Here is a 57,671-nt window from a genome sequence, read left to right as displayed (position 1 = left end):
CGCGTCGGCGTGATCTACGACAGCGCCAAGGTCAAGGCGCCGATCACCTCGTGGAACGACCTCTGGAAGGAAGACTTCAAGGCCTCGCTGTCGCTGCCCGGTATCACCACCACCGCCGGCCCGATGGCCGTCATGGTGGCCGGCACCCACGCCGGCGTCGACGCCTTTGCCGATGCCGACGCCGCCTTCAAGGCTGTCGAGGCGCTGAAGCCGAACGTCGTCAAGAACTACAACACCGGCTCCGAGCTGGTGAACCTGTTCTCAACCGGTGAAATCTCGGCGGCTGTCGCGCAGGACTTCACGCTGGCCCAGATCCAGGCCGCCGTGCCCACCGCTGCATGGGCCAATCTCTCTGATGGCGCGATCGCAACGCTGAACACCATCAACATCCCGAAGGGCGCCGCCAATGTCGAGCTGGCGCATGAGTTCATCAACTTCGTGCTGTCGAAGGAAGTGCAGCAGAAGACCGCCGAGAACGGCGTCGATGCGCCCGTCGTCAAGGCCGTCGAGCTGACGCCCGAGCAGGCCAAGCTGTGGACCTACGGCGCCGACATGATCGCCTCGCTGAAGCAGGTCGACTACGAGAAGATGAACACGGCCAAGACCGAATGGGTCGACCGCTGGAATGAAGTGTTCGGCATGTAATTGCTTTCAGGGCGGGAAGGCATGGCTTTCCCGCCCGCCACTGTGTGACGGGGGCAACGCCCCGAACGTTTTCTTGCCGCTGTCACAGCCCTTGCGGCATTCTGCGCCTTTCGCGGCCGCCCGATGAGGGGTAGCACGCCGCAACAAGATCTCCCGGACGCCATCTGTCCGTGGAAACTGGAAGAGATTTCATGCTGAAACGCTTTGCCGGATGGTGGCTCGCAGGGCCGGCTACGCTGGCCGTATTGGTGTTCCTGATACTGCCGGTGGCCGCGACCATCGCCACGACCTTCGGCGAGGATGGCGGCATCTTTGCGCCCTACATCGCCTTCTTCAACAGCGGCTTCCGCCGCACCGTGCTCTGGCGCACCATCGAGATTTCGCTGGCGACCACAGCGATTTCGCTCGTCGTCGGCTTCCTCACCGCCTATGTCGTGTCGAAGTCGCCGGGCAAGCTGAAGAGCCTTCTGATCATCGCGGCCGTCTTCCCGCTGTTGACCGGTGTCGTCGTCCGCTCCTTCGCCTGGCTGATCATCCTCGGCAAGAATGGCATCCTGAACAATTTCCTGGTCGGCATCGGCGCGATCTCAGAGCCGCTGTCGATGCTCTACACGCAAGGGTCGGTCATCGTTGCGATGGTCTATCTTTTCGTGCCGCTGATGATCCTGACGCTTGTTGGCGTGCTGGAGAACATCCCCGACGACGTCGTCCAGGCCTCGTCATCGCTTGGCGCCACGCCGGCGGCGACCTTCCGGCAGGTCATCCTGCCGCTCGCCGTGCCCGGTCTGATCGTCGGCGCCGTTCTCGTCTTCACCGGCTCGTTCACTGCCTACGCCACGCCCCAGCTGCTCGGCGGCGAGCGCCAGATGGTGATGGGCACGCTGATGTACCAGCGTGCCATGGTGTCGTTCGACTGGGTCGGCGCTTCCACAATCGCGGCAATCATGGTGGTGATCACGGTCGCCGTCGTTCTTGCCATGAGCCGCGTTGCGCGGCGTCTCAACCCGATGGCGACATGATGACCAGCCGTATCAATCCCCTGCTCATCCTGTTCACCGTCCTGGTCTACATCTTCCTGATGGGGCCGCTGATCATCGTGCTTGGCGCCTCGGTCAGCGACACCACCTATCTGACCTTCCCGCCGCAAGGCCTGACTTTGCGCTGGTTCGAGAACATCTTCGAGATCAGCGCCTTCAAGCGCACCATCATCACCAGCCTCGAGCTCGCTTTCCTGGCGACGGGACTGGCGCTGTTGATCGGCATTCCGGCGGCCTATGCGCTCAACCGCTACCGCATCAAGCTGCCGTCCTGGCTGTCGACCGTCTTTGTGCTGCCGATCCTGGTGCCCGAGATCGTGCTCGGCTTCTCGTTGCTGAAATCGGTGGCGGTGGGCATGCAGACGCCGATCTTCCTGACGCTGCTCGTCGGCCACATGCTCTTGGTGCTGCCCTATTGCGTGCGTGTCGTTTCGGCGAGCCTCGCCTCGTTCGATTTCTCGATCGAGGAAGCCGCCGTCAGCCTCGGCAGCCCGCCGGTGAAGACCTTCTTCACTATCGTTTTGCCCAACGTCCGCTCTGGCGTGATCGCGGCCTTCATCCTGGCCTTCATCACCTCGATCAACGACGTGTCGACGTCGCTGTTCCTCACCGGACCCGGCGTCTCGACGCTGCCGATCCAGATACTCGCCCATGTCGAGCAGTTCTTCGATCCGACGATCGCGTCGGTGTCGGTGCTGCTGATGCTGCTGACCGTGGCAGTCATGGCCATCGTCGAGCGCACGCTCGGCCTCACCTTCCTTGCGAAGTAGACCCATATGACCCAGGCACTTACAGTCCAGAATCTCACCGCCCACTACGGCGCCACCAAGGTGCTGGAGGACCTGTCGCTCTCGGTCGGCAAAGGCGAGCTCGTCTCGCTGCTCGGCGCCTCGGGCTGCGGCAAGACGACGACGCTGCGCCTCATCGCCGGCTTCCTCGAGCCGACCTCCGGCTCGATCCGCCTTGGCGACAAGGACCTGACCCGGCTGCCGGCCTACAAGCGTGACATCGGCCTGGTGTTCCAGAACTACGCGCTGTTCCCGCATCTCTCGGTGCTCGACAATGTCGGCTTCGGATTGAAGCAGCGCGGCGTGGCTCCAGGTGATCGCGAGAAGCGCGCCAGGGCAATGCTCGAACGCGTCGGCCTGTCGCAGCTCGCCGACCGCCTGCCGGGCGCGCTCTCCGGCGGCCAGAAGCAGCGCGTGGCGCTTGCGCGTGCACTCGTCATCGAGCCGCCGCTTTTGATGTTCGACGAGCCGCTGTCCAACCTCGATGCCAAGCTGCGTGTCGACATGCGCGTCGAGATCCGCCAGCTGCAGCGCGCCAATGGCACCACCTCGGTCTATGTCACCCACGACCAGGAAGAGGCGTTCTCGATCTCCGACCGCGTCGCCATCATGAATGCCGGCCGCATCATGCAGTTCGACACGCCCGAGACGCTGTACCAGCGCCCGGCCAACACGTTTGTCGCCCGCTTCGTCGGCTTCGAGAACCTGGTGCCGATGACGGTTTCCGCACGCGACGGCGCTGAAGTGACGGCCGTGACCGATGGCGGATCGCAGCTCAAGCTGTCGCAGGACCGTTTCGGCGCGATCCCAGACGTGTTCGTGCTGGCCGCACGCGCGGATGGCCTGGCCGTCTCGACGGACGCCAACGCCGAGGGCATTCCCGCAACGCTTGGCCTGCGCACCTATCTTGGTCGCGCCTACCAGTACCAGGCGGACACTGCTGCCGGCCAACTGATCGCCAACGGCTCGCTGTCGGCGCCGCTGGAACCGGGCGCGCGGGCCAAGCTGGTGCCGGTGCCCGACCAGTGCTGCGTGCTGAAACCGGAGTGACCCGAGGAGCGACCATGTCCATCCTCATCACCAACGCCACCGTCCTCCCCTGCACGGAGGACATGCCCGTCGTCGACAAGGGCTGGGTCCATGTCGAGGGCGAGGTCATCGAGGCTGTCGGCGTGGGCGAGGCCCCCGCAATCGTCGGCGCGGAAATTGTTGACGCCGGCGGCGATGTCGTCATGCCCGGCATGGTCAACCCGCATTGCCACATGGCGATGACGCTGTTCCGCGGCCTCGGCGAGGACGTCGACGACCGGCTCTACCGCTACATCCTGCCCTTGGAACGCAAGTTCGTGCGGCCCGAGGCAGTGCGTGCGGGAACGGCACTTGCCGCGCTCGAGCTGATCGAGGGTGGCGTCACCACAGTCGCCGACATGTATTACTTCGAGACCGAAGTCGCGCGGGTTGTGGCCAATGCCGGCATCCGCGGCGTGCTCGGCCAGACCATCGCCGACTTCGATCCGCCCGACCACAAGTCGGTCGACGAAGGTTTTGCTCTCACCGAACAACTCGTCTCCGAATTCGCCGGACATGATAGGGTCATCCCGTCGATTGCCCCGCATGCGCCCTATTCGACCGGCATGACGACGATGGAGCGCATCGCCCGCTGGGCGGACGACCATCCCGACGTGCCTGTGCAGATGCATCTGGCCGAGAGCGATGCCGAGATGGCGTGGGCTGAGAAAACCCACGGCATGCGACCGATCGAGGTCGTCGAGAAGGCGGGCCTGCTGCGCCGGGGCCTGATCTGCGCGCACTGCCTGCATGTCGATGAGACCGACATCGAGCGCATGGCGCATGCAAAAGTCTGCGTCGCCCACAATGCCCGCTCCAACGGCAAGGCCGGGCGCGGCATCGCACCCGTCGAGGCGATGCGAAAGGCCGGCATTCCGGTAGGGATTTCGACCGATGGCGCGATGAGCGGCAACACGCTCGACCTGTTCTCGCAGTTCGCGCCGGTGTCGATGTTCCAGAAATTGCTCGGCCACAGCCGCAAGCCGATGGCCTCGGTCGACGTCGTGCGCATGGCGACCCGTGATGGCGCCAAGGTGCTGGGCCTGGATGCAAAGGTCGGCTCGCTCGAGCCAGGCAAGCAGGCCGATCTCATCCGCGTCAGCCTGGCCTCGCCGCGTCAGCAGCCGGTCTATGACATCTATTCCACGCTGGTCTTCGCCACCCTGCCGACCGACGTGTGCGACGTCATGGTGGGCGGCGACTGGCTGATGCGCGGCCGCGAGGTACTGAGCCTCGAACGCAAGAAGGTGCTGCGCGACGCGCTGCAGGTGGCGCACAGCTTCAAAGCCGAGATGGCCCGCATCGACGCTGCGGGCTGAGGTCCGGACGAGCGTCCGGGACGTACAGGGAAGGACAAAGCAATGAACCGATCAGAAGCCTCGACGCATCTCGACAAGGTGCTCGCCAATGTCGACGCCAATATCGACGCAAGCCTTGCGCGCCTGTTCGACCTGATCCGTATTCCATCTGTCTCGACCGATCCGGCGCATGCCCCGGACTGCAAGCGCGCCGCCGAATGGCTGAAGAAAGAACTCGGCGAACTCGGCTTTGACGCCTCGGTGCGTCCGACCGCGCGCCACCCGATGGTGGTCGGCCACGACCGCACGGGGCAGGGGCCGCATGTGCTGTTCTACGGCCATTACGACGTCCAGCCCGTCGATCCGCGTGGTCTGTGGCACTCCGACCCGTTCGAGCCGAAGCTCGTGCCGCAGCCCGATGGCGAGACCCACATCGTTGCCCGCGGCGCCTCCGACGACAAGGGCCAGCTCTTGACCTTCGTCGAGGCGTGCCGCGCCTGGAAGGCCGTCGTCGGCAGCCTGCCGATCCAGGTGTCGGTGCTGTTCGAGGGCGAGGAAGAGATCTCCAGCCCGAGCCTGCCGCCCTTTCTCGACACGACCGGTGCCGAACTCAAGGCTGATGTCGTGCTCGTCTGCGACACCGACATGTGGGACGCCGAGACGCCAGCGGTGACCACCATGCTGCGCGGCGTGCTGAAGGAGGAGATCGTTATCTCCTGCTCCAACCGCGACCTGCATTCGGGCATCTACGGCAACGCCGCGCGCAATCCCTTGCAGGTGCTGTCCGACATCGTCGCCAGCCTGCGCACGCCAGACGGCGGCGTGGCTGTCCAAGGTTTCTACGACGGCGTCACCGAACTGCCCGACGCCATCAAGGCACAGTGGCAGCGCCTGCCTTTCGACGACAGGGGCTTTCTGGGCGATATCGGCCTCTCGATTCCCGCCGGCGAAAGCGGCCGCTCTGTGCTCGAGCAGGTCTGGGCACGCCCGAGCTGCGAAATCCACGGCATCATCGGCGGCTACACCGAAGAAGGCTTCAAGACGGTCATACCGGCCAAAGCGCAGTCCAAGATCTCCTTCCGCCTCGTCGCCGGCCAGGATCCGGAAAAGATCCGCGATGCCTTCCGTGCCCATGTCCGAGCCCGCATCCCGGCCGATTGTTCGGTCGAGTTCATCGACCACGGTGCGAGTGCCGCGACCGTCATGCCGATCGACGGCGCGTTTCTCACCAAGGCGCTCGGCGCGCTGACCGAGGAGTGGGAGCGCGAGGCGGCAGTGGCCGGCAGCGGCGGCTCGATCCCGATCGTCTCCGCCTTCAAGGAAAAGCTCGGCATGGATTCTTTGCTGATCGGCTTCGCCCGCTTCGACAATCGCATCCACAGCCCGAACGAGAAATACGACCTTTCGAGCTTCCGGAAAGGCATCCGGTCCTGGGCCCGCATCCTCGCGGCGTTTGCGCACGACAAGGGCTGAGGCTGCAGGTGGGGCGTCCTTCGACGCTCGCCCGCTGATGTTTCACCAGTTCCGGAGCGGCGGGCGATTGGCTTTTCCTCGCCCCCGCAAAGCGGGGGAGAGGTGGCACGGCGAAGCCGTGACGGAGAGGGGGGCGCCTCGAAGGACGCACCAAAGTCTCGCCTACCAAACCACCTTGTGGCTCTCACCCGTCTGCACGTTCACGAACCCCTCGGGCACCGCATCCGTCGGCGCCACAAGCACCCAGCGCCAAGGTGCGCAGGTCAGCGTGGCGAACTGCAGGCGCTCGGGGAAGCCGGGGAACCAGCGCGGCGAAAACGTTGGTTCATAGAGCCAGTCGATCTTGTTGGCTTCTGCATAGAGCGCCTCCATCTCGGCATCGAGCGCCTCGGCCGGGCGGTTGGTCATCAGGCCGCCGACCTCGTAATGCACGTCGGCGACGACCTTGCCTGATGTGACCAGCGCCCAGCCGCCCTGGTTCTGCGAGATGCGGTTGACCACCTCGGCCATGGCGGCATCGGACGAGCCGACGACCCAGATGTTGTGCTGGTCGTGCGCCACCGTGCAGCCAACGGCCGTGTCAGGCGTCTTCGGGCCACAGCCGAGCCAGAACATCTTGGCGACGCGGCCCTTGCCTGAATAGCGGTCGACGACGGCAAATTTGGTTATGTTGCGGTCGCTGTCGCGCTGTACGGCGCCATCGGCCACCGGAAGTTCCGTGGTGATGAAGTTGTCATCCCAGTGGAACGGACGCAGCAGTGCCGCCTGCATCGTCGCGCGGCCCGGCTCGGCAGCGACGGCGAAGTCTGCGGCGGTCAGCTTTCGGTCGACATTGACCGTCTTCGTCGCCCAGTCAGGCCAGTCGATGGCAGGCAGGTGGCCGGTGAAGCGCTTGCCCTCGGACACCTGTTCGCCATCGGCCCAGACCTCCGCGATCGACACGGTCGCTGCCTTGTCGAGCAGCACCATGTCGGCGAAGCGCCCGGGGGCGATGGAGCCGACAAAGGGTGTCAGCCGCATGTGCCGCGCCGGGTTGATCGACACGCATTGGTAGGCGATCTCCGGCGACAGGCCGCTTTCGATGGCGAGGCGGACATTGTGGTCGGTCGCGCCCATCTTCAGCGTGTCGGAGGCGCTGCGGTCGTCTGTGGCGAAGGCCACCTGGCTCCAGTCGCGCAAGCCGCGTTCGAGCAGGCCCTTGATGATGTCGGGCATCGAATGCGGACGGACCTCGATGAAAATGCCGTGCCGGAGCTTGTCCCATGCCTCCTCGGGCGTCCACGCTTCGTGGTCGGAGGATAGGCCGGCGGCGGCGAACGCATTGATCGACGGCAGGTCGCGCAGGCCGGCGCCATGGCCCTCGACCACGCCGCGCTTCTCGAATGTCGCCTGGATCATGCCCCAGAGCCTGCCATAGGAAGGGTTCTCGGGGTTCCAGACGGCCGGCCAGTCCATGACCTCGTCGAGGCCGGCGACCATCGTGCTCTCGCCGAGGAAGCCGATCTGCTCGGCATAGCCGAAATGGCCGCCGCCGCCTTCATAAGCCGTCGGCGGAACCGCCGAGCCGGGCAGCGGAAAGATCTTCATCGGCGAGCCGGCACGGCGCGCCGTCAGCCAGAATTCGAGATTGTTGGGGCCGTTGACGTTGGAAAATTCGTGGCTCGCCTCGCAGGTCCAGGTGTTGCCGCGCGGCATGACAAGGGCTGCCTCGTGCTCTGGCGTCAGGTGCGAGCTTTCGATGTGCTTGTGCACCTCGCCGAAGCCCGGCACCGCCGCAAGATGCGTGCGGTCGATGGTCTCGCGCGCCGTGCCCGCGAAGCTGCCGGCGGGGCCGACATAGGCGATGCGGCGGCCGCGGATCGCCACCTCGCAATCGTCCATCCAGGTGCCGGTGTGCACGTCGAGCACGCGGCCGAGCTGGACGAGGCGATCGGCTTCGCGCTTGCCGAGGGCAACAAGCACGAGGTCCTGCCTGATCAGGATTTCGTCGGCGGGATCGATGAGGAGGTCGGCGGGCAAAGGAGCTGTCTTGGTCATGGCCTCGCCTCTACTGCATCACCAGCGAAATCGGAACCCGTTTCCACTGTGCCAGCAGTGAGCGGTCGAGCGGTGCTGGGACAAGCATTTCGGCTTGATTCCCCTGATGCGATGATGTGAAGCCAGACGGACTTGATTTGAGACTGGAACGAAAGGTCGCGCCATGCAGCTGAAACCCACCCGCAAGGTGATCATCGACACCGATCCCGGCATCGACGATGCAGTGGCGATCCTGCTGGCGCTGAAGTCGGCCGAGTTCGACGTCATCGGAATCACGACGGTCGCCGGCAACATCGGCATTGCAACGACGACGCGCAATGCCGGCCGCATCCTCGCGCTTGAGGGCCGGGTCGACGTGCCTGTCATCGCCGGTGCCGCCGGGCCGCTGTCGCGCAAGGGTTTCGACACCGCCGACATTCACGGCAATGACGGCCTCGGCGGTGTGGCCTTCCCCGATGCGCTTTCACAGCCCGTGGCCGGCGACGCAGTCACCTGGTTGCGCGACACGCTCCGGGCCGCGGAAACCGGCAGCATCGACATCCTGGCGCTCGGCCCGCTGACCAACATCGCTCGCCTGGTTACCGAGTACCCGGAGGCCGCTGGCCGCATCGGCCGCGTCATCGCCATGGGTGGTGCGGTGCACGAGCCGGGCAATATCGGCCCGCGCGCCGAGTTCAACATCGCCGCCGATCCGGAGGCCGCCGAGATCGTCTTTGGCGCCGGGCTCGACATGACGCTGATCCCGCTCGACGTTACCCGCAAGGTCCGCGCCACGCGCGACGACACGGCCATGCTGCAGGCATCCGATGTACCGGCGGCTGTCGCTTCGGGTGCGCTGATCGACGCCTATTTCCAGTCGACCACTGGCGGCGAAAGCCGGCCGCTGCACGACCCCTGCGTGATGCTGCTGGCGCTGGACGAAGAATTGTTTGGCTGCGAGACGCTGAAGCTGGCGGTCGACACCGGCACGACTCGCGATGCGGGCGCGCTGACGGTTTCAGAAGATGGGGCTGCGGTTTCGGTGGCATTGAAGGTCGAGAGCGCTGCGGTGCTGAAGCTGCTCTATGCCAGGCTGAAGGCGGAGTAGCGCTTCGTAGCAGAAGGGAAGGCCCCCTCTCCGTCACGGCTTTGCCGTGCCATCTCTCCCCCCCCACTTCGTGGGGGTGAGGAACCCAAGTTCTGAGGTCCGGATATCGTTGCTGCAGCAAAGCTTGGTTCATTCTGGGTGAACCTATGTGTTCAGGGCATCGCTGGCGATTAGCATTTCCTCGCCCCACGAAGTGGGGAGAGGTGGCACGGGGAAGCCGTGACGGAGAGGGGGCTTTCAGCGCGCGCTGACGACCAACAATTACGCCGCCAGCTCCTGCTCGACCAGCGTCGTCCAGAACTTCACGCCGCTCGCCAGTGCGTCGTCGTTGAAGTCGTAGTGGCTGTTGTGGTGCAGGGCGCCGTCGACGGCGGGGCCGTTGCCGAGCCAGACATAGGCGCCGGGCACTTCCTGGCTGAACATGGCGAAGTCGTCGCCGGCGGTCGATGGCGGAAACTCGGTCATCACCTTGTCGATGCCCAGGGCCGCCTGGGCCGCAGCCAGCGCGCGGCGTGTCGCGTCCCTGTCGTTCACCACGGGTGGCATCTGGCGGAAGTAGCGATACTCTGCCTCGATGCCGTAGAGCTTCGCCGAGCCCTCGGCCAGCGCGCCGATCTCTTTTTCCAGCTGGTCGCGCACGGCGGCCGAATAGGCGCGCGAGGTGCCGCCGATCTTGACCAGATCGGGGATGACGTTGAGCGCCTCGAAGCTGCCCGCTTCCATGGCGCAGGCGCTGACCACCGCCGGCTGGAGGGGATCGACGCGGCGTGCGACGATGGTGTGGAGTGCTGTCAGGAACTGGCCGGCTGCCGTCATCGCGTCGCGGCCGAGATGCGGCTTGGCGCCATGGGTGCCGATGCCCTTGAAGGTGACGGTCCAGCGGTCGGACGAGGCGAGCTGCGGCCCTGAAACAACCGCCATGCTATCGGTGGCGATGCCGGGCATGTTGTGCAGACCGTAGACGGCATCGACCGGAAACTGCTTGAAGAAACCGTCCTCGATCATCGCCTTGGCGCCGCCACGACCTTCCTCGGCCGGCTGGAAGATGAAATGCACAGTGCCGGAAAAGCTCTTGCGACGGGCGAGTTCGCGGGCGGCACCCAAAAGCATGGCGGTATGGCCGTCATGGCCGCAGGCGTGCATCTTGCCTGACACGGTCGACTTGTAGGCCCGGTCTTCGGCCATCTCGGGCATGGCGAGCGCGTCCATGTCGGCGCGCAACGCGATGCGCCGCGAGCCGTCGCCGAGCTTCAGCGTGCCGACGACGCCGGTCTTGCCGAGCCCGGTCTGCACCGAGATGCCGGCCTCGGCCAGCATCTTCTGCACGATGCCTGATGTGCGTAGTTCCTCGAAGCCCAGCTCGGGATGGGCGTGGATGTCGCGGCGCAGCGCCGTCAGCAGCTCGATTTCGCCCTTGTCGTGCCCGGCCGTCGATGTCATCACGCAAACTCCGTTCGGCCCGGTTCTGCAATCTCAGGCGCCCAGGGCCATCGGCGCCGCATGTCCCCTTCTGCAACAGAAAGGCCCGTTGTGCCACTCGCTCCGCATCAATTCTGGCAGACAGTTTATCCCGCGGACACGTTCGACGCTGCACCGGCGGACGGCTTCCACGACCTCTATCCGGCATCGCTGCCCGACGGACGTCAGATCGCGCTGCCCGTCCGCGTCCTGCCGGGCGACGGTAGCCAGGCAGTGGCCTCGATGATCGTCAACCAGGCGAGCTTCGCCGTCGAGGATGCGCTGTCGGATGCCATGGCGGCCCATGCCCGGGTCTACGCGCCCGAGGTCGTCATCGGCGTGCCGACGCTCGGCCTGCCTTTGGCCAATGGCGTTGCCCGGCGTCTCGGGCATGACAGGATGGTGGCGCTCGGGACGTCGCGAAAGTTCTGGTACAGCGAGGACCTGTCCGAGCCGATGAGCTCGATCACCAGTCCGGAGCACGCCAAGCGGCTTTATCTCGACCCGCGCATGCTGCCGCTGCTCGAGGGACGGCGAGTGCTGGTCGTCGACGATGTGATAAGCTCCGGCACCTCGATGCTGGCGGTGCTGAAGTTGCTGGCCAAGGCCGGCATGCGGCCGGCCGCCGCCGTCTTCGGCATGCTGCAGGGCGACGTCTGGCGCCGGGCGATCACCGAGCTCGATGCCAGCTACATCGCCCATATCCACGGCGCCATTACCTCGCCGCGCCTCAGCCGCAGCTCCAGTGGCGGCTGGTTCCCGAAGCAGGACTAGGCTTCACCCACGCGGTTGTTCCAGGCGCCTGCTTGCGACGTTCCGGTCGGGCACATCGCGCCAAGATGCTGCCTGCTGGAACGCCCATTGTTATCAGTTGGATGCCTTGGCCTCCGAGACCAACACCGGGTCATTGCGGTAGCGATCCGGGAACAGGCGCTTGAGGTTCTCGATCTTCGGCAGGTCGTTGTAGACGATGTAGGGGTAGGTCGGGTTCAGGCTCAGGAAGTCCTGATGATAGTCCTCGGCCTTGTAGAAGGCGCGTCCGGGTTCGATCGTCGTCGCGATCGCCGCGTCGAAGACCTTGGCCTTGTCGAGCTGTGCGACATAGGCCTTGGCAACTCTCGCCTGTTCGGCATCGGTCGGGAAGATGGTCGACCGGTATTGCGTGCCGGTATCTGGACCCTGGCGGTTGAGCTGGGTCGGGTCATGCGCGACCGAGAAATAGACCTGCAGGATCCGACCATAGCTGATCTTGTGCGGGTCGAAGGTGACCTTGACCGCCTCGGCATGGCCGGTCGAGCCGGTGCCGACGACGTTGTACTGAGCCGTCTGCTTGTCGCCGCCGGCATAGCCTGACACGGCGTTCGTGACGCCCTCGACGTGCTGGAACACACCTTGCACACCCCAGAAGCAGCCGCCTGCGAGTACCGCCACCTCCGAATTGCCTTGCGCAGTCGCGTCGATCGCCGGCGGCGGAATCTTTATCCCCTCCTGCGCCACGCCAGGGGTCGTCAGAGCCCAGGCGCCAAATACGGCAGCCGCGACCGAAAGCCAGAATGCCGGGCGACAGCCGGCAACGGTCCGTCTTGCCGCAACGAGTTTCCTTGTCATCGAACTACTCCCGTTTGTCGTTCCTGGGCCATGCCGCTTGCGGGACGCCCGGGGACCTGTTCGGCCCGCCAGTAGAGGATACGGAGATGGAGGTGGCTTTGTTACGCGATATCGCCGTGGGTCACGCGCATTTGACTGCTGCGCCGGTCAGGCCGGCGGTCGCGAGTCGGTGTCCGGCAAAGGGCTACCGACCGTTTCAATCCCTGCAACCTCCGTTCATCAGGGCAAAACGCCGACACCATTCCGAGGCAGTTGATCTCACCGCGAACTTACGTTATCACGATGATGGTTTGATCAAATGAGCGCGAAAGGCAGAGGCGACCAATGACCCGAAAAGCGATCTATTCAGGTTCTCCCTTCGAGGAACTGGCTGGCTACTCACGAGCCGTGGTCGATGGCGACTGGATCTTCGTTTCGGGTACGGCGGGATACGATCCCGAGATCGGCGGCTTCGACCCGGACGCGGCGGTGCAGACGCGCCGCGCGCTCGACATCATCGCCGCCGCTCTGGCCGAGGCGGACTCCAGCATGCGCGACATCGTGTCGGTGCGCGTCAATCTTGCCAGCCGCGACGACGTCAGTGCCGTCTCGCGCCTGCTCGGCCAGACCTTCTCCGATCCGCGCCCGACCAACACCACCGTCATCGTCGGTTTCGCCGTCGAGGAGATCAAGGTCGAGCTCGAGGTCATCGCGCGGCGTCAGGCCGACACCGCTGCAGATGTTGCCAAGGTGGGACAATGAGGCGGGTCGCGCGGCGTATCTCCGGGACGCCACAGAAATCATTCGGCATGTACCAGAAGGCTGCGGCACTCGCCGGCAGCGGGCGCGACCTCATCCATCTCGAACTCGGCCGCCCGGCGGCCGACACGCCCGAACACATCAAGCAGGCGACGATCGCGGCGATCCTGGCCGGCGACGTCCACTACAGCGACCTCAAAGGCACCGCGAGCTTTCGTGAGGCGCTCGCCGAAAAGCTGCGCAACCAGAACGGCATGGATGTGAGCGCAGCCGACATCCTGGTCACCAATGGCCTGACGCATGCCTCGTTCGCGGCGTTCCTTGCCTTGCTCGATCCGGGCGACGAAGCGATCCTGCTCGACCCATTCTATCCCCAGCACATCGGCAAGATCGAACTGGCCGGCGCCAGACCGGTGTTCGTGACGCTGGATGCAGCCGACGACTTCGCCCTCAGGCCCGAGCTGATCGAGGCCGCCATCACCGAGCGCACCCGGATGATCGTGCTGGTCAATCCGGTCAACCCGACCGGCCGCGTCTACTCGCGCACCGAGCTCGAGGGCCTCGCCGAACTGGCGATCCGGCGCGACCTGCTCGTCGTCTCCGACGAGGTCTACGAAGACATGGTCTATGATGGCCGCGAGCATGTCAGCATCGCGGCACTGCCCGGCATGGCCGAGCGCACCATCACCGCTTTTGCATTCACCAAATCCTTTGCCATGGATGGGTGGCGTCTCGGTTACATGGCAGCCCCTTCCTGGGCGATGCCCGGGCTGCTGAAGATCACCGCCAACGACGCCACCCACGTCAATACATTTATCCAGGCCGGTGGTCGTGCCGCGATCACCGGCCCTTCCGCAGTGCTTGCCGAACTGGTCGACCACGACCGCCAAAAGCGCGATCTCGTCGTTCGCCGCCTGAACCAGATGCCGGGTGTGAAGTGCCCGTCGCCGCAAGGCGCCATCTACGCCTTCCCCGACATCTCGGCCTTCGGCATCCCGTCGCAGGCGCTGGCGGAGAGGATCCTCGACGAGGCGGATGTGGTCGTCGAGGCCGGCAGCTTCTATGGTCGGTCGGGCGAAGGCCATCTTCGCGTCTGCTTCGGCTCCGAAAGCCTCGAGCGGCTGGACGAAGGCATGGATCGGCTGTCCAGGTTCTTCAACAATCTATGGGACGGCCGCGATGGCGCGCCGGCCAGCGGCGAAAGGCGGGGCAGCGCATGACACAGACCGGCGATGTCATCCTGCAGACCCGGGGCCTCTCGAGGAGCTTCGGCGCGCTCAAGGCCGTGGACGGTGTCGACATTTCGGTCAAGGCGGGCCAGATCACCGGCCTGATCGGTCCCAACGGTGCCGGCAAGAGCACGTTGTTCGGCCTCGTTGCCGGCGAAGTCCAGCCGAGCGCCGGCGAGGTGATCTTCGACGGCAAGCCCATTTCGGGCCTCAGGCCCGACAGGATCTTCCGCGCCGGCCTGGCGCGGACCTTCCAGATCCCGCGGCCGTTTCCCCAGATGTCGGTACTCGAGAACGTCATGCTGTCGGCCACCGCTCAGTCGGGCGAGACATTCTGGAACAACTGGTTCCGCAGCGGCCTTGTCGCCGCCGAGGAGCGCCGCTCCCGCGAACGGGCGATGGAGGTGCTCGCCTTCACCGGCCTCGCCGACAAGGCGCGCGACCTCGCCGGGGTGCTTTCGGGCGGCCAGCAAAAATTGCTCGAACTTGCCCGCGTCATGATGGTCGATCCGCCGCTCATCCTGCTCGACGAGCCGACGGCCGGCGTCAACCCGACGCTCATCGAGACGCTGATCGACAAGATCGTGGCGCTGAACGAACGTGGCGTCGCCTTCCTCATTGTCGAGCACAACATGGACATGGTGATGCGCATCTGCCGCCACATCGTGGTGATGGCGCAGGGCCGGGTGATCTTCGAAGGTGACCCGGCCGGCGTGATGAAGGAGCAGCGCGTCGTCGACGCCTATCTCGGTGACGTCAGTGTGGGAGAACTGGCATGAGCGCACCCGTCTGCGAGGCGCGCAACCTGCGCGCCAGCTATATCCCCGGCATGCCGATCGTCTTCGACATCTCGGTCATCGTCGATGCCGGCGAACTGGTCACGCTGATCGGCCCGAACGGGGCCGGCAAGTCGACTTTCCTCAAGGCGTTGGCCGGCCTGGTGCTGGTCGAGGGCGGCGAGGTCAGGCTCGGCGGCCAGCGCATTTCCGGGCTGCCGACGCATGAGATCATCGCCGCGGGCGTCGGTTTCGTGCCGCAGACCAGCAACGTCTTTTCGTCGCTGTCGATCGAGGACAATCTGATCAGCGGCGGCCACACCTTGCCGCGTTCGCTGTTGCGCGAACGCGTGCAACGGGCCTTCGAGCATTTTCCTGCTCTGGCGGATCGCCGCCGCGCCGCTGCCAACGTGCTGTCGGGCGGCCAGCGCCAGATGCTCGCGGTGGCACGCGCGCTGATGACCGACCCGCGCGTCATCATGCTCGACGAGCCCACGGCTGGCCTGGCGCCCAAGATCGTGCACGAGGTGCTCGACGACCTGCGCCGCCTCGCCAAGAGCGGGGTCGCGGTGCTGATGGTGGAGCAGAATGCCAAGGCGGCACTTCGGGTTTCCGACCGTGCCTATGTCCTGGTCGAGGGCCGCAACCACATGACGGGAACGGCGGCCGACCTGCTCGACAACGACGCCATTGCCGAAGCATTCCTGGGCTTCCGGAGGAAATCATGATCGGACAAGCCATCGCCGACGGTCTCTTGACCGGCGGTATCCTCGCGCTCGGGGCAATCGGCTATTCGCTGTGCGCGCACATGCTGAAATTCGCCAACTTCGCCCATGCCGAAATGCTGACCTGGGGCGCCTACATGGCGCTTGCCGTCGTCACCGTCCTGCCCGCCGGTCAAGCCATCGGCCCGTTTTCCTTCGGCTGGCCGCTGCTCGTGGCAATCGTCGTCTCCTGCATCGGCACTGGGCTGATCGCCATCGCCGCCGACACGCTGGTGTTTTCCAGGCTCAGAAAGCGCCGCGCAAGCAGCCTGACATTGGTCTTCGCCAGCTTCGGCATCGCGCTGATCCTGCGCAATCTGGTGCTCTTCGTCTGGGGTGCCGACGCCCACTATTATGGCCAAGAGCTGCAGATCTCGCTGGAGATCCTGCCCAACGTCAGGATGATGCCCGACCAGGTGCTCGTCTTAGCGCTGACCGTGGCGCTGGTCGTGGCACTGCACCTGTTCCTGAAACACAGCCGCATCGGCGTCGCCATGCGATCGATGGCCGAGAACCCGGCATTGTCGCAGGTCTGCGGCATCGACATTGCCAAGGTGGTCCGCTGGACCTGGATGCTGAGCGGCGCCCTTGCCGCAATAGCCGGCGTATTTGCTGGCCTGACCGTGCAGATCCGTCCGGAGATGGGCTTCAACATGCTTCTGGCGCTGTTCACGGCGGCGATCCTCGGCGGTACCGGCAGCCTGTTTGGCGCGGTCGCCGGCGGCCTGATCGTCGGCCTCACCGAAAGCCTGTCGGCGCTGGTCATTCCGACCGGCTACAAGGCGGCGGTGCCCTTCGGCCTGCTGCTCATCATCCTCTATCTCAGGCCGCAGGGCCTGTTCTCCAGGTCGGCACGCGTGTGAGGCTCAGATGATCGGATTTGTTTCGTATCTCGTATTCTTCCTCACCGTTGCGCTGATACTCGGCATCGCGACGCTTGGGCTCAACTTGCAATGGGGCGGCACCGGCCTGTTCAACGCTGGTATCGTCGGCTTCTACGCCATCGGCGCCTACACCTTTGCGATCCTGACGGCACCACCGCGGCCGGAACTGCTTGGCAATTTCGAACTGCCCTGGATCGTCGGCGTGGTCGGCGCGATGGCTGCCGCAGCACTTGCGGCGCTCATCACCGGACTGGCAACGGTCCGGCTGCGCGGCGACTACCTCGCTGTCGCCACCTTCGGCATCGCCGTCACCATCCAGCTCGTCGCCACCAACTTCGAGGCACTGACCGGCGGCACGATGGGCATCGCCTCGATCCCCAACCCGTTCCGCGGCCTGTTTGCCACGCCGCTGGCCAACAATCTCGGCTACCTCGCCGTCATCGTTGCGATCCTTGCCGTCGCCTATGTCGCGCTTGAGCGCATCGCGCGATCGCCATGGGGACGCGTGCTCAAGGCAATTCGCGAGGACGAGGTCGCGGCCGAGACGCTGGGCAAGAACACCCGCAGCTTCCGCCTGCAGGCATTCGTCATCGGCTCGACGCTGATGGGCCTTGCAGGCGCGCTCTATGCCAGCTTCATCGGCTTCGTCAGCCCGTTCGACTTCCTGCCGATCCTGACCTTCCAGATCTGGGCGATGCTGATCATCGGCGGCAGCGGCAACAATCGCGGCGCCATCCTCGGCGCGATCGTCGTCTGGGGCATCTGGAGCGTCATCGGTGCTGTGGCGTCGAAGATGTTGCCGGTGCAGCTCCAGATCTATGGCGGTGCCGCCCAGGCGATGATCATCGGCCTGGCGCTGGTGCTGGTGCTTCTGCTGCGCCCACGCGGCCTGATCGGCGAGCAGCCGGTCACCTCGCGCCACGCCGTCTGAGTGGCCTGACAGCAAGGGCCGGCGCCGGCGCGCCGGCCCGTCAGTTCGTCTCGACAGTTTCCTTGCACAGGCGGCGCAGCAACGCCTGCGTCGTCTCGATGTCGCCCTTGATCGCCTTGGCGGCGCCACGCGCGTCACCGGCATCCATCGCCTCGATCAGGTCGCGATGGTGCGAGCTCGGCTGGTACTTGCCGGAGATCAGCACCGGCTCGATATGGCCGGACAACATGCGCATGTAGGGGCCGAAGCGCAGCCACAGGCTCTGGATGAACTGGATGATGACGGGCGAGCCGCAGCACTCGTAGATGGCGAAATGCAGCTCCTGGTTCCGGACCATCATGTCCTCGAGGTTGCGGTCGTTGGCGGCCGCCTCATGCTCTTCGACGAGATGCCGGAAGGTCTTTCGGTCGGCGGGCGTCGAACGCTCGGTGGCGAGCTTGGTCGCCAGCGTTTCCAGTGCGATGCGCGTCAGGCACAGATCGTCCAGGGCGGCCAGGCTGACGGTGGGAACCTGCGCCGAGCCGGTGGTCAGCACCACAAGCGCGTTTTCCGCGATCAGGCGACGCAGCGCCTCGCGCACCGGCATGTGGCTGGTCTTGAACGTGTCCGACAGCATGGCGATGGTCAGTGTCTGGCCGGGGTCGAAATGGCCAGACATCAGCGCCTTGCGCAGCTGGCGATAGATACCGTCCTGAATCGTCGAGCGCGACGACACGGGCTCCAGGAAATCGACGCTCATCCAGCATCCTTTTTTGATCAAACGATGAATTCGTACATAGCATAGAAATCGCGCCGTACGGTATCAAGCCGGCACGGCGCGCATGAACTGTTTGCCCGCGATGGCTCTACCAGTCGATCCTTTGGCCGAGGCCCCTGTCGGTCGCGTTCTTCACGGCGCGGATGGCCGCCGCTGCATCCTCCACGGCAATGCCGAGCGACTTGAACACCGTAAGCTCCCGCGGTGACGACCGCCCCGGATGCAATCCGGCAAGCACCTCGCCGAGCTCGGCACGGGCATGGTCGGGACCGATCACGCCGCGCTCGAGCGGCTGCAGCAGCTCGCCGCACTCGACGGCGGCCTGGCTGCGCGAATCGACGAAGAAGGCGGAAGTGGCGACGATGTCGTCGCCAAGCTCGCGGGCCGCGCGGTTGCTCGAGCCGACGGCATTGATGTGGCAGCCCGGCTTCAGCCAGCCGAGCTCGACGATAGGTTCCTTCGAGCCGGTCAAGGTGCAGACGACGTCGGCATCTGCGACCGCGGCCTGCGCGCTGTCGGCCACCGCGCCGCCGCTCTTGCGGGCAAGTTCCACGAGCTTGTCGCGCGAGCGGCCCCAGAGCACGAAGGCTGCGTCCGGTATGACATGGCGCAGTGCCTCGATATGCGTCTCGGCCTGCGTGCCGGTTCCGAGGATGGCAACCGTCCTGGCGCCGGGCCGGGCCAGGGTCGCGGTTGCCACGGCAGAGGTCGCGGCGGTGCGCCGGGCGGTGATTTCGGTGGCGTCGAGCACGGCGCGCAACTGGCCGGTTTCGCCGTCATTGAGCAGCACGGCGCCCTGGTGGTTGTCGAGGCCACGCGCCGCATTGTCGTGAGCGACCAGCACATCCTTCAGGCACCAGAGCTTCTCGCCGCCTGCTTGCGAGAATGTCGGCATCAGCCCCATCAGCACCTCGCCGGGGCCGGCATTGAGCTGCTGGCGCGGAAACAGCCGGTAGCTGCCGGTGGCAAAGTCCGACAACGCTGTACGCATCGCATCGATGCAGTCGGCCATGGGCAAGGCGGCGGCGACAGCCTGCCGGTTGAGGATCAGCATCGAAACGGCTCCTTTGCGAGGCCAGACAGAGATATGCCGCGCTAGCGGGCGATTACAATCCCTGGCGCCGGTCCTGCCACCTGGCCTGGGCGATGGCGACCGACGGGGCTGCAGCGGCGAAACTGCGAAACGGCAGGGCGCGCGGCGAAGCCTCGGGGATCGGCAACGCGTCGAGCGGCGTGCCTGACGCAGCGTCGGCCAGCACCTCGCCGAGCATGGCGGTCAAGGCGATACCTCGGCCGTTGCAGCCGATGCCGCCGATGAAGCGCGGGCCGAACTCATAGACATGTGGCAGGAAGTCAGTGGTCATGGCGGCGGTGCCGCGCCAGATGCTTTCGACGGCAGGCGGTCGCGGCAAGCCGAGCTCGGCCTGCAGGCGCCCGGCGACCATCGCGGCCATGCGCGCCTCGGCGCCAAGCGGAAGCATCGACATACCGCCGCTGATCAGCCGGTTCTCTCGGTCGAGCCTGAAGGTGAAGAGATTGGCACGCGTGTCGGCAACGGGGTTCCGCTCCGGCGAAATGCGCCGCACAGTGACCTCGTCGAGCGGGGCGGTGGCAATCTGATAGACGCGCAGCGGCACGACGATGCGGCCGAGGCGGCGGGCGGCGCCCTGTTCCGAGGCATTGGTGCACAGCAGGACCTTATCGGCGTCGATCGTGCTTTGTCCGCTGGTCAGCCGCCAGCCATCGTTCGACCGCTCCACGGCCTGGACAGGTGTGTGTTCGTGGATCGATGCGCCGGCCTTGATGGCAGCACTCGCCAATCCATAGGCGTAGTTGAGCGGGTGCAGTGTGCCGCCGCTCTCATCGATGAGGGCGCCGGCATTGTGCCTGAGGCCGGCGCGGCGGCGCGCCTCGCCGCCATTGAGCATGCGCACCGGACGGCCCAGTGCCTGCCAGGCCTGCGCCCGGCGTTCGAGGGTGCCGAGCATCGTTTCCGAATGCGCGACATGCATCCAGCCGACCTGCTCGGCATCGCAAGCGATGCCATGTTCGTGGATGGTCGCGTAGACGCGATCGGCGCCGCCACCGATCATCTGCAGCAGTCTGTAGCCGCGTTCCTCGCCAAGCTTGCCAACCACCGCCGCAGGGTCGGCCTTGGCGAAATTCGGCACCACGAAACCGGCATTGAGTCCGCTCGCGCCGCTGCCGATCGTCTCCGCCTCGAGCACGGCGACACGCGCGCCGCGTCGGGCGAGGTGGAGTGCAGCGGTCAGGCCGGTGAAGCCGGCGCCGATGATTGCCACGTCGACCTTGCTTGCAGCGCGCAAGGGCTGGGTGACGGGGGCCGGATTGGCGGTTTGCCACCACACAGTACGCATGTGTTGGTGCGGCGCGCTCTGTGCGGTGGTCATGATGTCGCGAAGTCCGGCAGGCAAAAGGCGGTGACAGGTGGAAGCGGACCGACAAAGGCGGCGATCTCTACAAGGCACGTCTGGGCGCTGCAGCCTTGCGACAGGCCGGACGCCGGCATGTCGAGCGTCAGCACGTTCGGGTTGCCGTGCTTTTCGAGCCCGGTCACGGGGTCCGGATCGAACCAGGCGCCGGTGTTGAGCCGCACCACGCCGGGCATGATGTCGCCGGTGATGGTGACGGCGGCCAGACAGCGGCCGCGGTCGTTGAACAGCTCGACGATCTGTCCTTGTTCCAGCCCGCGTTGCGCAGCATCCCGAGGGTTCATGTAGACCAGCTCGCGCCCATTCGACTTGCCGCCGGCGCTGTGGGGGCTGGCGTCGAGCTGGCTGTGCAGCCGGCGCGCCGGCTGGTCGGTCAGAAGGTGCAGCGGATATCTGGTGGCGAGCCCGGCGCCCAGCCACTCCACCGGTGCCATCCATGTCGCATGGCCGGGGCAGTCGTCCAGGCCGAAGCCGGCGATACGCTGCGAGAAGATCTCGATCTTGCCCGACGGTGTACCGAGCGGTTTGCGCTCCGGATCGGCGACGAAATCGGCAAGCATGGTGACCGGCTGGTCGAGCGGGGTCAGGTCGATCAGCCCGTCGCGCCAAAAGGTTTCGAAATCGGGCAGGTCGAGCCCGCGCGCGCGATTGAGTGGCCGGCATTCCTCGTAGAGCCGCGACAGCCAGCCCGTCGCGTCGAGCCCTTCGGAGAAGGTTTCGCCGCAGCCGAGCCGCTCGGCCAATTCGGCGAAGATGGCGTAGTCGTCGCGCGCCTCTCCCGCCGGCGGCACTGCTTGCTTCATGGCAACGATGAAGGCCTCCAGCGTGGCGGAACCGATATCGTCGCGTTCGAGCGAGATTGTCGCCGGCAAGACGATATCGGCGCGCTTGGCCGTCGGCGTCCAGTACTGCTCGTTGACGATGACTGTGTCGGGCTTCTGCCAGGCCTTGAGCAGGCGGTTGAGATCCTGGTGATGGTGGAACGGGTTGCCGCCGGCCCAATAGATCAGGTGGATGTCAGGGTAATTCTGCGTCTTGCCGTTGTAGGTGAAGGGCGCGCCGGGATTGAGCAGCATGTCGGCGATGCGGGCGACCGGAATGAAGTCGGGAATGCCCGGCTTGAGCTGCGACAGCGTCGGCCCCTTGATGCGGGTGTGGGCGCTGCCGACAAGATTTGCCGCGCCATAACCGACGCCGAAACCGCCGCCAGGCTTCCCGATCTGGCCGAGCATTGCCGCCAGCGTCACCACCATCCAGTAGGGTTGTTCGCCATGGCTGGCGCGCTGCATCGACCACGAAACATTGAGCATCGTGCGTGCCGATGCCATATGGCGGGCAAGATCGACGATGGTTCCGGCAGGCACGCCGCTGATCTCTTCGGCCCATTCGGGTGTCTTCGGCACACCGTCGGTGGCTCCGGTGAGGTAGGGGACGAAGTTCTCGAAACCCGTGCAGCAGCGGTCGAGGAAGGCCTCGTCGTGCAGGTCTTCGCTGTAGAGTACCCAGGCCAGCGCCAGCATCAGGGCGGTGTCGGTGTTGGGTCGGCAGGCGATCCATTCGGCCGCATCGGAGACGGCGCCGAAATTGTCGCGCACCGGGCCGATATTGACGAAGCGGGTGCCGGCCGCGCGCATGCCGGCAAGGCCCGCCGGCACGCCGTGCAGGGCGACGCCGCCGGCATTGATCTGCGCATTCTTGACCGGCACGCCGCCGAAGCTGACGAACAGCTCGCAATGCGCGGCCAGCGTGTCCCAGGAGGAATGGCCGGCCATCAGTTCGTCCATGCTGGCCACGATATGCGGCAGCACGACGTTGGCAGCGCCCAGGCTGTAGGAATCGACATGCCGGACATAGCCGCCGGCGGCATTCAGGAAGCGGTGCACCTGGCTTTGCGCGTGGTGAAAGCGGCCGGCACTCGACCAGCCATAGGAGCCACCGAAGATCGACGCATTGCCGTGGCTCGTCCGGACCCGGTCGATCTCGGCGGCTGCGAGGTCGAGGGCGAGGTCCCATTCGACCTCGACGAAGGGATCGCTGCCGCGTCGTTCCGCTGCAGTGCCAGGGCCGTGATCGAGCCAGCTCTTGCGTATCGCCGGGCGCCGGACCCGGAGCCTGTCGAGCGCCGGGTCGAGTTGGTAAAGGCCGATCGGGCTCGGGTCCCGATCGCGCCTGAACGGCTTGAGGGCGGGCAAGCCGTTCCCGCGGGGTTCGACCTCGTAGGTGCCCCAATGGGAAAGCGTGTAGCTGGTCATGCCCGTCCCGTACCTGTTGCTGCTGCCTTAGCCGTCGATTTCCGCCAGCAGCTTCGCCATATCCTCGGCGCTGATGGTCTTGTCGATGACCAGTTCCTCGCCCTCGATGTGCCAGGTCAGCGCGGGGCCGCTGATGTCGCCGTTGATGTCGAACTCGATTGGACCGAGCGCGCCGACATACTTGATCGGCTTGCCGGCCTTGACCAGCTCCAGTGCCTTCTTGAACTCTGCCGGGCCGGTGCCGATGACCTCGCCGCCAGGCGTCTGGGTCTTGCGGATCGCATCGCGGATCGCAGGGCCGGACAGGTCGGGCGCGATGTTCATGGCAAGGCCGAGGATCGTTACGGCATCATATTCGTTGGAAATGCCAGGGCCGTCGGCGCTGATGTTGTAAGCCGCCTTGAACGCCGCCTTGAACTCGTCGAGCGTGGCGCTCTGGGTCGAGGTGTTGTCGGTGCCGAACGCCTTGGTCAGGTACTTGGCGCCGACCGCCTTGACGAAGTCGGGGCTGCGCAGCGCGTTGTTGAGGATCAGCTGCTGCGTGCCGCCGAGCGAGATCCATTCACGGGCGATGGTGGCGCCGTCCTGTGGGAAGGCGACGATGAACATCGCATCGGGCTTCTCGGCCAGCGCCGCCGAAACTTCGGCGCGATAAGACGCCTGGTTTTCGTTGAAGGCGACAGCCTTGACCACTTCGCCGCCGAACTTCTCGGTCGCCTTGGTGAAATCCTTGACCAGGCTCGCGCCGTAGTCGGTGTTCACATAGATCATCGCGATGCGCTTGAGGCCGCGGTCGGCCGCGATCTTGGCCGGCAGGTAGGAGAGGTTCTTGACCACCGGGAAGGTGCGAAAGAAAAAGCCGCCGGTCTTGCCTTCCTGCGCCATCGTCGTCAGCACCGGGGCCGACGAGCAGCAGGCGATCTGGGGGATCTGCGACGGAGCCGATACCGAGGTCAGGATCGGGATGGTGACGCCGCTGCCGATGCTCGCCGACAGTGCCTTCACGCCCTCGACATCGACGAGATATTTGGCGGCGTCGACGCCGACATTGGGCTGGCCCTGATCGTCGCGCAGAACGAACTCGACCTGGCAGCCCTTGACGCCGCCGCCTTCGTTGATGTTGGCGATGGCGAGCTGTGCGCTGTTGCCGATGGCCTTGCCCACCGCACCCATCGATCCCGTCAGCGACAGCACGCCGCCGATCTTGACCGGGCAAGCGGCGTCCTGGGCCATTGCCGAGGTGGTGGAAAATGCGGTGGCTGCAAGCAGGCTGGCCAGCATCAGGCCCTTGGTTTTGTTCATCAGTCCGTTCCCCTTGTTTGGATGATGGCAGCCGCGTGCTCGTCTCAGGCCTTGGTGCCTCGTTGGTCAAGCCGTCGCGGAAACGTTCCTCACTTCCATCATTTGATCATAAGCGCACAAAATTTTGCGGTTGTAAAGCGAGGCCGGAAGACGTGGAGTTGAGACCGAAACGGCGGAGGAAATGCCGAAATACGTGATTGTAATCAGACGTTTGATTTATTTAGCAGCGTCTTTCGTAGCCGCCTAACGCAGGAGAAAAGCGAAGCGTCCGATTTTCGGATTTTTGTCGAATTTGTGCCGGCTCGGAAAATTTTCACCTGCCCTGAAGGCGAAAGCAGGCACAATGCAGCGGCCTGCCGGGGTCAAAATCAGGCCCGCTGGCATCTCGACAGCTGCCCCTTGGTCAGTCAAACCGCGCCGAAACCATGCATGCGGGGATATTCGAGCTTGAAGGATGCCAGCCTTGTTGGCATCTAGGCAAAAATAATATTTGCAAATGCATATGACTTGATTAGGCTGAAACAAACCTGGCCTTCCGGACCGGGCAAAGAGGAGGAGAGCCAAGATGACAGCCAACCAGACGCTGGCGGATTTCGCGTCGGCAATCGCCACGGGCGCGGTCCAGATCGTCGACCTCACCGCACCGCTGGGGCCAGATACGCCGGTCCTGTACCTGCCGCCGGACTTCGCCAGGAACACGCCGAAGTTCAAGATGCACGAGATCTCGCGCTATGATGCCAACGGTCCGTGGTGGGCCTGGGGCTGGATGGAGCTCGGCGAGCACACCGGCACCCATTTCGATGCCCCGGTGCATTGGATCTCCGGCAAGGATGTCGCCCAGGGCACCACCGACACGGTGTCGCCGCAGTCATTCGTAGCACCTTGCGTCGTTATCGACTGTTCAAAGGAGGTCGCCGGCAATCCGGACTTCCTGCTGACCGCCGATGGCGTAAAGGCCTGGGAGGCGGTGCACGGTCAAATACCGCGTGGCGCCTGGGTGCTGATGCGCTCGGACTGGTATCCGCGCAACACTTCGTCCGAGGCCTTTCTGAACGCAGACGACAATGGCCCGCATACGCCCGGGCCGAGCGTCGACTGCGTTCGTCTGCTTGTCGAGCGCGGCGTGCTCGGTTTCGGCAACGAATGCGTCGGCACCGATGCCGGCAGCGCGGTGGCGATGGATCCGCCGTTCCCCGCGCACAGCTTGCTGCTCGAAGTCGGCAGCTACGGCCTCGCCAGCCTGTGCAACCTCGACAAGCTGCCGGCCACCGGTGCCGTTCTGGTCGTGGCGCCGCTCAAGATTGTCGGCGGCACTGGCAGCCCGGTGCGCGCCTTCGCGCTCGCGCCACGCGCCTGATCGAGCCTCAGTGGGGACTGCGGCGGCTCCCACCGCCGCTGTCGCCTCGAGATGGATGGGTACCAGCCATCACGAGGCGTAGGGCCGGGTTGCCTTGTGGCGCCCGGCCTTTTCATTTGATGCCAGGTGAGACGCTCTGGACGGTTGCCGGATAATCGGCTTCATGGCAATCCGGACAGCGTCGAACTCCATCGAGCCGAACGGGTAGCAATGGTCACGAAATACTTCACCGGGTCGTTCAGGGAAGCTGGAGATGGCAACCGTCTGCCCAGCCTCGGCGAAATCGGGCTCAACCGCTTTGCCCCGCACCTCATCAACCGCCTGTCGGCAAGCTACAACGCCAACCTGCAGGAACGGCTGCGCCCGCTCGACCTGACCACGCCGAAGATGCGGGCGATCGCCCTTCTGACGATCTCGCCCGGGCTTACCGTCAACGAGCTGTCATTCCTCGCGGTTGTCGAACAGTCGACGATGAGCCGTACGCTCGACGCGCTGGAGGAGCAGGGCTTTGTCCGGCGCCAGTCGCGCGCTGACGACATGCGCGTGCGCGAAGTGCACATCACCGACGCCGGCCGCGATGTCTTCCAGCAGTTCTGGCCGGTGCTGTTCGGCATCTTCTCGCAGCTGTTCGAGGGCATCGAGCCCGACGAATACGACGCTTTCATCGTCACGCTGCACAAGGTCCTGCGCAACATCGACCGGATCGGCGGCGGCGGTGACGCAACGGTCAAGAACGGCGACGGAAAGGCCGACGCCGAGACTTAAGCTACGGCGCGAGCGCGTCAGACGAAGCTGCGGACCGTCGCCAATGCGCCGTCGAGCGACTTGCCGGCCTCGTCCTGCAACGCCGCCTGCACGAGGCGCTTGAGCCAGGTTCCGCCATCCTCACGCCCCTTGAGCAGGGGCACTGCCGACAGCACCTTGTCGAACTTGCCCTGGCCGCGGCTGTGGGTGTCGGAATAGCCCTTCACCAGCCGACGGCTGCCGACCACCGCTGACGCCAGCTCATAATTGGCGGGCAGCAGGGATGACGCCATTTCCAGCCAGCTTGCGATATGCGCCATCTCGCGCTTGTGGCGCAGCATGGTGCGGCGTATCGGCTTCAGGCTGGAGAGCGCATAGAGGGCCAAAAACCAGCCGACGGTACCGGTGCGCACGCGCCGGCCCTTGCTGAACAGGCGCTCCAGCAACTTGAGCAGCGCCGGGCGGTTCTCGATGAACTGGCCGAGGGACGCCGGCATCGTGCCGACAACCTCCTCGGCGCGCGGGTGCATGTATTCGGTGGTGTAGACGAGTTGCTCGCCGGTAGCGCCGATCTCCTTGCGGACGCGTTCGAACCGCGTCGCGCGCGTCTTGAGGTCGGCGACCCGCACGACATCGTCATAGGCCATGGCGATGGCGAGATATTTGGCGATCTCCTGGCTGAAGCCGAAGTTCCTCGTTTCGCCGCCGGCGTTTCGGTCAAGCGTGAGCAGGCGCGACGCGGTGTCGAGATACTCCTCGGCATAACGCGGGTCCTGGAAGTCGACGAGCTTCTTCGCGCCGGCATAAAGCATCGGCGCCAGCACTGGCGGGAACTCGGAATGGATGCGGTCGAGCAGCCGGTCGAGCTTTGGATGGCCGACCGACAAAGGTGCGTCCGGCAGCAGCTTTTCAGGCTTCCTGGCCAGTTTATCAGGCGTGCCGTCGCGGGCTCTGTCGAATGCGGCGCCAAAGGCACGCAGGCTGGCCTCGACGCCCTTGCCGCCGGCGCGCACCGCAGCCTCGAAGGCCTGGCGCGTGAACGGCAGGACATTGGCGCCGGCCAAGGCGCCGAACATCGCCGACGAGATGACGCTGCCATTCTTTTCGGCCAGCGTCTGCATGTCGAAGACAATAGTCTTCCTGGCCGCGACGCCGAAAGCATCGGCGACGGCGAGCGGGTCGCCGGTGCCGTCGCCCGGCACTTCCTTTTCGCCGACCGCATAGGATCGATGCGTCGAGGCGATCAGCGTCGTCTTGTCCGGCGTGACCAGTCCACGCAGCATCGAGCGGCCGGCTTCCATGAATTCGGCTGCCAGCACGACATCGACGTCGCCGGGCGTCGGCATCAGTGACAGCACCGGCATCTGGCCGTCCTTCGGCTTGAGCATCTCGACATAATAGATCGTGGCACCGGTGCGCTGGGCAACACCGGGCACCGAGGTCGACTGGGCGACCCAGCCCTCGGCCTCGGCGAGCGCCACCACCCAGTCGGCGAGCACGCCGCCGCCTTGCCCGCCCATGGCGAGGATGGCAATCGAGATCGGCTTGTCGTCGGCGGCTATGGTGGTCATCGGACTGCTCATGTCGTTCACCCGAAGACCACGCGCCTGGCTTCGCGGCGGCGCTGCAGGAAGCCGATGACGGCGTTGCGCAGTCTGGCTGCTAAACGGTCGCGCCGGGTGGGGTTGTAGATGATGTCGGCGCGATAGAAGGACGGGCACAGCACTGCCGCCTCCGAGACCTCGCCGCAATTGCCACAGCCGACGCAAGTGTTGTCGATCGCCACCACCGGATCGTCGCGCAGCGGGTCGTCGGTATGCTTGAGCGACAGCGACGGACAGCCTGACAGGCGGATGCAGGCATGATCGCCGGTGCAGGTGTCCTCGTCGACGCCGAAGCGTTCGCGCACCATGCGCTGGCCCGACTTGACAGCCTTGGAGAATAGCGGCTTCTCGCGCCGCTGACGGTTGAGCATGCATTCAGAGGAGGCGACGATGATCTTCGGCCCTTCCTCCTTCGAGGTCAGCGCCTCCTTCAGCGTGTCGCGCATCTTCGCCACATCATAGGTGCGGTCGATCTGGCGCACCCATTTGGCGCCGATGCCCTTTACCGCCTTGACGATCGAGTTGTTGGTCGAGCGCTCCGGATTGTCGGCGCGTGACGACAATATGTCCTGCCCGCCGGTCGCCGACGAATAGTAGTTGTCGACGACCATGATGACGCCGTCATGCTTGTTGTAGACGGCGTTGCCGACCGAGGTGGTGAGCCCGTTGTGCCAGAAGCCGCCATCGCCCATCACCGAGATGGCGCGCTTGCCGGCGTCGACATTGAAGGCCGAGGCAGAGGCCGGCCCGAGGCCGTAGCCCATGGTGGAGCCGCCGATGTTGAACGGCGGCAGGATGGAAAACAGGTGGCAGCCGATGTCGGCCGAGACGTGGTGTTCGCCGAGCTCCTGCTCGACGAGCTTCATGGCGGCGAAGATCGGCCGTTCCGGACAGCCGGTGCAGAAGCCAGCGGGGCGCGCGGGCACGACGGCGTTAAGCGCCTTGACCTTCGGATCGGCAAGCACCGCATCGGCGCTGGGCAACGGCGGGCGGTTGCCGAGAAGGGCTACGGCATGCTCCTCGAGAAACGCCTGGATGCCGTTCATCAGCACGGCCGCCGTATAGTCGCCGCGGATCGGCAGCACACCCTTGCCGGCGAGCCTGGTGTTGATGTCGCGCCGGCGCAGGATCGAGTTCACCGCCTGCTCGAGATAGTCGGGGTGCCCTTCCTCTACCATCAGCACGGCGCGCTTGCCGGCGCAGAATGCCGACACCTCGTCGTCGATCAGCGGATAGGTGACGTTGAGCACATAGAGCGGGATTGCTGTGTTGCCGTAGGCGTCGGCGAGCCCCAGCAGTTGCAGCGCCCGCATCACCGAATTGTACATGCCGCCTTGCAGGATGATGCCGACATCACCCGCGTCGGGGCCGAACCATTCGTTCAACTTGCGGCTCTTGATGAAATCGATGGCCGCCGGCCAGCGTTTCTCGATCTTCTCGCGGTCATGCACGGTGATCGACACCGGCGGCAGCACGATGCGGTCGAGATCGCGCACCGGATTCTCCAGCGCCTCCTTGATCGTGAATTCGGGACGCTTGTTGTCCTTGGCGACGAACTGGCCATGCACGTGGCAGGCGCGGATGCGCACCTGCATCATCACAGGCGTGTTGGACGCTTCCGACAGCTCGAAACCGTCTTCGACCGATTTGACGATCGATTCGAGATTGGGGCGCGGGTCGAGCAGCCACATCTGCGACTTCATAGCGAAGGCATGGCTGCGTTCCTGCGGGATCGACGAGCCCTCGCCATAGTCCTCGCCGAGGATGATCAGCGCGCCGCCCTTGACGCCGCTCGACGCCAGGTTGGTCAGCGCATCGCAGGCCACATTGGTGCCGGCGGTCGATTTCCAGGTCACCGCGCCACGCAGCGGGTACATCACCGAGGCGGACAGCATGGCGGCCGCAGCGGCTTCGGAAGCGGAAGACTCGAAATGCACGCCGAGCTCGTCGAGCACCGGCTTGGCATCGGCGAGAACGTCCATCAGATGCGAGATCGGCGAACCTTGGTAGCCGCCGACATAAGAGACGCCGGACTGCAGCAGCGCCTTGGTGATGGCGAGGATGCCCTCGCCGCGAAAGAGATCGCCCTCACCGAGCTTGAGGTCTTCGACCTCCCGCGCAAAAGACCGTTCCGCCATGTCGACCCTCCCAGGCGTGGCAAGACCGCTGCCACCATGGCTCGACGCCCCTCAGGGCCGCCAGGCTTGCCGGGCGTCGAGCTGCATATCTATGAAAATGCATATTCATGAAAATGCATGGATCTGTCAATCGCTGCGGGGTGGATCAAAGGGTCGAAAGATTAAGCAGTCGAACGAGTAGCGATCTTCCTTGATCGATACGTGTGATGCATGTCTGTGCATATATAAAACGATCGCCCAGCGTCACGGCGTGCGACTGCAACGCCAAAAGCTCCGCTTAGCTGGCTGGCCGATGCCAGCGCAGCGACATGCAGGATAGGCCGGCGTCGATCTTGCCGATCTCGGTCGTCTTGAGCGGCACCACATTGTAGCCGAGCCGGTCGAGCATCTCGATTGTGCGTGGATAGTCGGAACCCACCATCACCACGCCGTTGACACGCAGCGCGTTGGCGGCTGGCTCCTCACCTGCCGGGATGGTGACTTGCCGGAAGCCATCGAACACACCAGAACGGCCGAGCCTTTCGGTGGTCAGCATCGTCTCTTCGTCGAGCAGCGAGCAGTCGGTTTTGAAATGCAACACGCCTTCCGGGGTCTGCACGATCTCGCCCTTGCGTCCGAGGCGGTCGAGGCTGGCGACGAGGCCTTCGGCACCGGCGCGGTCGGTGCGGGCCGACAGCCCGATCATCACGCTCCGGGGCGTGGTCAGCACGTCGCCACCGTCAGCGAAGCCTGATGACGGCAGGTCGAGCACGGTGCTGAACATCGCCTTCAGTGTCGGGGCGATTTCTGCGGTTTCCCCGACCCGGGTCTCGGCGCCGGGCCGGAGCAGGATCGCACCCTCAGGGAAAGCCAGTGCGGGGTCCTCGACGAAGATCGAGTCGGGGAAGTTATCCAGCGCCGGCAGCACCGTGACCTCGACGCCCGCCGCCTGCATGGCTGTGATGTAGGCCGCGTGCTCCGCCTTGACGCCATCATAGGTCGGGTTGCCGCGATCGTCGGCGCGCAGGCCGTTGACCACCGAGCGCGCCGGCTCGCGCACGATCGCCGCGTTGAATTCGTAGACGGCTGGCTTCGATGTCATGCGGCGTGCTCATCTTGCTGGTTTGGATTGACCGCAGCCTGCCCGAAACCATCTGGCATGTCGACAGGCAGGACATGGGCCAGGGTTGCGGATGCGTCACTGCCCGCGTGCGCGTCGAAACTCGCTCGGCGACTGGCCTGAAATGCGGTGGAAGTCGCGGCTGAAATGATAGGGATCGGCATAGCCTGAGCTCAAGGCCACCGCCGAGATCTTGGCATCGGAGGAGGTCAAAAGCCGCTTGGCGAGGTTCATGCGTTCGTGGCGCATCCAGTCCATCGGCGTGGTGCCGGTCTTCTGGCGGAACTGGCGGTGCAACTGTGAGGCGCTGAGGCTGGAAATGTCCGCCATGTCCTCGATTTGCCAGTTGCGGGCGATGTCGGCCCTCAGCGCCCGCATCAGCCGCTGGATGCGCTCGCTGCTGTCTTCCTCCTGCTCGCCGCGCTCGGCGACCAGCAGCGCGATCAGCTGGCCGACAATGGCGCTCGACAGCGCGTCGGTGGTCTGGCTGCGATGGCCGAGCGTGCCGATCGCCTGCTCGAACAGCGACTCGGCAGTGTTCGATCCCGAAAAGACCGGCGACTGGCCGACACGCAGGAAGGCGAACACGGCGTCGAGGCCGTGGCCGTCGATACTCATCCAGAAATAGTGCCAATGGTCGGCCTCGGCGTGGCAGCCATGGGCATATTGCATCGCCGTATCGAGCCAGACGACGCTGCCGGCTCCGGCGGCGAAGCGCTGACCGGCGATCTCGATCAGGCCGCGGCCTGACATGGTCAGGATCAGCGTGTGGTGGTGGAAGCGGCGCGTCACCAGCCCGTCGTTTTCGGTGAAGTGCGTGCGCCCGGCGACCAGGATCTTGTAGGGATAGGCCTCGGCGTGCCGCCCAGGCGTGTGAAACAGGATCTCGTCGCAGTGGTCTTTGGTCATTTTTGCGCAGGCCGGTAAGCTCGTCCGTTGCCAGCGTTGTAATGGCATGTCACCGACGATGCGAGTTTTATCCATCAAGGCGCGACTGGGGTGCATTCATATCGGCGCCGTTGGCGCTAGCCTGTGACGACAGCTGCCGCATCGTGGTGGCAATCCAGTTGGAGCGACAAGATGGCGACCGCTACCCCAAAGGCAAGCGAATCAGGCACGGCATTCGAGCCGCTGTCGCGCGCCTTCGCCCAGAACCCCTATCCGGCCTATGCGGCGCTGCGCGACAAGGGTGAGCCGCAGTTCTTCCCCGACTTCGACATGTGGCTGGTCGCCCGCTTCGACGACGTCGCCGGCATCGCCCGCGACAACTCGATGGTGCGTTCGCCCGAATTCTTCATGTCCGAAGAAGAGATCATTGAGCAGAAGCGCCGGCAGAACTGGCTCGACATGCCACACCATCAGCGCTTCGTGCAGTTCTCCATGCTCGACAGCGACGGCGACGTGCACGACCGGCTGCGCAAGCAGGTGTTCCGAGAGTTCACGCCTGCTTTCATTGCTCGGCAGCGTGGCATGATCCAGAGTTTCGTCGACAAGTTGGTGGACGGCCTGATAGGCAAGGGCGAGATCGATTTCGTCGAGGACCTCGCCGCCCAGGTGCCGGGCCACATTATCGGCCGCGTGCTTGGCGTGCCTGATGAGGATTGCCCGCAGCTGCGCGTCTGGTCGGAACGGGTTGTCCAGTTCTTTGACATCAATCGCTCCGACGAGCGCAAGGCATTGGCCGAGCAGGCGACGACCGAATTCTACCACTACCTGCTCAAGCTGATGGCCGAGCGCCGCACCGCACCGCAGGAAGACCTGATCACCCGCCTGATGGCGGCGCAGGATGCCGGTCTCCTCAATGAAGACGAGCTGGTCTCGACCTGCATGCTTATCCTGATGGCCGGCCACGGCTCGACCATCGACGTGCTCGGCTCTGGCATGCATGCGCTGCTGCGCTTTCCCGACCAGATGGAGCGTCTGCGGCAGAATCCGGGCCTGATCCACACGGCGATCCAGGAGATGTTCCGCTTCGAATCGCCGCTGCCCTTCTTCCACCGTTACTCGACCACCGACTGCATGGTCGGCGGCAAGGCGTTCCCGCGCGGCACCAAGTTCGGTCTGCTCTATGGCGCCGCCAACCGCGACCCGGCAGCCTTCGGCGAAGACGCCGGCAGCTTTGATGTCGCCCGCAACCCCAACCGTCACCTCGCTTTCGGCGGCGGCGCCCATTTCTGCCTCGGCAACCATCTGGCGCGCCTCGACATGGAGGTGATCTTCACCACGCTGATCAAGCGGCTGAAGTCGATTTCGCTCGCCGAAGCCGAGCCCCAATACAAGCCCGGCCTGTCCGTGCGTGGCCCCAAGGCGCTGCGCCTGACGCTGACCCCGGCCTGATTCAGGAGATGACTTATGTACCGCGTAACCTTCGTCGATGCCGACGGCCAGGCAACCGAACTCACGGCCAATGAAGGCCAGAGCGTTATGTCCGTGGCTGTTGCCAACGGCATCGACCAGATCCTCGCCGAATGCGGCGGTTCCTGCGCCTGCGGCACCTGCCACTGCTATGTCGACGAGAGCTGGACCGAAAAGCTGCCGGCAGCAGACGATTCCGAGCAGGGCATGATCGAATGCCTGATGAACCCGACGGAGCGGAGCCGGCTTACCTGCCAGCTCAAGATGTCAGCCGCCCTCGACGGCCTCGTCGTGCACCTGCCGCGCGAGCAATATTGAGCGTGGCCGCCACGGCCCAAAGGCGCTATCTCTAGGCTTCCCGGTAACAGGAGGCTCTGATGACGCTGCAACTGACGGGCATTCACCACCTCACCGCCATTACCGCGGATGCGCCTGGTAACCTGCGCTTCTACACAGGGACGCTGGGCATGCGGCTGGTCAAGAAGACGGTCAACCAGGACGACACCAGCGCCTACCACCTGTTTTATGCCGACGGAAAGGCAAGCCCGGGCTCGGACCTGACCTTCTTCGACTGGCCGGTGGGGCGTGAGAAGCGCGGCACCCACAGCATCTGCCGCACCGGCCTGCGCGTCGCCGGCGAAACGTCGCTCGACTGGTGGCGCGAGCACCTTGCAGCCAAGGGCATCGACGCCTCGGAGACAACGGACATTGGCGGCTACAAGTCGGTCGACTTCGAAGATCCCGAGGGTCAGCGCCTGCGGCTGGTCGACGACGGCGGCAAGGGACCGGCCAACGAGTGGTCGGCAAGTACAATTCCATCAGAGCACCAGATCAGGGGCCTCGGGCCGATCACCATCAGCGTGCCCAACCTCGCCAACACCGAGCTGGTGCTGACCAGGGTGATGAATCTGCGCAAGCTGCTCGATTTTCCCTCGCCCGATGGCGAAGGCCATGTCCATGCCTACGAAATGGGTGAGGGCGGGCCTGCGGCCGAGTTGCACGTCACCGTCCAGCCGAAACTCAATCCAGCGATGCAAGGTGCAGGCGGCGTCCATCACGTCGCCTTCCGCACACCAGACGTCGAGCAGATCCACGAATGGACAGCGCGGCTGCAGGAGTTTCGGCTGCCGTCGAGTGGCGAGGTCGAGCGCTACTATTTCCGTTCGCTCTATTTCCGCGAGCCCGCCGGCGTGCTGTTCGAGATCGCTACCGACGGCCCGGGTTTCGCCGTCGATGAACCGATGGAGACGCTCGGCGAACGCTTGTCGCTGCCGCCGTTCCTCGAGGACAGGCGGGCGTCGATCGAGGCCAGGCTCAAGCCTCTGGTATGACCCGGCAAGGCGCGCCGTTAGAGATTGCGAGCGGCCAGCCAGTCTCTGACGATCTCGATATCGGCCGCCTCGAAAGCGTGGCCTGAGGATATGGTGCGGGCATCGACCTCGGCGCCGGCGTCGCGCAGCAGGTCGGCGAGTTCGGGGCCGAAGCTGCTGAACACGTCGACGTCGCCCGCGATCGACAGCACCTCGGTATCCGACAGGTCGGCCGCCGGCGGTTGTTCCAGCACCATCGCTGCGCGCAGCAGCGCCGCCCGCCTGATGGCGCCAGGATGCAACAGCATGGCGGCAGCCAGCATGTTGGCGCCGTTGGAGTGCCCAAGAAACACTAGCTTTGCCGGATCGAGCCGGTAAGCCTCGATGGCTCCCTCCACGAAGGCGACCAGCGCCTTGGCCTCCGACCTGATGTCGGCCTGGTCGAATTTGTTGGCCGAGAAGCGGCGAAACCAGCGTGGTGCGCCTTCGTCGGTGGCGCGGCCACGCAGTGCCAGCAGGGTGGCATTCGGCGCGGCCTTGGCGGCGAAGGGGAGAAGGCTGGTCTCGTTGCCGCCCGAGCCGTGCAGCAGCACGATCGTCGTGCCATCTGCATTTTCGGGCGTATAGAAGCGGTGCACGAAAGGCAGTTCGCGATAGATGACGCGCTCCTCGCCCGGCCAGGCGAATTGCGGCAGCATCGTCTTCAGCTCATCGATCTTGTCGGCGCGGTCGGGCGGCACGAACAGATGCGTGCCGAGTTCGTCCAGGGCTTCGTCCACCGCCATTCCGGGCGCATCGGTCGCCAGCTCGATCAGCGTGCCGCCCGGTTCGCGCACATAGAGCGAGTAGAAATACTTGCGGTCATGCACGTTGGTGATCGAGGAATTGCTGGAGCCCAATTCGCCATGCACCCGTTCGACCTCGGCGACGTCTTGGGCACGGAAGGCTATGTGGTCGATGGTGCCGGTACCCGGCGCGCTCGACCAGAAACCCTTGGCGTCGCGGATATCGACAACGTCGCCGGAGTCGGAAATCAGCCGGCGGATGAACTCGGTGCTCGTCTGGGGCCGATAGCCAAAATGCTTGGCAATGAAACTTTCGGTCAGCTCGGGCACCTCGGTCATGATGGTGGCGCCGCGGATGCGGCGGATGGCGTGCTCGACCGGAACGCTCGAACCGTCCCAATCCACCGGGGCAGGGAAGCCTGCCACCCCAACCAACTTGACGATCACTCCGTCGGGGTCTTTCAGCCTGAGCGTCGGCTCGCCCATCTCTTCCATCGGGCCCGAAATCTCGATGTGATGCGATAGCGCCCGCGTCAGCCAGAACCCTATGCTGGCCGGATCGATGGCGAGCGATATCTCGCTCGCCTGGCCGTGGCCGATGCGGCCGGGTCCGCCGTCCTCCCAGACGAGGAAGGTGATCAACGTTCCCGGCTTGGCTGCGCCATCGCCATAGAACAGGTGAAGCTGCGTCGCGTCTTCATAACCGCCGGTCTGCTTGACCAGCCGGAGCCCGAGGAAACCGACATAGAAGTCGACATTGGCCTGCACCTTGCGGGTGATGAGCGTGATGTGATGGATGCCTGCGCCCATGATGCACCTCCGGCCGATTTGCTTTCGGCCGACATTCCCTCAGCCGGGCAGTCGGTGCAACCGATGTTCGACTGGGGGAAAAGAAAGGCCCCGACAAGCGGGGCCTTCCAATCTCGATGTCGAAGGCCTCAGGCCGACAGCGCCTTGGTCTCGCGACGCCTGATATGGAGCACATGCTCGGTGTACCCGCTCGACTGCGTACGGCCGTTGAAGACAAGGTCCTCGGCGGCCTTGAAGGCAGGGCTGTCGAAGCCCGGTGCCAGCGGCTTGTAGCCTTCGGTCTCGGCGTTCTGCCTGTCGACGACGGCTGCCATGCGCCGCATCGTTTCGCGCACCTCCGTCTCGCCGACGATGCCGTGGCGCAGCCAGTTGGCGACGTGCTGGGAAGAGATGCGCAGCGTCGCGCGATCTTCCATCAGCCTTACATCGTCGAGGTCGGGTACGGTCGACACGCCAACGCCCTGGCCGACCCAGCGCACGATGTAACCGAGCAGGCCCTGCAGGTTGTTTTCGAGCTCGGCCTTGATCTCGTCGGCGCTGTAGCTGCGGGTCGCCAGCGGAATGGTCAGCAGATCGGTCAGCGAGGCATGCTCCCTGCCGCGCAGTTCGTCCTGGACTGCCGCGACGTCGACGAGGTGATAATGCATGGCATGCAGCACGGCTGCCGTCGGTGTCGGCACCCAGGCGGTGCTGGCACCGGCCAGCGGATGGGCGATCTTCTTGTCGAGCAGGCCGGCCATCTGGTCGGGGGCCGCCCACATGCCCTTGCCAATCTGGGCGCGGCCGGGAAGGTTGCGGGCAATGCCGACATCGACACTGTTCGCCTCATAGGCCTTCAGCCAGGTGGCGCTTGCCATCTCGGCCTTACGCATCATCGGGCCGGCTTCCATCGAGGTGTGGATCTCGTCGCCGGTGCGGTCGAGGAAGCCGGTGTTGATGAACACCGTGCGGTCGCGCACCTTGGACATGCAGGCGGCGAGGTTGACTGATGTGCGGCGCTCCTCGTCCATGACGCCGATCTTCATCGTGTATTTGGGCAGGCCGACGAGCTCCTCGATGCGCTTGAACAACAGGTCGGAGAGGCCGACCTCGTCGGGGCCGTGCATTTTCGGCTTCACGACATAGACCGAACCGGTGCGGCTGTTGCGTATGGCATTTTCGCCGCGGATGTCTTGTGCCGCACTGGCAACGGTGATCGCCGCGTCGAGGATTGCCTCGGGCACCGGCTTGCCGGCCGCGTCGAGCACGGCGTCTGTGAACATGTGGTGGCCGACATTGCGCACCAGCATTGTCGAACGGCCATGCAGCACAAGCGTGCCGCCGCCGGGTGCGGTGAAGACCCGGTCTTCGACCAGCTTGCGGGTGACGGTCTTGCCGTCCCGGACAAATTCCGAGCTCAGGCTGCCGTCCATCAGGCGCTGCCAGTTGCGGTAGACGACAATCTTGTCTTCGGCGTCGACTGATGAAACCGCATCCTCGAGATCCATGATGATCGAGATCGCCGCCTCGATGACCACGTCTGATATGCCGGCGGCGTCGAGCGCGCCGACCTGATGCTCGCGGTCGAGCACCAGCTCCATATGCAGGCCGTTATTGACCAGGAGCACGCTTCTCGGCTCATGGCGCGGGCCGGTGAAGCCGGCAAACTGGCTGGGCGAACGAAGGCCGATCTTCTTGCCGTCGGCCAAGGTCACCTGCAGCTTGCCGTGCTCGACGATGTAGCCGACAGCGTCGGCATGGCGGCCGGCAGCCAGCGGCACGACCTGATCGAGGAATTCGCGGACACGGGCGATGACCAGCCTGGCACGGGCCGGGTTGAACGCCTTGCTCTTTTCGGCGCCACCGGTCGCGGGAATGGCATCGGTGCCGTAGAGCGCGTCATAGAGCGAACCCCAGCGCGCATTGGCGGCATTCAGCGCGTAGCGGGCATTGGACAGCGGCACCACCAGCTGGGGGCCGGCGATGGTGCCGATCTCGGCGTCGACGTTCTTGGTCGCCACCTGGTAGGCGTCGGCGGCAGGTGCCGGCACCAGATAGCCGATGTCACGCAGGAATTGCTCGTAGGCGGTGCCGTCATGCGGCTTGCCCTTGTGCTCCAGATGCCAGGCATCGATCTTCCCCTGCAGTTCGTCGCGAATGGCGAGCAGTTCGTGATGCCGGGGCGCGAGGTCGCGAATGATCTCCGCAAGCCCGCTCCAGAAAGCGGCTGGTTCAAGCCGGGCGCCGGGCAGCACCTCCTGCTCGACGAAGGCGCGCAGCGCCGGGTGGACTGAAAGGCCGGCGACGCTTTCATAGGTCTGGGTCATGGGATGGCTCCTTCGATACGCGCGAGGCGCGGCAACTCCGTTTGATGCTGATGACAGCGATTGTATCCATTGACAAGGATTTTTTGATACAGGATAGTATCCAAGTGCTTGGGCTGCCAGGCTGGCCGCTGTCCGACGCGCCCAGATGGCTGCTGCGCACCATTTTTCCGGCGAGGCGTCAGTATGATCGGCATCATCAAGAGTTCATTGCCGGGCGGTAGGAACCTCACTGCTGTCGAGGCGCTGCAGGCCGCCGCGAAGCTGGGGCTGCAGGGGCTGCTGTTCAACTCACTCTTCGACGTCAGCCCGACGCTCGATCCGGCAGAATTGGCCGCCGCCCGCGCCGAGGCGAACCGCTTGGGCCTGGAAATCTCGTCGATGCTCGGCATCGTCAATCCGGCGCTGCCCGCCCGCAGCCAGCCAATCGTCGACGCCGGTGGCGGCGACATGCAGGCAGGTATCGAGAGACTGGTCGAGCTCGCCGCCGGCATCGACATCCGCGACATGTTCTTCATCATCGGCATGATCGAGGATCGCTTCGAGGCCGATGTGAGCTGGCAGGCCCAGCTCGACGGCGTAGCTGAGCTGCTTTGCCGCTGCGCTCCGGCCCTGCGCCGGAATGGCTCGAAGCTGCTGCTCAAAACGCATGAGGAAATAGCAACATCAGAGATTGTGGCGCTGGTCGAAAGGATCGGGGCCGATGTGCTCGGTGTGGCCTTCGACCCGGTCAACGTGCTCTGCCGGTTGGAAGATCCTGTCGCGGCGGCCCGGCGTGTTGCGCCATATGCCACTCAGCTTTATGTCGACGATGCCGTCATGCGCTTCCAGGAGAACGGTATCCGACGCTTTCTGGCACCGCTCGGCGAAGGTTTTGTCGACTGGAATGGTATCAGGCCGTTGCTGCCCGACGCGAAAGTCTGGATCGAGATGCATGCCGGCCAGTTCGCCATGCCGGTGTTCGACCGGCACTGGCTCAAGAACCAGCCGCCGGTTGCCGTCGAAGAATTTGCCTCGGTGCTGGCGATGGCAGCGAAGTTTGGAACGCGCCAGGTGCCGTGGGACCAGGCGGCGCCTGTCGCGCGGCTGACACAGGCGTTGCGTAGAGGCCTGCCATAGTCCTTTCGCCGAATTATTGGATACGATTTTCACAGTGAACCGAATATGAGGCGCCGGGCTTATGCCGCGACGTCGGACGTCAACACACAGTCATTCGCGCGGGAAGCGACCGCGCATCCGAGGAGGCCTTCATGCGATACCCACGCGACATGCGCGGCTACGGCGAGAACCCGCCCCATGCCAACTGGCCAGGCGGCGCCAATGTTGCCGTGCAGTTCGTGCTCAACTACGAGGAAGGCGGCGAAAACAACATCCTGCATGGCGATGCCGCGAGCGAGGCCTTTCTGTCGGAAATCCCGGGTGCTGCGCAGTGGCCGGGCCAGCGCCACTGGAACATGGAGTCGGTCTACGAATATGGCGCCCGCGCCGGATTCTGGCGGCTGCATCGTCTGTTCACCGACCTCGACGTGCCGGTCACTGTCTATGGCGTCGCAACCGCGCTGATGCGCGCACCTGAACAGTTGCGCGCCATGCAGCAGGCCGATTGGGAAATCGCCAGCCATGGCTACAAATGGGTCGAGCACAAGGACATGCCGGCCGATGAGGAGCGTGCCCAGATAAAGGAAGCGATCCGCCTGCACGCGCTGGCCACCGGCGAGCGCCCCACCGGCTGGTACACCGGCCGCTGCTCGGTCAACACCGTTGACCTGGTCTCCGAGGAGGGCGGCTTCGCCTACGTCTCCGACACCTATGACGACGACCTGCCCTACTGGCGCGAGCATCAGGGCCGCGCGCAACTGATCATCCCCTACACGCTCGAAGCCAACGACATGCGCTTCGGCACGCCGAACGGCTTCAATTCAGGCGACCAGTTCTTCGCCTATCTCAAGGACACCTTCGACTATCTCTATGCCGAAGGGGCGGCCGGCCGGCCGAAGATGTTTTCGATCGGCCTGCATTGCCGCCTCGTCGGTCGCGCCGGCCGTATCGCGGCACTCAAGCGCTTCATCGAACATGTACAGAGCCACGACAAGGTCTGGATCGCCCGCCGCATCGACATCGCCCGGCATTGGGCAAAGGAACATCCCTATGTGAAGCCGAAGCTGGTGCCGTCGAAGATGGACAAGGTTGGGTTTGTCGAGACCTTCGGTCAATGCTTCCGCAATGGAGAAGTGCTGGCCGAACGCGCCTTCGATGGCGAGCTGGCGCCTGTCAATGATAGCCCCTATGGCCTGTTCTTTGCACTGCGTACCCAGTTCCGTGCTGCCGACGAGGCCGAGAAATTCGAGGTGGTGAAGGCCTACACGCCACTCGATCCGCGCATCAAGGCCGCAAGGATTGTCGCCGACGAGAAGGACGCAGAGAGCCTCGACGCCATGACCGCCGGCCAGCAGCAGTTGCTGCTGGAACTGCTCGGCGCCTATGAGGAAAAATTTGGCTTCGGCGCCATCTTTGTCGTGCGCAACTACACCACCGCATCCCTACTGGCTTCGCTGGGCGCGCGGATCGAGACGGACCGCGACACCGAACTGGCCGTCACCTATGGCGAGGTCGAGCGGCTGGCGGAGATTCAGGTCGAGGCACGGTTCTCGGCCTAGGGATCTATGGCGAACACGTCGCTCGAGACCCGCAAGCGGGTTTCGAGCGACGCGTCGAGAATGCCGATTTGCCTCAGGCGTAACGCGACAGGATTTCGCTGAGGTTGCGCTTGGTGCGCTTGGTCTGGCCGATATTGGCCTGCTCGAACACCTGCTGCAGATGCTCGATGATCGCGTCGGCGCTGGCCTTGGGATCGCGGGCCTTTAGCGCCTGCAGAATCGCCACATGTTCGTCGACGCTGCAGTCGGTTTCCTGATGTGTGCTGTGCTGGGCGAGGATCAGCGACGTCCGCGAGATCAGCGATTTGAGGAAACCGGCGAGCACCTCGTTGCCGGCCATCTGTGCGGCGAGCAGATGAAACTCGCCGGAGGCGACGATCGCCGCCGTATGGTCGCCGGCGTGGCGGATGCTGTGTTCCTTTTCCAGATGCTGTTCCAGCATTGCGATCTGCTTGTCGGTGACGACGGTCGCCAGCTTGGAAAAGATCTCGCGTTCGATGGCATTGCGCGCCTCGAACACCTGGCGTGCCTCGTCGGGTGTCGTGCTGGCAACGAAGGCGCCGCGATTCTGCCGGAACTCGACCAGTGATTCGGTGTGCAGGCGGTTGAGCGCGGCGCGCACGATGGTGCGGCTGACAGAAAACAGCGCGCCGATCGATTCTTCGCTGAGCTTTGTGCCGGGTGTCAGTTCACGCGCCAGAATGGCCTTGAACAGAGCTTGATAGATCGCATCGATCTTCGATCCGGCTTTCTCGTCGAGATCAGTATTCGCAGCTTTCGCCATTCCCTCACCAGCCAGAGTTGTACAGGCAGCGCGCAACAATGCTACGTCTCAGATGCATCGGCGCACGGCGGAAGACAAGAGGAATGCAAGCCTTGCTTCGTTATTCGTTTTATATTAGCCGGTGTCGTACGACGCAGCGGGCGTGCCATTGCCGCCGAATTCCCTCCGCTGCAAGCCAGCGCAGGCGCCTTGTTTACATTGCGGCCACTCTAGCACATGTTTTCTAATACAATAGCGAAAACTATTGCGCGCAATCGTAAGGACTTTTGAATACGATTTGAAAATGAGCTGATTTTCGTCTGATCGGCAGTCGCTCAGCTCCCGCCGCTCCGACGCTGCAGTTGGGGTGCTGGCTGGCCCAGTGCCTGCTTCAGGAAGGGCGACAGGCCGAAGGTTTCGGTCGCAGGCGCGGGTGCATCCGCCGCAGCCGGCTGTGGGTCTGCCGCCAGGCGTAGCGCCTTGCCGATGGCGATGCGGTGGGGGTCGACAACCGGCACTTCCGCAGCCGCGATGACCTCGGCCAAAACAGGGATCAGCCCGGCGCCGCCCAAGACGACACGTTCAGCCCCGAGTGCCTTGGCTTCCATCGCCAGGAAGCTGGCGATGGATCGTGCATCGTCGGCCACAGACTCGATGGACCGGATACCGGCTATCTTGTCGCCGAGGCCGAGTTTCAGCACCAGTTCGCCGAGCATTTCACACCAGACCATGCCGTTGGTCGAAACGAGCGAGGTTCCCGGCATAGCCGCTGCGGCCAGCAGGCCGGCTTCGGCAAATCCGATCACCGGCAGCCTGGTCATCTCGGCGAGCGCCTCGCGGCCGGGGTCGCCAAAGCAGGCGAGTACGATTGCGTCGGGCCTCGCACCCTCACCAATGGCCTTGGCGGCTGCGTCAAGCACGGCGTGCGCGGCGATCGAAACCGCGACACGGGTCGAGATGTAGCTGAAGCCGAAACTGGCGGTGACGGTCTGCACCTCTGCGGCGCCCGCCACCTCTTCGCGCACGAGTGCGTCGATGACCTGGCTGACGCCGGTCGAGGTGTTGGGGTTGATGACGAGCAGGCGAGGCTGGCGGCGCATCGAATTCCTTTGATATCACGGTCTTTGCTTCCGCCCCTCGCGCAACAGCACGATGGTTTGAGAGTCGGGACGCGGACGCCTTTTGCGAAGCATCCTCAGCTCGGTCTGATACCATTGTATCAGATAAGATGTAAAGTTTGTATCCAAAAATTGGATGCAGTTCTGCCCAGAAGACGAGCAATCTGCCCGCGAAACCGGCATCTTGTCGGATGAAAAATGACAGATCGATACCGGGTTGGATCCATCATCGCGGCTGCACCGAGGAACGCATTTTTCACGAGGCGGGCGCAGAGGTCTTCCGGATGGCATCTTAAGTAACCGTTTTTATTCAATTTTATTTGCGAAGGCTGAAGCTGTTGCCGTGTGCACACATCACGCAACATTTATGTATCCATTGGGGGAAAAATCGGATACAAAAGTGATGGGAGCGCCTTTGCGAAAAGGCAGAGTTAACTCAGCATATGGGAGCGACAATCATGCATGCTTTCTTCTCGGCCTTCTCCGCGCTGTCAGGCAGCCGGCGACAGTTTCTGGCGACAGTCGGGGGCGCGGCCCTTGCCGTGGCGATCGGTTTCGGCGGCTCGGCGGCCATTGCCGCGGATCGCGAGCACACGATCATTGTCGGCCTCGGTGGCCAGATCAACACGCTCGACCCATTGCGCGCCGACTACAACCAGACCAACACCATCATCAGCGCCGTCTACGATACGCTGGTGACTTACGACGACACCAAGCTCGTCGGCTCGCTGGCGACAGAATACGCCTATGCCGATGACGCCAAGTCGATCACGTTTACGCTGCGTCCCGATGTGAAGTTCCATGACGGCACGGCGCTGACTGCCAAGGACGTCGCCTACACGCTCGAAAGGTTGAAGCGCCTCGGCACCGGCGTCGCCTCGCTGATCGATGGCTATGATTCGACCACCATCACCGACGACACCCATCTGACCATCAACCTGTCCAAGCCGAACACGCTGTTCCTGCCGTCGCTTAGCAAGGTCTACATCCTGAATTCGGCACTGGTTGAAGCCAACAAGGGCGCCGATGACGGCCAGGGTTGGCTCCAGGCGCATGATGCCGGCTCCGGCGCCTACGTGCTGGGCGACCAGTCGCAGGCCGTGGTGATCGACCTGTTCCCCGGCTACTGGGCAGTCGAAGCCGGCCGCCCCGAATCCATCGTCTTCCGCCGCATCGACGAAAGCTCGACGCGCCGCGACGAACTCCGCGCCGGCAACATCGACGTCGCCTTCGGCTTTGCCGACCGCGATGCCGCCGCCATGGCCACCGACCCGGCGCTGAAGGTTGTGCCGATCAACACCAGCTACCAGACGGAAGTGTTGTTCAACACCAAGGTCGGTCCGACCGCCGATCCCAAGGTACGCAAGGCGCTGCGCATGGTCTACGACTATGCCGGCGGTCTGCGTGGCATCCGTGGCGGCAACGGTAAGATCGCCAATGGGCCGCTGCCGGCCCGCCTCGACTGCCGTCCTGAACTGCCAGAGGTGAAGCGCGATCTCGACGCCGCCAAGGCGATGCTCGCCGAAGCAGGCGCGGCCAATCTTAAGCTCAAGATGAACTTCCAGCCGGTGTTCGAGCTGCAGAAGCAGGAAGCGACGCTGTTCCAATCCAACCTGCGCGAGATCGGCGTCGAGCTCGAACTCGAGCCGATCGCCTTCCCGAACTATCTCGCCAGCCTGAAGGATCCGAATTCGATCCCGCAGATGATGCTGCTCGAGGACTTCGCCCAGTTCCCGGAAGCCGGCATCATGCTGGTCAAGGGCTACAAGTCGGATGCGATCGGCACCAACCGTACCGGCTATGCCAATCCCGAGGTCGACAAGCTGCTCGACACGGCCCTTGCCACCGCCGACGAAGCCAAGCGTTGCGACATCTACAAGCAGGTCCAGACCATTCTCGACAATGACTCCGTGATGGTCGACATGTATGGTGTCTACAAGCCAGCCGCCTACCGTGTCGGCACGCTTGCAGACCTCAAGGCCAGCATGCTCGCCACGCCCGCCGAGCCGGCGGACTTCCGGCTCGCCAAGCCGTAAGCGAGGTCTGAGATGCTCGCGTTCCGCGCCTATTCCTGGTTCCTCGGCCGACGTCTGGGCCTGACACTGTTGACCCTTTGGGGATTGGCCTCGCTGGTCTTCCTGATGATCAAGCTGATGCCCGGCGACGAGGCCCAGATGGCCGCCGGCGCGGACGCCTCCGCCGCCCAGATCGAGGCGGTGCGTGAAAGGCTGGGGCTCGATGCCCCGGTCATCATGCAATATCTGAGCTTCCTGGGTCGCCTCCTGCGCGGCGACCTGGGTACGTCGATCGTTACCCTACAGCCTGTTCTGGCCGATCTCGAAAAGGTGCTGCCGAGCACGCTGGAGCTCGTCTTCGTTGCCATGCTGCTCAATCTGGCGGTCGCCATCCCGGCCGGCATCATTGCCGCCTACCGCCAGGGTGGCGTCTTCGACACGACCAGCCGCGTCACCGCCGTCATGCTCGGCGGCATGCCCGCCTTCTGGCTCGCGCTGGTGCTGCAATATGTGCTGGGCAGCGTCTGGCGCGTGGTGCCGATCTCGGGCCAGCAGGGCTATGGCATGAACTCGCCTGTCGTCACTGGTGCGCCGACCGTCGATGCCCTGATCGCCGGGAATTTTGCCGGCTTCTTCGATACGCTGCACCACATCATCCTGCCGGCGGCCGTGCTGGCGGCGCTGTTCGCTACCCAGATTTTCCGCACGTTGCGGGCCGCCTTGCTCGGTGTACTACGCTCGGACTTCATCATGGCCGTGCGCGCCAAGGGCGCCACCGCCCGCCATATGTTGGTGCGCCACGCCTTGCCCAACAGCCTCAACCCGGTGCTGACCCTTTCGGGCACCCAGGCCGGCGCGATGATCGGCTCGGCAGTGCTGGTCGAGACCGTCTTCGCTCGCCAGGGCATCGGGGCCTACATGTTCAATGCCGTCGCCCAGAAGGACGCCTTCGCCGTGCTGGGGTCGGTGATGTTCATCGGCACCGTCGTCTGCCTCGTCAACCTGATCGTCGACATCCTCCAGCTTCTTGTCGACCCGCGCATTCGCGCCGCACAACTGGGGAGCCAGGGCCAATGACCGCCATCGCCCAGCCGGCAACTACCCGCCGCAAGGAAGGCTTCAGTGCCTTCGAGATCTTCGTCTTCACGCTTGTCATCGCGCTGCTGGTGATCGCCGTCTTCGGTCCGTTCCTGGCGCCGGACAGCATCTACAATTCCGACATCGCCAACTCACTGATGCCGCCGAGTGCGGCCAACTGGTTCGGCACCGACGACCAGGGCCGCGACGTGTTCTGGCGCCTCATCGTCGGTGCCCAGACGACCCTGCTCTCGGCCTTCCTGGTGGTAACGCTCTATTCGCTGATCGGCGTCACGCTTGCCACAGTCGCTGCCGCCGGTCCGCGCTGGCTCGACGAGGGCCTGATGCGCATCACCGACATCGGCCTGGCACTGCCCGGCATGATCGTGGCGCTCGGCTTCGCCGCCGCCATGGGCGCCAGCCTGCGCTCGGCGATCATCGCCATGGCCATAACGGGCTGGCCGATCACCGCCCGCATGCTGCGCGGCATCATGCGCCAGACCATGGAGCAGCCCTTCGTCGCCGGCGCCCAGGTGCTGGGCGTGTCGAAGTGGCGGCTGATGACCAAGCATGTGCTGCCCAATTCGCTCGACGTCTTGATCGTCAAATGGGCCGGCGACATCGGCACGACGGTGCTGGTGCTGGCGAGCCTGTCCTTCATCGGCGTCGGCGCCCAGCCGCCGAGCGCCGAATGGGGCGCCACCATCGCCGCCGCCCGCGGCTATGTCTCGACCGCCTGGTGGACCGTCGTCGCTCCCGGTGCGGCGGTTGCCATTACCTCGATCGCCTTCGGCCTGCTCGGCGACATCATCCAGGTCCGTCGCGATCCGTCCTTGAGGGGCAACTGAGATGAGGACCGTGCACCCCATGCCCGACCAGTCCACTGTTACCCCGCTTCGTCCGCCTCTCGTCACCGTCGACAAGCTGACAGTCGACATGCCGCTTGGCCGCAGCGGCGCGAGCGTCCGCATCGTCGATGGCGTCGATTTCAGCATCGGTGTCGGCGAGCGCGTCGCCTTGGTCGGCGAGTCCGGCTCGGGCAAGTCGCTGACGGCACGCGCGTTGATGCGGCTCGACCGCCTCGCCAGGCTGTCCGGCCGGGTCGACTTCGACGGCACCGACCTGCTCAAACTGTCGGACCGTGACATGGGCAGGCTGCGCGGCAGCTCCATTGCCATGGTCTTTCAGGATCCGATGAGCTTCCTCGATCCGCTGATGACCATCGGCGACCAGGTCGCCGAGACGCTGCGCATCCGAGGCATCGGCAAGGCCGAGGCGCGCAAGCGGGCGCTCGCCGTGCTCGATGAGCTCGGCGTCGACCGCGCCGCCCAACGCCTCGATGCCTATCCGCACGAGTTCTCCGGCGGCATGCGCCAGCGCGTCGTGCTGGCGATGGCGCTGGTCGGCGAGCCGCGCCTGCTGATCGCCGACGAACCGACGACGGCGCTCGACGTGCGCGTGCAGGACCAGGTGCTCGACCTGCTCGACGACGTGTCGACGCGCCGTGGTCTGGCAGTGCTGTTCATCACCCATGACCTCGGAGTCGTCGCCGGTTTCGCCGAACGGGTGATGGTCATGTATTCGGGCCGCATCGTCGAGGATGGCGAAGTTGCGAGCGTATTCGCCAAGCCGAGCCATCCCTACACACAAGGGCTGATCAAGGCGGTGCCGCGCATCGACCAGGATCTCAACACGCTCTACGCCATCCCAGGTGCGCCGCCGCCACCACTGGCGCGGCCGGGCGGTTGCCCATTCCATCCGCGCTGCGATCAGCGCTTCGAACGCTGCGACAAGGACCTGCCCATGCTATTGCCGGTCGGTCTGTCGCGCGTCGCCTGCCACCTGCATGACGGCCACCAGCATGACAGAAAGGGCGCCTGACCATGCTCATGTCCATCGACAGCATCAGCAAGTCATACAATGCCTTCCCCAACCCGCCGGCCAAGGTGCTGCACGACGTCACGCTCAACATCGACGCCGGCGAGGCCATCGGCCTCGTTGGTGAATCGGGATCCGGCAAGTCGACGATCGCCAAATGCATGCTGGCGCTGATCAAGCCGGAAGACGGTGCGATCACATATGACGGCATCGACGTCATCCATGCCAAGGGCGAGGAGCTCAGGCGTTTCCGCCGCGAAGTGCAGATGGTGTTCCAGGACCCCTATGGCAGCCTCAACCCGCGCATGACGGTCGAGGAGCTGATCGGCGAGGGACTTTTGATCCACAAGCTCGAGCCGACGGCGGCTGCACGCCGCAAGCGGGTCGCCGAGATCATGGACATGGTCGGCCTCAACCCCAACGACATGGACCGCTACACGCGCTCCTTCTCCGGTGGCCAGCGCCAACGCATCGCCATTGCGCGCGCGCTTGTCATCCGCCCGCGCATCCTCGTCTGCGACGAGCCGGTGGCGGCCCTCGACGTGTCGGTGCAGGCGCAGGTCATCAACCTGCTGCAGGACATGCAGAAGAAGCTGAACCTCGCCATCGTCTTCGTTGCGCACGACTTGGCGGTTGTCCGCCATCTCTGCGAAAAGATCGTCGTGCTGCACAAGGGCAAGGTCGTCGAGCAGGGTTCGCGCGACGAAATCTTCGGCAACCCCCGCATGCCGTACACCCAGTCGCTGCTGGCGGCGGTGCCGGTACCCGATCCCGTCGCCGGCCGCGCCCGCCGTGCAGCGCGCCGCCTCGAAACCGCAAACTGACATTACCAAGGAGACTGCCGATGCGTATCGGTGTCGATGGCCGCAAGATTCCCGAAGCCACCAAGCGCGGACCTGTGGCCAGCTTCGATCATGCCAAGGAGCTGGGCATGGAGGGCCTGTTCTTCCGCACCGTGCTCGACATGAGCCCGACGCTGGATGCCGGCTATCTCGGCGAGATCAAACAGCGCGCCGACGAACTCGGCATGTATCTCGAAACCGGCCTCGGCAAGGTCAATCCTTATGCCACCCCCGAGGCGCCCGAACTGCGCCTCATCGGCGACGGCGACATCGTGCTCGGCTTCCGCCGCATGATGGAGGCCTGTGCCGCCATCGACTGCCGCGAACTCTGGGTGGCGACCGCCAACTACAAGCCGGCCTATACCGGCCGCTTCGCCTACGACCGTTTCCGCACCGACGTGACCTGGCAAGAGCAGCTCGACGCCACCGCGCGCTTCCTCAAGAAGCTCGCGCCGATCTCTCGCGACCTCGGCATCCATCTGAACCTCGAGACGCATGAAGAGATCACCTCCTTCGAACTGGTGCGGCTGGTCGAGGAAGTCGGGCCGGATACGACGGGCATCGTCTTCGACACGGCCAACGTGCTGCAGCGCGCCGAGCACCCGGTCTGGGCGGCCAGGCGCGTGGCGCCTTATGTACGCCAGTCCCACATCAAGGACGCGCTGATTGCCTATGATGGCGAGGTGCTCGATTTCCAGATGCGCCCTTGCGGCGGCGGCGTCGTCGATTTCCGCGCCATCATGCCGATCCTGGCCGCCGCCAATCCCGGTCTCAACCTGTCGATCGAAAACTACGAATCTTTCTCGGACCGGCCGCGCAACCCGCCCAAGATGATCATCGAGATCGCCGATCCCAAATGGCTCGAAGGCCACCCCGACCTCAGTGTCGAGGAGTATGCCGACTATATGAAGATGGTGCAGGACTACGCTGCCCGCATCGCCAGCGGCGAGGTCCTGGACCGCGAAAGCTTCGCTGCCTGGGCTGTGAAGAACTACCACTATGCCGAGACGGTCGACTACATCAAGACAAGTGCCGCCCACGTCAGGGGCATCTGCCAGGAGCTCGGCCTGCCACTGCAGAAGGCGGCGTAGGCCGGTTTATCGACTGCGAACGGCAAAACCCGCGGAAGGCAGCTTCCGCGGGTTTTTCTTTTTGCCGCTGACTGTTTGTCATCAAACCCCTCTCCGGCCCTTCGGGCCACCTCTCCCCAGAGGGGCGAGGAACCCAAGCTGGACAGGCGCTGGCACGTATCCGAAGTCTCGTTGAGCGTTCAGAACCTGGGTTCCTCGCCCCTTTGGGGAGAGGTGCCGAGCGCAGCGAGGCGGAGAGGGGTTGCTGGGCGAACACGTCAATCGCTTGCGAACGTGCCCCAACAAAAAGGCCGCGCAGTCGGCGCGGCCCTTTTTGTCTTCAGCAGGCGTGTAGTAGCCTACCACTCGAGCACGATCTTCCCCGCTTCGCCATTGGCGGCGTTATGGAAGGCGGCCTGGTAGTCGTCGGCCTTCATGCGGCTAGTGATCACCTTGCGGATGTCGAGGCCGCTTTCCAGCATCGCCAGCATCTTGTGCCAGGTCTCGAACATCTCGCGGCCATAGATGCCCTTCAGCGTGATCATCTTGAAGACGATCTTGGAAAGATCGATCGGGAACGGCTTTGCCGGCACGCCGAGCAGCGCGATACGGCCGCCCATCAGCGTGTGTTCGATCAGCTGGTCGAAGGCGGCGGGCGAGCCGCTCATCTCGAAGCCGACGTCGAAGCCTTCGCGCATGCGTAGCCGCGCCATGGCGTCGCGCAGGTCTTCCTCGGCGACGTTGACGGGCGTGACGTCGGCGACCTGGGTGGCGAGTTCGAGGCGCTTGGGGTTGACGTCGGTGATGACGACATGGCGCGCGCCGCAATGCCGCGCCACCGCAGCACCCATGATGCCGATCGGGCCGGCGCCGGTGATCAGCACGTCCTCGCCGGCAACGTCAAAGGACAGCGCCGTATGTACGGCGTTGCCGAGCGGGTCGAGGATGGCGCCGAGCTCGTCGTCGATGGTGTCGGGCAGCGGCACCACGTTGAAGGCGGGGATGCGGACATATTCGGCGAAGGCGCCGGGCAGGTTGACGCCGATGCCTTGGGTCTCCGGATCGAGATGGTAGCGGCCGGCGCGGCTGGCGCGGCTGCGCATACCGATGACATGGCCTTCGCCCGACACGCGCTGACCGACCTTGAAGCCGCGCACATGCGAACCCAGCTCGACGATCTCGCCGGCATATTCGTGGCCGGTTATCATCGATACCGGCACGGTCTTGGCCGCCCATTCGTCCCACTTGTAGATGTGGATGTCGGTGCCGCAGATGCCTGTCTTGTTGACCTTGATCAGCACGTCGTCGGGGCCGACTTCCGGTACGGGCCGGTCTTCCATCCAGATGCCGGGTTCAGCCTTGGCCTTGACCAGTGCGCGCATGGGAAAACTCCTGAAACTCAGATGATGCCGAGCGACTTGCCGGCGTCGGCAAAGGCGTCGATGGCGAAGGTGATGTCCTGCTCGTCGAGCGCTGCCGACATCTGGGTGCGGATGCGCGCCTTGCCTTGAGGCACCACGGGATAAAAGAAGCCGGCGACATAGACGCCGCGCTCGTCGAGCGCCTTGGCCATTCGCTGCGCCAGCACCGCATCACCCAGCATGACCGGGATGATCGGCGTCTCGCCGGGAAGCAGCGTGAAGCCGGCCTCGATCAGGCCATCGCGGAAGCGTGTGGCGTGGCGGCCGAGTTTTGCACGCAGATCGTCGGCGCTACGCGCGATCTCGATCGCCTTCAGCGAGCCGGCGGCAACGGCTGGCGCCAGGCTGTTGGAGAAGAGGTAAGGACGGGCGCGCTGGCGCAGCAGGTCGATGATCGGCTGCGACGCCGCGATGAAGCCGCCCATCGCGCCGCCCAGCGTCTTGCCCAGCGTTCCGGTGACGATGTCGACGCGGTTGCCGACGCCCGTCAGCGCCGGCGTGCCGCGGCCTTCTTCGCCGATATGGCCGGTGGCATGACAATCGTCGACGGCGACGATGGCGCCATAGCGCTCGGCGAGATCGCAGATCTGCTTGAGCTTGGCGACGTGGCCGTCCATCGAGAACACGCCGTCGGTGACGACCAGCTTGAAGCGCGCGCCGTCAACTGCGGCCTGCTTGAGTTGGGTCTCCAGGTCGTCCATGTCGCCCTGGGCGTAGCGGAACCGCTTGGCCTTGGAGAGCCTGACGCCGTCGATGATCGAGGCATGGTTCAGACTGTCGGAGATGATGGCGTCCTCGGCGCCGAGCAACGGCTCGAACAGCGCTCCATTGGCGTCGAAGCAGGCAGCGAACAGGATCGCATCGTCCTTGCCGAGATAGTCTGATATGGCGTGCTCGAGCTCGCGGTGCAGCGTCTGGGTGCCGCAGATGAAGCGCACCGAGGCCATGCCGAAGCCAAACTCGTCGAGAGCAGTTGCCGCCGCCCTGCGGATATCGGCATTGTCGGCGAGGCCGAGATAGTTGTTGGCGCAGAGATTGACCATCTGGCGTTCGCCATCCGGACCCTTCACCTTGATACGGCCGGCCTGCATGCCGGAGATATGGCGCTCACGCTTGTAGAGGCCGTCGGCCTCGATGCCCTGGAGAACGTTCGAGATGTGGGAAAGGAAATCCTGGTTCAACGGTCTCTCCATCCATTAAGGTGGAAATTCCGATATAATGGATATAGTAGCAAGTCTAGTGGAATCCTGTTGGGCCAGCGAACCAGACGCAAATGCCTCGCAGGACGGCCAAGCCGGTGCTATCAGTGGGCCGCTTTTGGGGGAGGCGACATGGAAGTGAACGACGCGCCGAAGATCGGCCCGGTAATCCAGAAGGAACGCAAGGAGCGCCACCTGACGCTCGACCGGCTTGCGGCGATTTCGGGCGTTTCGCGCTCAATGCTGTCGCAGATCGAGCGCGGCGAGGCCAACCCGACATTCGCCGTTCTGTGGTCGCTGACCCAGGCCCTCGGCATCGATTTTTCCCAGCTCATCGCGGGCGGCATCACCCACCAGCGTAAGGCAGAGGCCATCGAACTGGTGACGCTGGCGCTGACACCTGAAATCAAGAGCCCTGACGGGGCTTGGCGGCTGCGTATCCTGAGTTCGCCGGCCCTGGCCGGCCGTATCGAATGGTACGAGGTCGAGATCGCGCCTGGCTGCAAGCTGCAAAGCGCGCCGCATGCGCCCGGCACCTTCGAGCATCTGACTGCCAACACTGACGGCCTATCGGTGGAAACCGAGCTGGGACGGCAGGCGCTGAAGACAGGCGAGACGGCGCGCTATCGCGCCGACGTATCCCACGAAATTGCCAATAGCGGCTCGGAAACCGCCCGAGCGCTGATGGTGGTTCTGTACGACCAGGACAACTAATCCCATCAGGCACGGACTGGCGCGGATTTTCTGCTCTTGACGGGGCAGCAAGCCTGCCGCTTCCTCCCAGCCAAGCGGCACCGTTCGTCGACGCGCCGCGACCGCGAAAAGGGAGAGCGTCATGTCCGGCAGGTGGGATTTCTGGGTCGACCGTGGCGGCACCTTCACCGACGTCATCGGGCGCGACCCTGATGGTCGCCTCCACCCCCGCAAGTTGCTGTCGGAAAATCCCGAGGCCTATCGCGATGCTGCCATCCAGGGTATCCGCGACCTGCTCGACCTGACGCCAGGAGCGGCCATTCCGCCCGGCAGCATCGGTGACATCAGGATGGGCACGACAGTTGCCACCAATGCGCTGCTCGAACGCAAGGGCGACCGCGTCCTTCTTCTCATCACCAAGGGGTTCCGCGATGCCCTGCGCATCGCCTACCAGGCTCGGCCGGACATCTTCGCCAAGGAAATCATCCTGCCCGAGCAACTCTATGAACGTGTCGTCGAGGTCGACGAGCGGGTGCGGGTCGACGGTACCGTCGAGCGCCTTCTCGATATCGCGGAGATCAAGCCGCAGCTGCTGCAAGCCAGGGCCGACGGCATCGATGCCGTCGCCATCGTCTTCATGCATGCCTGGAAGTTCCCCGAACACGAACGCGCCGTCGCCGCCGTTTGCCGCAAATGTGGGTTCTCCCAGGTGTCGGTCAGCCACGAGGTTTCGCCACTGATCAAGTTGGTCGGGCGTGGGGATACGACTGTCGTTGATGCCTATCTGTCGCCGATCCTGTCGCGCTATGTCCGGCAGGTGGCAGGGGAATTGGGCGTTTTGCCGTCCCCCTTGTGGGCAGGGTCGGACGGCGAAGACGGACGGGGTGGGGGTGACAGTGCGACGAAGTCTGCCTCCGCCCCGGTGCTGCGCCCCGACCCTGCCCACAAGGGGGACGGCAAAAACCCTCGCCTCATGTTCATGATGTCCTCCGGCGGCCTTACCGCCGCCGAGCTGTTCCAGGGCAAGGATGCGCTTTTGTCAGGCCCCGCAGGCGGCGTCGTCGGCATGGTCGAGACGGCCAGGCTTGCCGGTTTCGACAAGGTCATCGGTTTCGACATGGGCGGCACCTCGACCGACGTCGCCCATTATGACGGCGAATACGAGCGCAGCTTCGACACCGAGGTCGCCGGCGTGCGTGTCCGCGCCCCGATGATGCGCATCCACACAGTTGCCGCCGGTGGCGGCTCGGTGTTGCATTTCGAGGCTGGCCGCTTCCGCGCCGGGCCGGATTCCGCCGGCGCCAATCCCGGTCCCGCCTGCTACCGCCGCGGCGGCCCGCTCGCCGTCACCGACGCCAATGTCATGCTCGGCAAGCTGCAGCCCGATTTCTTTCCGGCTATTTTCGGCCCTGCGCAAGACCAGCCGCTCGACGCTCGCGTCGTACGCAAGAAGTTTGCGGCGCTCGCCGAAGAGATCGGCGATGGCCGCAGCCCCGAGGCGGTCGCCGAGGGTTTCGTCACCATCGCCGTTGAGAACATGGCCAACGCCATTAAGAAGATCTCGGTCCAGCGCGGCTACGATGTCACGGAGTATCTGCTCAACTGCTTCGGCGGCGCCGGCGGCCAACATGCCTGCCTGGTGGCCGACGCACTCGGCATGGAGGCGGTGCTGATCCACCCCTTCTCCGGCCTGCTGTCGGCTTATGGCATCGGCCTGTCGTCTGTCTTCGCCTCGCGGCAGCAGGCGCTGCTCAAGCCGCTGGCCGAGGAATCGCGCGCCGAGATCGAGGCCTTGATCGGCAATCTGCGCGCCGAGGTGCTGACTGAGCTCGCCGGTCAGGCCATCGCCGAAGACGATGTCGCCCTGCGGCCTGTCCTGCATATCCGCTACGACGGCACCGACACCGCCCTGCCGGTCGGCTTCGAGCACGGCTCGATCGCCGTGGCCAAGGCTGCCTTCGAGGCTGCCCACAAGGCGCAGTTTGGCTTCATATATAAAGACAAGCCGACCGTGGTCGAAGCGGTGGTGTTGGAGGGTCGCGACGGCAGCGCCCGCGGGCTCTCGGAACAGGAGACCCTGCTTGAAGAAAAGCCGGCCACCACCGCCGAGACGAGAAAGATATTCACCGAAGGCGCCTGGCATGAGGCCGGTGCCTTCCGCCGGGCTGGCATGAGGCCCGGCCACAAGGTCCCAGGTCCTGCCCTTATCATAGAGAGCCACCAGACAATCGTTGTCGAACCCGGCTGGACCGCGGAGATCAGCGCCCGCAACCACGTCGTCATGCGGCGCGTCGAGAAAAAGCAGCGTCGCGCCGCCATCGGCACCGCCGCAGATCCCGTCATGCTCGAGGTGTTCAACAACCTGTTCATGTCGATCGCCGAGCAGATGGGCGTGACGCTGCAGAACACTGCCTATTCGGTCAACATCAAGGAGCGGCTCGACTTCTCCTGTGCCGTCTTCGACCGCACGGGGGCGCTGGTCGCCAACGCACCCCACATGCCGGTGCATCTCGGCTCGATGGATCGCTCGGTCGAAACCATCAACCGTCTCAACGAGGGCGACATCCATCCCGGCGACGTCTTCGCGCTGAACGCTCCTTACAATGGCGGCACCCATCTGCCAGACATTACGGTGGTCACGCCGGTGTTCGACGAGGAAGGGCTCTCCCCCGCAAGGGGGGAGAGCAGCCAGTCACGAAAGATCCTCTTTTGGGTCGCCGCGCGTGGCCATCACGCCGATGTCGGCGGCACTGCACCCGGCTCGATGACCCCGTTGGCAACGACTGTCGACGAAGAAGGCGTGCTGTTCGACAATTTCCGTCTCGTCGAGCGCGGCACGTTCCGCGAAAATGAACTCCACCGTCTGCTGACCGACCACGCCTATCCCGCCCGCAACCCGCAGCAGAACATTGCCGACCTCAAGGCCCAGATCGCCGCCAATGAAAAGGGCGTGGCCGAACTCAGGAAGATGGTCGGTCATTTCGGCCTCGACGTCGTTGAAGCCTATATGGGCCATGTCCAGGACAACGCCGCCGAAAGCGTGCGCCGCGTGCTCGACCGCCTGCCTGACCATGCTGAGTACGAATACCCGACCGACACCGGCCAGGTCATCAAGGTCAGGATCTCCATCGACCGGGCCGAGCGCAAGGCGACTGTCGACTTCACCGGCACCTCGCCTGTGATGAAGAACAACTTCAATGCGCCCGAGCCGGTGGCCCGCGCCGCCGTGCTTTATGCCTTCCGCGTCATGGTCGAGGACAACATCCCGATGAATGCCGGCTGTCTCCGGCCGATCGACATTATCATCCCCGACGGTTCGATGCTGCGCCCGTCCTATCCGGCCGCCGTCGTCGCCGGCAATGTCGAGACCTCGCAGCACGTCACCAACGCGATCTTCGGCGCCATGGGCGCGCTCGCCAATGCGCAAGGCACGATGAACAATCTCACCTTCGGCAACGCCACCTACCAATATTATGAGACGATCTGCTCCGGTTCGCCCGCCGGCCGCATGAACGACGGGCGTGGCTTTGCCGGCACGTCGGGTGTCCACACCCACATGACCAATTCGCGCCTGACCGACCCCGAGATCCTCGAGCTGCGTTTCCCTGTCTTGCTCGAGGACTTCCGTATTCGCGAGGGCTCGGGCGGCAAGGGTCGCTGGCCAGGTGGCGACGGCACCAAGCGCACGATCCGCTTCCTCGAGAAAATGGAGTGCTCGATTCTCTCTTCGCACCGCTCGCGTCCGCCGCTCGGGCTGGACGGCGGCGGCGAAGGCCAGAAAGGAGCGACCAAGGTCCGTCGCAACGACGGCACGATCGACATGCTCAAGGCCTGCGACCAGACCGTGC

47 protein-coding genes (2 of these 47 only partly in view) are annotated in these 57,671 nt (G+C 64.6%); 29 read left to right on the top strand and 18 right to left on the bottom strand.

Annotated elements, in window-relative coordinates; genetic code table 11:
* From H5P29_RS03935 to H5P29_RS03910, 6 genes are all read left to right on the top strand, one after another.
* Window positions 1-645, top strand: partial view of a PotD/PotF family extracellular solute-binding protein gene (locus H5P29_RS03935; protein ID WP_067955562.1) — the 3' portion only. Its footprint begins 396 nt before the window's first position; only the last 645 of its 1,041 coding nucleotides appear in the window; the start codon falls outside the window, past its left edge; its stop codon occupies window positions 643-645.
* A 194-nt stretch (window positions 646-839) separates the two neighbouring features.
* Window positions 840-1,664, top strand: a complete 825-nt coding sequence (locus tag H5P29_RS03930) for an ABC transporter permease (RefSeq protein WP_067965855.1) — start codon at window positions 840-842, stop codon at window positions 1,662-1,664.
* Window positions 1,661-2,452: an ABC transporter permease gene (locus H5P29_RS03925; protein ID WP_067955560.1), complete on the top strand. Its 792-nt coding sequence runs from the start codon at window positions 1,661-1,663 to the stop codon at window positions 2,450-2,452. Before H5P29_RS03930 ends, H5P29_RS03925 begins: the two co-directional genes overlap by 4 nt.
* Before the next feature lie 6 nt (window positions 2,453-2,458).
* Entirely contained in the window at window positions 2,459-3,520 is a 1,062-nt protein-coding gene (locus H5P29_RS03920) for an ABC transporter ATP-binding protein (protein ID WP_154385230.1), read from the top strand.
* 14 nt (window positions 3,521-3,534) lie between these two features.
* Complete coding sequence (locus H5P29_RS03915) at window positions 3,535-4,857, top strand: amidohydrolase family protein (protein ID WP_154385229.1); 1,323 nt, start codon at window positions 3,535-3,537, stop codon at window positions 4,855-4,857.
* A 42-nt stretch (window positions 4,858-4,899) separates the two neighbouring features.
* Window positions 4,900-6,309, top strand: coding sequence for a M20/M25/M40 family metallo-hydrolase (locus H5P29_RS03910; protein WP_154385228.1), 1,410 nt, complete (start codon window positions 4,900-4,902; stop codon window positions 6,307-6,309).
* A gap of 162 nt (window positions 6,310-6,471) precedes the next feature.
* Here the strand turns inward: H5P29_RS03910 and H5P29_RS03905 are convergent, their stop codons facing one another.
* Window positions 6,472-8,346: an adenine deaminase gene (locus H5P29_RS03905; RefSeq protein WP_154385227.1), complete on the bottom strand. Its 1,875-nt coding sequence runs from the start codon at window positions 8,344-8,346 to the stop codon at window positions 6,472-6,474.
* 163 nt (window positions 8,347-8,509) lie between these two features.
* On the opposite strand from H5P29_RS03905, the gene H5P29_RS03900 reads away from it, so the two are divergent.
* On the top strand, window positions 8,510-9,433 hold the full coding sequence (locus tag H5P29_RS03900; RefSeq protein WP_154385226.1) for a nucleoside hydrolase: 924 nt from the start codon (window positions 8,510-8,512) through the stop codon (window positions 9,431-9,433).
* Between the two features lie 261 nt (window positions 9,434-9,694).
* Here the strand turns inward: H5P29_RS03900 and H5P29_RS03895 are convergent, their stop codons facing one another.
* Window positions 9,695-10,873, bottom strand: coding sequence for a M20 aminoacylase family protein (locus H5P29_RS03895; protein ID WP_154385225.1), 1,179 nt, complete (start codon window positions 10,871-10,873; stop codon window positions 9,695-9,697).
* 90 nt (window positions 10,874-10,963) lie between these two features.
* Here H5P29_RS03895 and H5P29_RS03890 point away from each other — a divergent pair, with 90 nt between their 5' ends.
* A complete protein-coding gene (locus H5P29_RS03890; protein WP_083948332.1) occupies window positions 10,964-11,665 on the top strand; it encodes a phosphoribosyltransferase in 702 nt (233 codons plus the stop codon).
* Between the two features lie 93 nt (window positions 11,666-11,758).
* Here H5P29_RS03890 and msrA read toward each other — a convergent pair whose 3' ends face one another.
* On the bottom strand, window positions 11,759-12,499 hold the full coding sequence (gene msrA / locus H5P29_RS03885; RefSeq protein ID WP_154385224.1) for a peptide-methionine (S)-S-oxide reductase MsrA: 741 nt from the start codon (window positions 12,497-12,499) through the stop codon (window positions 11,759-11,761).
* Window positions 12,500-12,823: 324 nt separating this feature from the next.
* On the opposite strand from msrA, the gene H5P29_RS03880 reads away from it, so the two are divergent.
* From H5P29_RS03880 to H5P29_RS03855, 6 genes are read left to right on the top strand one after another with little or no spacing between them, the layout of a single operon-like run.
* Window positions 12,824-13,240: a Rid family hydrolase gene (locus H5P29_RS03880; protein ID WP_154385223.1), complete on the top strand. Its 417-nt coding sequence runs from the start codon at window positions 12,824-12,826 to the stop codon at window positions 13,238-13,240.
* The gene (locus tag H5P29_RS03875) at window positions 13,237-14,457 is read left to right on the top strand and encodes a pyridoxal phosphate-dependent aminotransferase (protein WP_154385222.1); all 1,221 of its coding nucleotides are present in this window, start codon (window positions 13,237-13,239) and stop codon (window positions 14,455-14,457) included. The genes H5P29_RS03880 and H5P29_RS03875 overlap by 4 nt, the downstream gene beginning before the upstream one ends.
* On the top strand, window positions 14,454-15,245 hold the full coding sequence (locus H5P29_RS03870; RefSeq protein WP_154385221.1) for an ABC transporter ATP-binding protein: 792 nt from the start codon (window positions 14,454-14,456) through the stop codon (window positions 15,243-15,245). Before H5P29_RS03875 ends, H5P29_RS03870 begins: the two co-directional genes overlap by 4 nt.
* On the top strand, window positions 15,242-15,970 hold the full coding sequence (locus H5P29_RS03865; RefSeq protein ID WP_067955541.1) for an ABC transporter ATP-binding protein: 729 nt from the start codon (window positions 15,242-15,244) through the stop codon (window positions 15,968-15,970). The genes H5P29_RS03870 and H5P29_RS03865 overlap by 4 nt, the downstream gene beginning before the upstream one ends.
* Window positions 15,967-16,869 carry a branched-chain amino acid ABC transporter permease gene (locus H5P29_RS03860; protein WP_154385220.1) on the top strand — a complete coding sequence of 301 codons (903 nt, stop codon included), beginning with the start codon at window positions 15,967-15,969 and terminating at the stop codon, window positions 16,867-16,869. Before H5P29_RS03865 ends, H5P29_RS03860 begins: the two co-directional genes overlap by 4 nt.
* Before the next feature lie 7 nt (window positions 16,870-16,876).
* Window positions 16,877-17,821, top strand: coding sequence for a branched-chain amino acid ABC transporter permease (locus tag H5P29_RS03855; RefSeq protein ID WP_154385219.1), 945 nt, complete (start codon window positions 16,877-16,879; stop codon window positions 17,819-17,821).
* Between the two features lie 40 nt (window positions 17,822-17,861).
* Here H5P29_RS03855 and H5P29_RS03850 read toward each other — a convergent pair whose 3' ends face one another.
* The 5 genes from H5P29_RS03850 to H5P29_RS03830 form a co-directional block, all read right to left on the bottom strand.
* Entirely contained in the window at window positions 17,862-18,560 is a 699-nt protein-coding gene (locus H5P29_RS03850; protein ID WP_067955535.1) for a GntR family transcriptional regulator, read from the bottom strand.
* A gap of 106 nt (window positions 18,561-18,666) precedes the next feature.
* On the bottom strand, window positions 18,667-19,632 hold the full coding sequence (locus tag H5P29_RS03845; protein WP_154385218.1) for an ornithine cyclodeaminase family protein: 966 nt from the start codon (window positions 19,630-19,632) through the stop codon (window positions 18,667-18,669).
* 52 nt (window positions 19,633-19,684) lie between these two features.
* Window positions 19,685-20,989, bottom strand: a complete 1,305-nt coding sequence (locus H5P29_RS03840; RefSeq protein ID WP_154385217.1) for an FAD-binding oxidoreductase — start codon at window positions 20,987-20,989, stop codon at window positions 19,685-19,687.
* Window positions 20,986-23,283, bottom strand: coding sequence for a molybdopterin guanine dinucleotide-containing S/N-oxide reductase (locus tag H5P29_RS03835; protein WP_154385216.1), 2,298 nt, complete (start codon window positions 23,281-23,283; stop codon window positions 20,986-20,988). The genes H5P29_RS03840 and H5P29_RS03835 overlap by 4 nt, the downstream gene beginning before the upstream one ends.
* A 27-nt stretch (window positions 23,284-23,310) precedes the next feature.
* Window positions 23,311-24,585 carry an ABC transporter substrate-binding protein gene (locus H5P29_RS03830; RefSeq protein WP_154385215.1) on the bottom strand — a complete coding sequence of 425 codons (1,275 nt, stop codon included), beginning with the start codon at window positions 24,583-24,585 and terminating at the stop codon, window positions 23,311-23,313.
* A 565-nt stretch (window positions 24,586-25,150) separates the two neighbouring features.
* Here H5P29_RS03830 and H5P29_RS03825 point away from each other — a divergent pair.
* Both H5P29_RS03825 and H5P29_RS03820 read left to right on the top strand, forming a co-directional pair.
* Window positions 25,151-25,942, top strand: a complete 792-nt coding sequence (locus tag H5P29_RS03825; RefSeq protein ID WP_154385214.1) for a cyclase family protein — start codon at window positions 25,151-25,153, stop codon at window positions 25,940-25,942.
* A 210-nt stretch (window positions 25,943-26,152) separates the two neighbouring features.
* Entirely contained in the window at window positions 26,153-26,707 is a 555-nt protein-coding gene (locus tag H5P29_RS03820; protein ID WP_154385213.1) for a MarR family winged helix-turn-helix transcriptional regulator, read from the top strand.
* A 17-nt stretch (window positions 26,708-26,724) separates the two neighbouring features.
* Here H5P29_RS03820 and H5P29_RS03815 read toward each other — a convergent pair whose 3' ends face one another.
* From H5P29_RS03815 to H5P29_RS03800, 4 genes are all read right to left on the bottom strand, one after another.
* Complete coding sequence (locus tag H5P29_RS03815) at window positions 26,725-28,257, bottom strand: indolepyruvate oxidoreductase subunit beta family protein (protein ID WP_246670767.1); 1,533 nt, start codon at window positions 28,255-28,257, stop codon at window positions 26,725-26,727.
* A gap of 17 nt (window positions 28,258-28,274) precedes the next feature.
* A complete protein-coding gene (locus tag H5P29_RS03810) occupies window positions 28,275-30,428 on the bottom strand; it encodes an indolepyruvate ferredoxin oxidoreductase subunit alpha (RefSeq protein ID WP_154385211.1) in 2,154 nt (717 codons plus the stop codon).
* Window positions 30,429-30,705: 277 nt separating this feature from the next.
* Window positions 30,706-31,509, bottom strand: coding sequence for an arginine deiminase family protein (locus tag H5P29_RS03805; RefSeq protein WP_067955518.1), 804 nt, complete (start codon window positions 31,507-31,509; stop codon window positions 30,706-30,708).
* Window positions 31,510-31,605: 96 nt separating this feature from the next.
* The gene (locus tag H5P29_RS03800; protein WP_067955516.1) at window positions 31,606-32,436 is read right to left on the bottom strand and encodes an AraC family transcriptional regulator; all 831 of its coding nucleotides are present in this window, start codon (window positions 32,434-32,436) and stop codon (window positions 31,606-31,608) included.
* Window positions 32,437-32,607: 171 nt separating this feature from the next.
* Between H5P29_RS03800 and H5P29_RS03795 the strand changes: the two genes are divergently transcribed.
* From H5P29_RS03795 to H5P29_RS03785, 3 genes are read left to right on the top strand one after another with little or no spacing between them, the layout of a single operon-like run.
* Window positions 32,608-33,864 (top strand): cytochrome P450, encoded by a 1,257-nt coding sequence (locus tag H5P29_RS03795; protein WP_154385210.1) that lies wholly within the window; start codon window positions 32,608-32,610, stop codon window positions 33,862-33,864.
* A gap of 15 nt (window positions 33,865-33,879) precedes the next feature.
* Entirely contained in the window at window positions 33,880-34,200 is a 321-nt protein-coding gene (locus H5P29_RS03790; RefSeq protein ID WP_067955512.1) for a 2Fe-2S iron-sulfur cluster-binding protein, read from the top strand.
* 59 nt (window positions 34,201-34,259) lie between these two features.
* Entirely contained in the window at window positions 34,260-35,213 is a 954-nt protein-coding gene (locus tag H5P29_RS03785) for a ring-cleaving dioxygenase (protein ID WP_154385209.1), read from the top strand.
* Window positions 35,214-35,230: 17 nt separating this feature from the next.
* Here H5P29_RS03785 and H5P29_RS03780 read toward each other — a convergent pair whose 3' ends face one another.
* Both H5P29_RS03780 and H5P29_RS03775 read right to left on the bottom strand, forming a co-directional pair.
* The gene (locus H5P29_RS03780; protein ID WP_067955507.1) at window positions 35,231-36,787 is read right to left on the bottom strand and encodes a VOC family protein; all 1,557 of its coding nucleotides are present in this window, start codon (window positions 36,785-36,787) and stop codon (window positions 35,231-35,233) included.
* A gap of 128 nt (window positions 36,788-36,915) precedes the next feature.
* Window positions 36,916-39,093, bottom strand: a complete 2,178-nt coding sequence (locus H5P29_RS03775; protein WP_154385208.1) for a malate synthase G — start codon at window positions 39,091-39,093, stop codon at window positions 36,916-36,918.
* Window positions 39,094-39,276: 183 nt separating this feature from the next.
* Here H5P29_RS03775 and H5P29_RS03770 point away from each other — a divergent pair, with 183 nt between their 5' ends.
* Both H5P29_RS03770 and puuE read left to right on the top strand, forming a co-directional pair.
* Window positions 39,277-40,209, top strand: coding sequence for a sugar phosphate isomerase/epimerase (locus tag H5P29_RS03770; RefSeq protein ID WP_067955504.1), 933 nt, complete (start codon window positions 39,277-39,279; stop codon window positions 40,207-40,209).
* 131 nt (window positions 40,210-40,340) lie between these two features.
* A complete protein-coding gene (gene puuE / locus H5P29_RS03765; RefSeq protein WP_067955501.1) occupies window positions 40,341-41,747 on the top strand; it encodes an allantoinase PuuE in 1,407 nt (468 codons plus the stop codon).
* Between the two features lie 73 nt (window positions 41,748-41,820).
* Here the strand turns inward: puuE and H5P29_RS03760 are convergent, their stop codons facing one another.
* Together H5P29_RS03760 and H5P29_RS03755 are read right to left on the bottom strand one after the other, a co-directional pair.
* A complete protein-coding gene (locus H5P29_RS03760; protein ID WP_067955500.1) occupies window positions 41,821-42,531 on the bottom strand; it encodes a GntR family transcriptional regulator in 711 nt (236 codons plus the stop codon).
* 314 nt (window positions 42,532-42,845) lie between these two features.
* Window positions 42,846-43,610 carry an aspartate/glutamate racemase family protein gene (locus tag H5P29_RS03755; RefSeq protein ID WP_067955498.1) on the bottom strand — a complete coding sequence of 255 codons (765 nt, stop codon included), beginning with the start codon at window positions 43,608-43,610 and terminating at the stop codon, window positions 42,846-42,848.
* A gap of 476 nt (window positions 43,611-44,086) precedes the next feature.
* Between H5P29_RS03755 and H5P29_RS03750 the strand changes: the two genes are divergently transcribed.
* Genes H5P29_RS03750 through H5P29_RS03725 form a run of 6 tightly spaced genes read left to right on the top strand, consistent with a single transcriptional unit; the run spans window position 44,087 to window position 50,531 of the window.
* Window positions 44,087-45,664 carry an ABC transporter substrate-binding protein gene (locus tag H5P29_RS03750; RefSeq protein ID WP_067955496.1) on the top strand — a complete coding sequence of 526 codons (1,578 nt, stop codon included), beginning with the start codon at window positions 44,087-44,089 and terminating at the stop codon, window positions 45,662-45,664.
* A 12-nt stretch (window positions 45,665-45,676) separates the two neighbouring features.
* A complete protein-coding gene (locus H5P29_RS03745) occupies window positions 45,677-46,720 on the top strand; it encodes an ABC transporter permease (RefSeq protein WP_067955494.1) in 1,044 nt (347 codons plus the stop codon).
* Complete coding sequence (locus H5P29_RS03740; RefSeq protein WP_067955492.1) at window positions 46,717-47,568, top strand: ABC transporter permease; 852 nt, start codon at window positions 46,717-46,719, stop codon at window positions 47,566-47,568. Before H5P29_RS03745 ends, H5P29_RS03740 begins: the two co-directional genes overlap by 4 nt.
* 19 nt (window positions 47,569-47,587) lie before the next feature.
* On the top strand, window positions 47,588-48,601 hold the full coding sequence (locus tag H5P29_RS03735) for an ABC transporter ATP-binding protein (protein WP_067965851.1): 1,014 nt from the start codon (window positions 47,588-47,590) through the stop codon (window positions 48,599-48,601).
* A gap of 2 nt (window positions 48,602-48,603) precedes the next feature.
* Window positions 48,604-49,422, top strand: a complete 819-nt coding sequence (locus H5P29_RS03730) for an ATP-binding cassette domain-containing protein (RefSeq protein WP_067955490.1) — start codon at window positions 48,604-48,606, stop codon at window positions 49,420-49,422.
* Window positions 49,423-49,442: 20 nt separating this feature from the next.
* Window positions 49,443-50,531 carry a sugar phosphate isomerase/epimerase gene (locus H5P29_RS03725; RefSeq protein WP_067955489.1) on the top strand — a complete coding sequence of 363 codons (1,089 nt, stop codon included), beginning with the start codon at window positions 49,443-49,445 and terminating at the stop codon, window positions 50,529-50,531.
* Between the two features lie 338 nt (window positions 50,532-50,869).
* Here H5P29_RS03725 and tdh read toward each other — a convergent pair whose 3' ends face one another.
* Entirely contained in the window at window positions 50,870-51,892 is a 1,023-nt protein-coding gene (gene tdh, locus H5P29_RS03720; RefSeq protein WP_067955487.1) for an L-threonine 3-dehydrogenase, read from the bottom strand.
* 17 nt (window positions 51,893-51,909) lie between these two features.
* Window positions 51,910-53,112: a glycine C-acetyltransferase gene (locus H5P29_RS03715; RefSeq protein ID WP_154385207.1), complete on the bottom strand. Its 1,203-nt coding sequence runs from the start codon at window positions 53,110-53,112 to the stop codon at window positions 51,910-51,912.
* A 150-nt stretch (window positions 53,113-53,262) separates the two neighbouring features.
* On the opposite strand from H5P29_RS03715, the gene H5P29_RS03710 reads away from it, so the two are divergent.
* Entirely contained in the window at window positions 53,263-53,844 is a 582-nt protein-coding gene (locus tag H5P29_RS03710) for a helix-turn-helix domain-containing protein (protein WP_067955483.1), read from the top strand.
* Window positions 53,845-53,965: 121 nt separating this feature from the next.
* Window positions 53,966-57,671: the 5' portion of a hydantoinase B/oxoprolinase family protein gene (locus H5P29_RS03705; RefSeq protein WP_067955481.1), read on the top strand. Its footprint extends 62 nt past the window's final position; only the first 3,706 of its 3,768 coding nucleotides appear in the window; the start codon lies at window positions 53,966-53,968; its stop codon lies off the right edge, out of view.

The sequence above is a fragment of the Aminobacter sp. MDW-2 genome, from assembly GCF_014250155.1.
GTDB classification, from domain to species: domain Bacteria; phylum Pseudomonadota; class Alphaproteobacteria; order Rhizobiales; family Rhizobiaceae; genus Aminobacter; species Aminobacter ciceronei.
This window is presented reverse-complemented; position numbering and strand designations above follow the sequence as displayed.

Coding starts and splice junctions, on each gene's coding strand:
- H5P29_RS03835 (WP_154385216.1), bottom strand. CDS start 23,283: ATGACCAGCTACACGCTTTCCCATTGGGGCACCTACGAGGTCGAACCC.
- H5P29_RS03800 (WP_067955516.1), bottom strand. CDS start 32,436: ATGACCAAAGACCACTGCGACGAGATCCTGTTTCACACGCCTGGGCGG.
- H5P29_RS03790 (WP_067955512.1), top strand. CDS start 33,880: ATGTACCGCGTAACCTTCGTCGATGCCGACGGCCAGGCAACCGAACTC.
- H5P29_RS03740 (WP_067955492.1), top strand. CDS start 46,717: ATGACCGCCATCGCCCAGCCGGCAACTACCCGCCGCAAGGAAGGCTTC.
- H5P29_RS03760 (WP_067955500.1), bottom strand. CDS start 42,531: ATGGCGAAAGCTGCGAATACTGATCTCGACGAGAAAGCCGGATCGAAG.
- tdh (WP_067955487.1), bottom strand. CDS start 51,892: ATGCGCGCACTGGTCAAGGCCAAGGCTGAACCCGGCATCTGGATGGAA.
- H5P29_RS03780 (WP_067955507.1), bottom strand. CDS start 36,787: ATGGGCGCAGGCATCCATCACATCACGCTCATCACCCGCAAGGTGCAG.
- H5P29_RS03815 (WP_246670767.1), bottom strand. CDS start 28,257: ATGACCACCATAGCCGCCGACGACAAGCCGATCTCGATTGCCATCCTC.
- H5P29_RS03710 (WP_067955483.1), top strand. CDS start 53,263: ATGGAAGTGAACGACGCGCCGAAGATCGGCCCGGTAATCCAGAAGGAA.
- H5P29_RS03750 (WP_067955496.1), top strand. CDS start 44,087: ATGCATGCTTTCTTCTCGGCCTTCTCCGCGCTGTCAGGCAGCCGGCGA.
- H5P29_RS03825 (WP_154385214.1), top strand. CDS start 25,151: ATGACAGCCAACCAGACGCTGGCGGATTTCGCGTCGGCAATCGCCACG.
- H5P29_RS03870 (WP_154385221.1), top strand. CDS start 14,454: ATGACACAGACCGGCGATGTCATCCTGCAGACCCGGGGCCTCTCGAGG.
- H5P29_RS03860 (WP_154385220.1), top strand. CDS start 15,967: ATGATCGGACAAGCCATCGCCGACGGTCTCTTGACCGGCGGTATCCTC.
- H5P29_RS03875 (WP_154385222.1), top strand. CDS start 13,237: ATGAGGCGGGTCGCGCGGCGTATCTCCGGGACGCCACAGAAATCATTC.
- msrA (WP_154385224.1), bottom strand. CDS start 12,499: ATGACAAGGAAACTCGTTGCGGCAAGACGGACCGTTGCCGGCTGTCGC.
- H5P29_RS03925 (WP_067955560.1), top strand. CDS start 1,661: ATGATGACCAGCCGTATCAATCCCCTGCTCATCCTGTTCACCGTCCTG.
- H5P29_RS03775 (WP_154385208.1), bottom strand. CDS start 39,093: ATGACCCAGACCTATGAAAGCGTCGCCGGCCTTTCAGTCCACCCGGCG.
- H5P29_RS03865 (WP_067955541.1), top strand. CDS start 15,242: ATGAGCGCACCCGTCTGCGAGGCGCGCAACCTGCGCGCCAGCTATATC.
- H5P29_RS03730 (WP_067955490.1), top strand. CDS start 48,604: ATGCTCATGTCCATCGACAGCATCAGCAAGTCATACAATGCCTTCCCC.
- puuE (WP_067955501.1), top strand. CDS start 40,341: ATGCGATACCCACGCGACATGCGCGGCTACGGCGAGAACCCGCCCCAT.
- H5P29_RS03910 (WP_154385228.1), top strand. CDS start 4,900: ATGAACCGATCAGAAGCCTCGACGCATCTCGACAAGGTGCTCGCCAAT.
- H5P29_RS03850 (WP_067955535.1), bottom strand. CDS start 18,560: ATGAGCGTCGATTTCCTGGAGCCCGTGTCGTCGCGCTCGACGATTCAG.
- H5P29_RS03895 (WP_154385225.1), bottom strand. CDS start 10,873: ATGACATCGACGGCCGGGCACGACAAGGGCGAAATCGAGCTGCTGACG.
- H5P29_RS03810 (WP_154385211.1), bottom strand. CDS start 30,428: ATGGCGGAACGGTCTTTTGCGCGGGAGGTCGAAGACCTCAAGCTCGGT.
- H5P29_RS03795 (WP_154385210.1), top strand. CDS start 32,608: ATGGCGACCGCTACCCCAAAGGCAAGCGAATCAGGCACGGCATTCGAG.
- H5P29_RS03845 (WP_154385218.1), bottom strand. CDS start 19,632: ATGCTGATCCTCAACCGGCAGGCTGTCGCCGCCGCCTTGCCCATGGCC.
- H5P29_RS03735 (WP_067965851.1), top strand. CDS start 47,588: ATGCCCGACCAGTCCACTGTTACCCCGCTTCGTCCGCCTCTCGTCACC.
- H5P29_RS03855 (WP_154385219.1), top strand. CDS start 16,877: ATGATCGGATTTGTTTCGTATCTCGTATTCTTCCTCACCGTTGCGCTG.
- H5P29_RS03805 (WP_067955518.1), bottom strand. CDS start 31,509: ATGACATCGAAGCCAGCCGTCTACGAATTCAACGCGGCGATCGTGCGC.
- H5P29_RS03745 (WP_067955494.1), top strand. CDS start 45,677: ATGCTCGCGTTCCGCGCCTATTCCTGGTTCCTCGGCCGACGTCTGGGC.
- H5P29_RS03840 (WP_154385217.1), bottom strand. CDS start 20,989: ATGACCACCGCACAGAGCGCGCCGCACCAACACATGCGTACTGTGTGG.
- H5P29_RS03880 (WP_154385223.1), top strand. CDS start 12,824: ATGACCCGAAAAGCGATCTATTCAGGTTCTCCCTTCGAGGAACTGGCT.
- H5P29_RS03820 (WP_154385213.1), top strand. CDS start 26,153: ATGGTCACGAAATACTTCACCGGGTCGTTCAGGGAAGCTGGAGATGGC.
- H5P29_RS03785 (WP_154385209.1), top strand. CDS start 34,260: ATGACGCTGCAACTGACGGGCATTCACCACCTCACCGCCATTACCGCG.
- H5P29_RS03830 (WP_154385215.1), bottom strand. CDS start 24,585: ATGAACAAAACCAAGGGCCTGATGCTGGCCAGCCTGCTTGCAGCCACC.
- H5P29_RS03900 (WP_154385226.1), top strand. CDS start 8,510: ATGCAGCTGAAACCCACCCGCAAGGTGATCATCGACACCGATCCCGGC.
- H5P29_RS03725 (WP_067955489.1), top strand. CDS start 49,443: ATGCGTATCGGTGTCGATGGCCGCAAGATTCCCGAAGCCACCAAGCGC.
- H5P29_RS03770 (WP_067955504.1), top strand. CDS start 39,277: ATGATCGGCATCATCAAGAGTTCATTGCCGGGCGGTAGGAACCTCACT.
- H5P29_RS03915 (WP_154385229.1), top strand. CDS start 3,535: ATGTCCATCCTCATCACCAACGCCACCGTCCTCCCCTGCACGGAGGAC.
- H5P29_RS03905 (WP_154385227.1), bottom strand. CDS start 8,346: ATGACCAAGACAGCTCCTTTGCCCGCCGACCTCCTCATCGATCCCGCC.
- H5P29_RS03920 (WP_154385230.1), top strand. CDS start 2,459: ATGACCCAGGCACTTACAGTCCAGAATCTCACCGCCCACTACGGCGCC.
- H5P29_RS03755 (WP_067955498.1), bottom strand. CDS start 43,610: ATGCGCCGCCAGCCTCGCCTGCTCGTCATCAACCCCAACACCTCGACC.